Origin of the sequence: Bacillus sp. FJAT-27986 (genome assembly GCF_001685035.1) — a bacterium.
Taxonomy (GTDB): domain Bacteria; phylum Bacillota; class Bacilli; order Bacillales; family Pradoshiaceae; genus Pradoshia.
The window spans coordinates 288358-346028 of sequence record NZ_MAYV01000001.1 but is presented as its reverse complement, the minus strand read 5'-3'; the positions used below and the strand labels follow the sequence as shown (position 1 = coordinate 346028).

Sequence of the window (57671 nt, the reverse complement as noted above, 5' to 3'; positions counted from 1 at the left end):
ATGACACAGTATTTTAGCCCGAAATATTCTGTTGGGCTTATGCATGGTAAGCTCCATTCAGATGAAAAGGATGAAATCATGCGCGGTTTCGGAAATAATGATATTCAAGTCCTCGTATCAACGACCGTCGTGGAAGTGGGGGTGAATGTGCCTAATGCGACTGTGATGGTGATTTATGATGCCGAAAGATTTGGTTTGTCGCAGCTTCATCAATTAAGAGGCCGTGTAGGACGGGGTGCAGAACAATCCTATTGTATCTTAATAGCAGACCCAAAAACAGAGGTGGGAATTGAACGGTTGAATGCAATGTGCGATACAACTGATGGTTTCGCATTGAGTGAGAAGGATTTAGAGTTAAGAGGACCAGGGGACTTTTTTGGCAGAAAGCAGAGTGGGGTACCTGAATTTAAGATAGCAGACATGGTGCATGACTACCGCGCGCTTGAAACGGCCAGGAAGGATGCTGAAGAATTAATTTCCGGAAATGAATTCTGGACTGACGAAAAGTATAAATATCTAAGAGATTATCTGGCTGGCTCTGGGGTTCTAGAGGGAGAGAAATTAGATTGATTAACAGATTGCATGATAACCCGAAAAATTCTTGCAATCTGGTTTTTTAAATTATATACTACTATTAGTACCTAGTCATAATACTTCGGAAGGTGAAGGTTTTTGAAAAGAAACAAGAAGGATAGACAAGCTATATTAAAGGATATGATACAGGATAATCCTTTTATTACCGATGAGGAATTGGCTGAACAATTAAAGGTTAGTATCCAAACGATTCGTCTGGATCGCCTCGAACTATCCATCCCGGAATTGAGAGAAAGAATAAAGTCTGTCGCCGAGAAAAGAATGACAGACGAGATTAAATCTTTACCTGTTGATGAAATAATCGGGGATATTATTGATCTTGATTTAGATAACAGTGCTATTTCCTTGTTGGATATAAAACCTGAACATGTATTTAAGAGAAATAAAATAGCCAGAGGGCATCATTTATTCGCACAAGCCAATTCATTGGCCGTTGCGGTAACTAATGAGGAACTGGCGTTAACAGCAAAAGCTGCCATCCACTTCACAAAATCTGTGTATGAAGGCGATCGTGTGATTGCCAAAGCCAAAGTTATTGAAGTGGATAACGATAAAGGAAGATCCCTGATTACTGTGCATAGCTATGTAGGTAAGGAGCTTGTATTTAAAGGGGAGTTTTCCATGTACCGAACGACTACAGAGAAAAAGGATGAACAAGAATGAAAATTGCATTAGATGCTATGGGTGGAGACCACGGACCAAAAGAGTCTGTGAAAGGCGCAGAAAAAGCGATTAACTCTTTCCCGGAACTAGAAATTATGCTTATTGGCGATGAAGCTGAAATTAAAAAGCATTTAACTTCAGATGAACGGATAACCATTATCCATACGAATGAGGTTATAACTGGTGATGATGAACCGGTAAGAGCCGTGCGAAGAAAGAAAAATGCCTCTATGGTACTTGCTGCTCAGTATGTAAAAGATGGACAGGCCGATGCGTGCATCTCAGCAGGAAATACGGGAGCTCTAATGGCCGCAGGTCTCTTTGTGGTTGGAAGAATTGATGGAATTGATCGACCTGCACTTAGCCCAACATTACCGACAATTGATGGAAAAGGATTTGTTCTGTTGGATGTGGGAGCCAATGCTGATGCGAAGCCGGAGCATCTTTACCAATATGGCTTGATGGGGTCTGTTTATGCTGAGAAGGTCCGCAATATTGAAAAACCGCGAGTTGGTTTATTGAATATTGGTACCGAGGATAAAAAAGGAAATGAGCTTACCAAGCAGGCATTTGCTTTATTGAAGGATGCTGACTTTAATTTTATCGGTAATGTGGAAGCTCGGGATTTGTTAAATGGAGTAGCTGATGTTGTCGTAACCGACGGGTTTACCGGAAACATGGTTTTAAAAACAACTGAAGGTACGGCTTCTGCTTTATTTAAAATGTTAAAAGAAGCGATGATGGTCGATCTAAAGAGCAAACTGGCCGCAGCTGTTTTAAAGCCAGGGTTTAAAGAACTGAAAAATAAGCTGGATTACTCTGAATACGGTGGTGCAGGTCTATTTGGATTAAAAGCTCCTGTCATAAAAGCACATGGTTCCTCAGATGCAAATGCATTCTATAATGCCATTCGTCAGGCGAAAATCATGGTAGAACATCATGTTGCAGAAACGATTCATGAGGCAATAAAATAAACGAAGAAAAGGGAACGAATGTAAGGGGACGAATAGTAAGGGGGATATGATGACTAAATTTGCTTTTATTTTTCCGGGTCAGGGCTCACAAACTGTAGGTATGGGAAAAGATGCTTACGACAATTATCAAAATGTGAAAAATCTCTTTTTAAAAGCAGATGAATGCTTGGCTGAAGAGTTCAGTAAGCTTATTTTCGAAGGACCGCAAGAGAAATTGACACGTACATACAATGCTCAGCCGAGTCTGTTAATTACAAGTTTAGCGCTTCTTAGCGTATTTCGTGAAATGTCTGATTTAAAACCTGATTATATGGCAGGCCACAGCCTGGGTGAATATACGGCTTATGCTGCAGCTGGGTCCATTCAATACGAGGATGCGGTAAAACTCGTACGAAATCGAGGCTTATATATGGAGCAGGCTGTTCCATCTGGGATAGGCACGATGAGTGCTATTCTTGGTATGGATGAGTCAAGTCTAGAAGAAGTAACGAAAACGATAACGAATCAAGGTGAACCTGTACAATTAGCAAACTTAAATTCCCCAGGCCAAATTATTATCTCTGGAACAATGGATGGGGTAAGATTGGCAGGAGAGCTTGCAAAGGAAAAAGGAGCAAAGAGAGTGCTTCCCCTGGAAGTCAGCGGTCCTTTTCACTCTTCGTTGATGAAACCCGCAGCGAGTAAGCTTGCGGATACACTCAATACAATAGAAATTAGGACTCCTGATTATCCAATCATATCGAACTATACGGGAACCCTAGCTGGAACAGGTAATGAAATAAAAGACAGTCTGGTCAAACAGCTGTATTCTCCAGTGAAATGGCAGCAATCTGTTGAGTATATGATTCATGAAGGTGTGACAACCTTTATCGAATTTGGTCCTGGAACTGTTCTTTCAGGCCTAGTTAAGAAAATCAACCGCGGTGTTAAAGTATACTCAGTCAAAGATATTGAATCATGTAAAAATGTGGTCAGTTCACTTGATGCGGAGGTTAAAGCAAATGGGTAAATTGGATGGGAAAATTGCGCTTGTGACGGGCGCATCTAGAGGAATCGGTCGTGCCATTGCTATTGCTCTGGCAAAAGAAGGGGCTTCAGTTGCTGTTAATTATGCCGGGAACAGCGAAAAAGCTGAAAATGTTGTTAAAGAAATAACGGAGATTGGCAGAGAAGCAATATCCATCCAGGGGGATGTGACAAATGCTGAGTCTGTTACTGATATGGTGAAAATTGTAACTGAAAAATTTGGCAAGATTGATATTTTGATAAATAATGCAGGAATCACACGTGACAATTTGTTGATCCGTATGAAGGAAGATGATTGGGATTCTGTCATCAATACAAACTTAAAAGGTGTTTTCCTTTGTACAAAAGCTGTATCCAGGCAAATGATGAAGCAAAGGCAGGGACGGATTATTAATATTTCGTCTGTGGTGGGTGTGAGCGGAAATGCCGGTCAGGCCAATTATGTAGCTGCTAAATCAGGAGTCATAGGGTTAACCAAAACATCGGCTAAAGAATTGGCAACACGTGGGATTACTGTAAATGCGATTGCCCCTGGATTTATTGAAACAGATATGACCAATGCATTAACGGAGAATGTTGGAGAGCAAATGTTGAAGCAAATACCATTGGGCCGATTTGGTAAGCCGGAAGACGTGGCTAAAACAGCTGTTTTCCTGGCTGCGGAAGATTCCGGATATATTACTGGCCAAACGATTCATGTCGATGGCGGAATGGTTATGTAATAACTCAAAGATTGAATATGTCGATTAACCCTTGTACAATATACTAGATGCAATCTTGAAGGGAGGTGAAGTTGTGTCAGACGTATTAGAGAAAGTATCTAAAATAATCGTAGATCGCCTTGGTGTAGATGAATCCGAAGTAACACTTGAAGCTTCTTTTAAAGATGATCTTGGTGCTGATTCCCTTGATGTTGTGGAATTGGTTATGGAACTTGAAGATGAATTCGGTATGGAAATTTCAGATGATGATGCTGAAAAAATTTCAACAGTTGGCGATGCTGTGAACTACATAAAAAGCCAAAACTAATTAGTTCTTATGAAAAGCTCCGTATAAATACGGGGCTTTTCATGCTATTATAATAAAAGTCTGTATATATCAAAGAATTTCGTTATCAATTTGTACCTTTTCCAATTCTTTGGATTTATATATACTAAAATGTGAGAAACTTTTTAGTCAGATTTAGCAGGGGGTCAATATGCAGAAGAGTAAAAGAAAGATAAACAATGATGCAGATTTTATCGCATTTCAGGATCGGCTTGGTGTTTCATTTGAAAACATCAATTTATTAAAACAAGCATTTACACATTCATCCTATGTGAATGAGCATCGTCGCAAGCCATATGAAGATAACGAACGATTGGAATTTTTGGGGGATGCGGTATTGGAATTGACTGTATCACAATTTTTATACAAAAAATTCAATACGATGAGTGAAGGAGAATTAACAAAGCTTAGAGCTGCTATCGTTTGTGAGCCTTCACTTGTTAAGTTTGCCACTGAATATTCCTTTGGTCCTTTAATATTACTTGGAAAAGGGGAAGAAATGACTGGAGGAAGGGAACGTCCGGCTCTTCTGGCAGATGTCTTTGAGGCTTTTATCGGGGCATTATATTTAGACCAGGGGTTAGATGTCGTAATTGAGTTCCTCAAAAAATCAGTCTATCCAAAAATAGATAACGGTGCTTTTTCTCATGTGATGGATTTTAAGAGCCAGTTACAGGAATTGGTTCAGAAAGACGGAATTGGTACATTGGAATACAAAATTCTTAATGAAAAAGGTCCTGCACACAACAGAGAATTTATCGCCAGAGTATCCTTGAATGGGAAGGAATTTGGAGCAGGTAAGGGCAAATCGAAAAAAGAAGCAGAACAACATGCTGCGCAGCAAGCATTGATGCACTTGCAGAAAAGCAGTAAATAAATGATTAAAAGGCAGTTGGGTACCATGTCAGAAGATAAACAATTGTTTTTGAAACGATTGGATATAGTAGGTTTCAAATCTTTTGCTGAACGCATTTCCGTTGAATTTGTTTCGGGTGTAACTGCTGTAGTAGGTCCGAATGGAAGCGGAAAAAGCAATATCACAGATTCAATCCGTTGGGTGTTGGGTGAACAATCTGCAAAATCGTTGAGGGGCTCCAAAATGGAGGATATTATTTTTGCTGGAAGTGACTCCAGAAAGGCTCTTAACTTTGCAGAGGTTACACTTACATTAAATAATGAAAGTCAGTTCCTTCCGATTGATTTCCATGAAGTTAGTGTCACAAGAAGGGTGACCCGTTCTGGTGACAGTGACTTTTTCATTAATAAAAAACCATGTCGTTTGAAAGACATCGTTGATTTATTCATGGATTCAGGACTTGGGAAGGAAGCTTTTTCAATTATAAGCCAAGGGAAAGTAGAAGAGATTTTAAGCAGTAAAGCGGAGGAACGCCGCACTATATTTGAAGAAGCAGCTGGTGTATTAAAATATAAAACAAGGAAGAAGAAAGCGGAGGTTAAGCTTGAGGAAACAAGGGCTAACCTGAACCGTGTTCATGATATTTTACATGAACTGGAGGGACAGGTGGAGCCACTCAAGATACAGGCATCCATTGCCCGCGATTATCTTCAGCAAAAAGAGGAACTTGAGGAATTTGAAGCTGCCTTGCTTGTATATGAAATTGAAGTCCTTCACGAAAAATGGACTTCATTATCAAAGCAGCTTGAAGAGCATCAAATAAAGGATTCTGAATTCAGTTTATTAATTCAGAAAAAGGAATCCGCAGTAGAAGCGACTCGCTTGCAGTTGACTGAGCTAGATAATCGTATTCAGTCTTTACAGTCTACTTTGTTATCTGTCAGTGAAGAACTTGAAAAGGTAGAAGGCCGTAAACAAGTTTTAATTGAAAGAATGAAGAATGCAAGCCAAAACAAGCAGCATCTTGAAAAAAGTCTGCAAAACTGGCGAGATAAATTGATTCAGGTCTCACGTATCCGAGATGAAAAAGTGGGTACATTGCATCTTCTTCAGGCAGAAACGAAAAACTTTAAACAAAAATTACAGGAAAAACAAAATTTGCTTAGTAACTTTGCGGGAGACCTGGAAGCTAAAATTGATGCTCTGAAAAGTGAGTATATTGAACAGTTAAACCAACAGGCTGCGGCGAAACATGAGCTGACCTATTTAGAACAGCAATTAAGCCAACAGCAAAGTAAGCATGCAAAATTAAATCTTGATAATGGGAAATTATTGTCTTCTAGGGAACAGGTGACGGCTCGCTTGAAAGAAACGGAAATCCGACTCCATGCCGTTCAGCAGGATCTAGAGAATCAAATTTATCGTTATCGTGAATTACAGCATTCGCATGAAAATTTAAAAACCCAATATGAAAAACAGGAAAAAACTCTTTATCAGGCATATCAATATTTGCAAAAAGCAAAATCAAGAAAAGAAATGCTTGAAGAAATGGAAGAGGATTACTCCGGATTTTTCCAGGGTGTAAAAGAAATTCTTAAAGAAAAGAATAAAAACTTACATGGAATTGAAGGCGCTATTGCTGAATTACTTAATGTGCCGAAGGATTATGCGGTTGCCATTGAGACTGCTCTGGGTGGAGCCCTGCAAAATATTGTGGTGGAAGAAGAACATCATGCACGTACAGCGATTGCTTTCTTAAAACGCAATCGACTTGGAAGAGCTACGTTCTTGCCTTTATCCACAATAAAAGGTAAGTCTGTCCCATCTCAGGTTTTACAGACTGCTGGGTCTCATCAGGCTTTTATTGGGCTTGCTTCTAATCTTGTTCAGTATGATGAGAAGTATAAAGAAGTCATGACGAGTCTTTTGGGAAATGTTTTTATTGTTCAGGATTTGGTCGGAGCTAATGAAATCGCAAAGCTTACAGGATATCGATATAGAATTGTTACCCTGGAAGGGGATATTGTCAGTCCAGGTGGAGCAATGACAGGTGGAGCGAACAGACAGTCGGGTTCATCTATTCTTTCACGTAAGGGAGAAAAAGAGGAGCTTGTTGAAAAAATCGCCCAAATGGACGAGCAGACAGCCAAGCTGGAAGCTCATGTAAAGAAAATAAAAGCCGATTTGGCTGATTCTGAGAAACAAGTCACCCGTCTTCGTGAAGCTGGTGAAACGCTTCGTTTGAATGAAGAATCTATTAAAGGGCAAATAAGAGAGCTGCAGCTTGAAGAACGCAATGTCAATGAACGATTAACGATTTATGATATGGAAAAATCGTCACTTGATGAAGAACGCCATATGAAAGAAAGTCGTATAAAGGAATTGGTAAACAGTCTCTCCTCCTATGAACAATCCATTAAACAAATGGATGCTGATATTAGCAGGTATACCGAGCAAAAGCAGATGGATCAATCTAGCAAGGACTCCCTTGTAGAGGAATTGAATGAATTAAAGATTCAATTAGCATCAAAAACCGAACAGCTTCAGCATCAGCAAAATGAAGTAGAACGGTTGACATCAGAATTAAATGAGGTAAAACAAAACATTCGTGATAATGAAGAAGATCTTTCCCTGTTAAATGGTGAAATGTCATCAAGCTCCACGGGTGAAACAAATCTGGAACAAACTGCAGCAGAGAAGCTAGAACAAAAAGAACAAGCGGTTCGTGAAATTGAAGCTTCACGAGCAAAGCGACAGGAACTATTAGAGCTTGTTGAAGAAAATGAAATGGAACTAAAAGAGTGGAAACGCCAGCATAGAGGGTTATCAGAAACATTAAAAGACGAAGAAATCAAACTCAATCGTTTAGATGTGGAAATGGATACCCGTTTGGATACGCTTCGCGAGGAATATACACTCACCTTTGAAGCAGCTAAAGAACAATATCCACTTACGATTGAACCTGAAGAAGCAAAACGGAAAGTGAAATTAATTAAGCTTTCTATCGAAGAGCTTGGTACAGTGAATATTGGTGCGATTGAAGAATATGATCGCGTTTCGGAGCGATATGAATTTTTAACAGCTCAAAGAGATGATTTGCAGGAAGCAAAAGATACATTGTTTGATGTGATTGATGAAATGGATGAAGAAATGAAGCGCCGTTTCGAGATTACCTTTAATGCAATTAAAAAAGAATTTAATTTGGTGTTCCCTTCCCTGTTTGGCGGGGGTCGAGCAGAGCTCAAGTTGACAGATCCAGAGGACATACTAAATACCGGTGTGGATATCATTGCACAGCCTCCTGGTAAAAAGCTGCAAAATCTCAGTTTATTATCAGGTGGGGAACGTGCACTAACAGCCATCGCTCTCTTGTTCGCTATTTTACGCGTAAGACCGGTTCCGTTTTGTATATTGGATGAAGTGGAAGCGGCGCTTGATGAAGCAAACGTGTACCGTTTCAGCCAATACTTAAAGCAATTCAGTAAAGAAACGCAATTTATCGTAATCACGCACCGCAAGGGAACAATGGAAGAAGCGGACGTCCTGTATGGTGTTACCATGCAGGAATCAGGAGTTTCGAAGCTTGTTTCTGTCCGGTTAGAGGAATCAAAGGAATTAATTGAATCAACTTAAAGGTGGTAAATACATGAGTTTTTTTAAGAAGCTAAAAGAAAAATTTAGTGAACAAACAACTAGTACATCTGAAAAGTTTAAACAGGGATTGACTAAAACAAGAAATTCATTTTCCGAAAAGGTCAATGATTTAGTTGCCCGCTACAGAGAAGTGGATGAAGACTTTTTTGAAGAGCTTGAAGATGTCATGATTCAGGCGGATATCGGTGTTGAAACCGTAATGGAATTGATTGATAAGCTGAAATTTGAAGTGAAACGCCGCAATATAAAAGATACAAAAGATGTACGAAGCGTTATATCTGAGAAGCTTGTTGAAATTTATCAGGCTGGTGAGGAGAAATCCAATGCTGTAAACATTCAGGAAGATCAACTGACAGTTATTCTGTTTGTAGGTGTGAATGGTGTGGGTAAAACGACAACGATTGGAAAACTTGCTCATAAATATAAGAGTGAGGGTAAGAAGGTCCTTTTGGCAGCGGGAGATACTTTCCGTGCCGGTGCGATTGAACAATTAGAAGTATGGGGCAATCGGGTTGGTGTAGAGGTCATTAAGCAGGGAGCAGGTTCAGATCCAGCTGCTGTTATGTTTGATGCTGTGCAGGCTGCTAAATCACGTAAAGCGGATATCCTTCTATGTGACACAGCAGGAAGACTTCAAAACAAGGTTAACCTTATGAAAGAGCTTGAAAAGGTTAAGAAGGTTATTGAACGGGAAGTACCGGGTGCGCCGCATGAAGTGTTGTTGGTTCTCGATGCCACCACTGGACAGAATGCGTTAATTCAAACCAAAACATTTAAGGAAGCCACAGATGTTTCCGGGATTGTATTAACAAAGCTAGATGGAACAGCGAAAGGCGGAATTGTCATTGCCATTCGCAATGAGCTCGGCATTCCAGTTAAATTCGCTGGCCTGGGTGAGCAAATGGATGATTTACAGGAATTCGATGCAGAACAATTTGTATATGGATTATTTGCCGAGTTAGTAGATGAAGCAGAAGAGTAAACCATTATTTTGAAGGGAAGAGCCTGTGTTTATACGGGCTCTTTTCTCTTTTACGGAGTCTATGTCGTAATTTTAGAGGATTTTTAGACAGGGATAATCATTCGGGAAAAGGCAGTTGGTTCGAAAGGAGCAAGGATAGAAGAGATTTACCATTGGCGTCACCTTAGATGAATCTATCTTTTTAAATAAAAACTGCGCTCTTTTGCATGTGTTTTTAAAACTGAAATATGACAGTAAAGCATTGGTAATACAAGCCTTGCCTCTTCAGGAAAGGGTTCTTGACATTCTTTGATTTTCCGATTAAACTTGTATATTGTAAAGGTATTTCACTTAACAGAGTTGGAGGGTCAGTAATGCTCGAGAAAACAATGCGGATGAATTACCTATATGACTTCTATCAATCATTGCTGACACCAAAGCAAAAAAGTTATATGTCTCTTTATTATCTGGACGATTATTCCCTGGGTGAAATTGCCGATGAATATGAGGTGAGCCGCCAGGCCGTTTATGATAATATTAAGCGAACAGAAGCGATGCTTGAAGAATACGAGGCTAAGCTTTTACTGTTTTATAAATCACAGGAACGCAGCCTTTTGCTCAATAAGTTAGGAAGTTTAACAGAACAGATGAATGAAAATGATGTTAAAGAACAACTGATTGAGATTATAGCATCTCTTGAAAAGTTAGATTAGGAGGCGGCATAATGGCATTTGAAGGTTTAGCCGACCGACTGCAGGGCACTTTGCAAAGAATCCGAGGCAAGGGTAAAGTGACGGAAGCTGATGTAAAAGAAATGATGAGAGAAGTAAAGCTCGCACTTCTTGAAGCAGACGTTAACTTTAAAGTAGTTAAGGATTTTATCAAACGTGTCAATGAAAGGGCTATTGGTCAAGAAGTTTTAAAGAGCTTGACACCTGGTCAACAGGTAATCAAGGTCGTTAAGGAAGAATTGACGGAATTAATGGGTGGCGAACAAAGCAAGATTGCTGTTTCAAATCGTCCTCCAACTGTTATCCTTATGGTTGGTTTACAGGGTGCCGGTAAAACAACAACCACAGGTAAACTGGCTAATCTGCTTCGCAAGAAATATAATCGTAAACCAATGCTAGTTGCAGCCGATATTTATCGTCCCGCAGCTATTAAGCAGCTTGAAACTTTAGGTGGTCAGCTCTCTATGCCTGTCTTTTCTTTGGGAGATCAAGTAAGTCCTGTAGAAATTGCCAAGCAAGGGGTTGCCAAAGCTAAAGAAGAGCATTGCGATTATGTTTTAGTCGATACAGCAGGGCGTTTGCATATTGATGAAAATCTGATGGGCGAATTGGCTGAAATTAAAGAAGCTGTAAAACCAGATGAGATTTTCTTAGTTGTAGATGCCATGACAGGACAGGATGCAGTCAATGTAGCTAAAAGCTTTAACGACCAACTCGAAATCACCGGTGTTATTTTAACCAAATTGGATGGAGATACACGCGGTGGTGCAGCATTATCCATTCGTTCAGTAGCTGAAAAACCGATTAAGTTTGTCGGTATGGGTGAAAAGATGGATGCATTAGAGCCATTCCACCCGGAACGAATGGCTTCAAGGATTCTAGGGATGGGCGATGTTCTCACGCTGATTGAGAAGGCCCAAACTGATGTTGATGAGGAGAAAGCACGCGAACTCGAGAAGAAGATGCGTACAAACTCTTTCACATTTGATGATTTCCTCGAACAGCTAGCACAGGTCAAAAAAATGGGACCGCTGGATGACATTTTAAAAATGCTTCCAGGTGCAAACAAAATTAAAGGGATGAACAATCTTTCCATTGATGATAAGCAAATTGCTCATGTTGAGGCAATCATTCAATCAATGACGAAGAAAGAGAAGGATCAGCCTGAAATTATTAATGCCAGCAGACGTAAACGGATTGCTAAAGGAAGCGGAAGACCGATTCAGGAAGTAAACCGACTTCTAAAGCAATTTGAAGACATGAAGAAGTTGATGAAGCAAATGACTGGCATGCAGCAAAAAGGTAAGAAAAAAGGCGGCTTTAAGCTACCTTTTATGTAAAAAAATATGGGTGTTAAGAAAAAACACTTTACAAGGGTATATTGATTTGGTAATATACTATCTTGTGTGATACTATTCGGAGGTGCAAGTATAAAATGGCAGTAAAAATTCGTTTAAAACGTATGGGAGCTAAAAAGACTCCTTTCTATCGTATTGTAGTAGCAGATTCTCGTTCTCCTCGTGACGGTCGTTTCATTGAGACAGTTGGAACTTACAACCCAGTTGCAAACCCAGCTGAAGTGAAAATTGACGAGGAACTTACTTTACAATGGCTTCAAAATGGTGCTAAACCATCTGACACAGTTCGTAACTTGTTGTCAAAAGAAGGCATCATGGAAAAATTCCACAACGCGAAGCAAAGCAAGTAATATAAAGGTCCGTTATGATAGAATTGATTGAAACAATCGTAAAGCCTCTTGTCGATCATCCGGATGACGTGACCGTAGCAATGGATGAACAAGCCAATAAGATTGTTTTTACCCTGTCGGTCAATAAGAAAGACATGGGGAAGGTAATCGGCAAACAGGGGCGTGTAGCTAAAGCTATTCGAACAGTAGTGTATACTGCTGCATCCAAGAATGACAAAAAAGTCTATCTGGAAATACGCGATTGAAAAAAGGAGGGAGCAATCCCTCCTTTTTCTTATATATTCATGCATACTCACTAAGGGCTGAGCAAGAGGGCAAGGAGATGAGGTAACGAAGATGTTGCCACAGGACGTGGCGTTTTTAGTCTTCGTTCCTTGAATTAGGCCCTTCAGCTTTTGGTTGTCATCCAGCTTCATGAGCTAGGAGCTCGGGACATAAGCATAGCCTCTACAGGAGGGCAACAGGATGTTGGACACAAAGACGTTGCGACACGATGTGGCGTTCTTAGTCTTTGTACCTTACCCCCCCTTCCGAGCCTCTGTCTTATGCTCCTCACTCCTGGGCGAGCTCTTTCAGCTTTTGGTTGTCATCTAGCTTCGACGGCTAGAAGCTCAGGACATAAGCATGGTCTCTTCGGGAGGGGAGAGCGCCTCCCTCCGAACCCCTGTCTTATGCTCCTCGCTTCTGGGCGAGCCGTCTCAGCTTTTGGTTGTCATCTAGCTTCGGCTCCTAGACCCTCGAGACATAAGTGTAGCCACTGCGGGAGGAAAGGACGCCTCCCTACGTGCCTCCTCTTATGCTTGTCGGGTCTGAACAGTCGCCTCAGCTTTTGGTTGTCATTTATTGTGGTTCGGGATAGTATTAAGTTATGAATTATGAGGGTTTTGGGTTGGTTAAAGTGTGAAGTGTATAATCTATACATAGTACCGTTATTTGAAAGTAGCTATAATGATGATGAGTTGATAAGTTTCAGGATTTCTTCAGTACCGTAATACAATTGGTGGATTGGTATGTATGAAAGAGGTGCCATAATGAAAATACTTCAAAATGTTATAGTGAAACAGGTATTAACTGAGAAGAGTAAAATACAGCTGTTGGAGCAGTTTGAATATAAAAAAAGCGTTTTGAATAAAGAATGTGATCAATTGCGCTTTGAATTAAAGAAGCTGGAAAAAACAAAGAAATTTCAACCCGCAAGCTTAAAAACGCATTTTGAGAAAGAAATCGATATGCGTAAGGAAAAAGTGAAGCTGCTGGACTTTCAAATTCAACAGCTTGATATTCTCCCCTATGGGAGTGAATTAAAGGAACGAGAAGTTCAGGCAATAATTGATGTTGAAGTCGGGCAAAATTGGGAAGAAGTTGTACAAACTAAAACCATCATTATTAAAGATGGAATCATTGATGAATTTAAATAGAGGTGAACAGAAAGAAATGCAAAAATGGTTTAAAGTTGGCAAAATTGTTAATACCCACGGAATAAAAGGCGAGGTCAGGGTTATTTCAAGCACTGATTTCCCGGAAGAACGATATAAAAATGGGAGCACTTTATATATCTTTAAAAAGAGCTCAAATGAGCCTATTGAAGTCACTGTTCAATCTTCAAGACAACACAAAAACTTTTATTTATTGACGTTTGAAGGGCATGGCACGATAGAATCAGTGGAGTCTTATAAAGAAGGCGTATTAAAGATATCAGAGGAACAAATGGGCAGCCTTGATGAAGGGGAATATTATTACCATGAAATCATCGGATGCACAGTACGTACTGCAGATGGTGCCGAATTGGGTGTGGTAAAAGAAATCCTTTCACCTGGAGCAAATGATGTATGGGTCATCAGCGGGAAAAACGGTAAAGAAGTATTGATTCCTTATATTGATGATGTTGTTAAAGAAATTGATGTAGATGCAAAAATGATCTCGATTGATCCGATGGAAGGACTGCTTGATTAATGAGAATCGATATCCTAACCTTATTTCCTGAAATGTTCAGCGGAGTGTTTGGATCCTCCATCCTTAAGAAGGCTGCTGAAAAACAGGCAGTTGAATACCATACCCATAATTTCCGGGAGTATTCAGATAACAAGCATCAATCTGTTGATGATTACCCATATGGCGGTGGGGCAGGAATGGTACTGAAACCTCAGCCGATTTTTGATTGCTTGGAGCAAATCACTCCAAAAGAGCAGAAGAAAAAGCCTCGGGTCATCCTTTTATGTCCACAGGGGGAACGCTATAACCAAGCTAAAGCAGAGGAACTGGCAAAGGAAGATCAGCTTATTTTCGTGTGCGGGCATTACGAAGGGTATGACGAAAGGATACGCGAACATGCGGTAACAGACGAAATATCAATTGGTGATTTCGTATTAACGGGTGGAGAGCTTGGAGCAATGGTGATCATCGATAGTGTAGTGCGGCTATTGCCAGGGGTGCTGGGGAATGAGGATTCACCTGTACTGGATTCATTTAGTTCAGGTCTTTTGGAACACCCTCATTATACGCGTCCGGCTGATTTTCGCGGGATGAAGGTCCCGGATGTTCTCATTTCGGGAAACCATAAATATATTGAGGAATGGAGAAAGAAAGAATCTTTGCGCAGAACCTGGCAAAGGCGTCCGGATTTATTGAATCATTATGATCTGACCAAAGAAGAAAAAAAATGGCTCGAAGAAATAAAAAATGAAGATAGATAGTTGCGCTTTAGGTGTTTTATATGATAAGATACATTTTGTGAGTTAGGCTGTAAAGCCTTGCTTTTATAACAATGTTCCGCTGTCATTATCTCGAGAAGGGGTGGCAAGAGCATTGGGTGGAAGGAGTTGAATACGATGCATAAATTAATCGAAGAAATCACGAAGGATCAATTAAGAACTGATCTTCCTACTTTCCGTTCCGGTGATACTGTAAGAGTACACGTTAAGGTTGTTGAGGGAACTCGTGAACGTATTCAGGTATACGAAGGCGTAGTAATCAAGCGTCGTGGAGGCGGAATCAGTGAAACTTTCACAGTCCGCAAAATTTCCTATGGTGTAGGTGTTGAACGTGCATTCCCATTGCACACACCACGTATCGCTAAATTGGAAGTTATCCGTCGCGGTAAAGTACGTCGTGCTAAGCTTTATTACTTGCGTAACCTACGCGGTAAAGCAGCACGTATTAAAGAAATCCGATAATTACGTGTTTAACGTGAGTGGATACAAGGAGCTTGTGCTGACACAAGCTCCTTTTTCACATTAAACATCAAATTATTGCTTTTTTATGTGAAAAGTATATATTTATACATATATAGAGAAGATATAGGCGGTGTACGAATATGGCTAAGTCTAAAGGGAAAAGTGAAATCCTCGAGTGGGTTAAAGCTTTAGTTATTGCAATAGTATTGGCAGCAATCATCCGATATTTCCTATTTGCACCTATATTGGTTGATGGTTTATCGATGATGCCAACCCTTCATAATGAAAATAGAATGGTAGTCAATAAAATGTCCTATAAAATCGGTGAACCTGAGCGATTTGATATAGTGGTATTTCACGCTACAGAAGAAAAAGATTACATTAAAAGAGTAATTGGCTTACCTGGAGATAAAATAGAATATAAAGATGATACTTTATATATTAATGGCAAGGCATATGAAGAGCCTTACCTGGATGAAGCCAAGGAACAAATGATTGAAGGACCTTTGACAGAACCATTTACACTGGAAGAAATTATTGGCCAGGAAACGGTTCCCGAGGGTGAAGTGTTTGTGATGGGGGATAATCGAAGATACTCGAAAGATAGCCGCCATATTGGAACGATCAAGCAAAGTGAGATTTTGGGCAAAACCAGTCTAGTGTACTGGCCGTTAAAAGAATTTAGAATTGTTGACTAATGACTGAAAAGGTGAAAGTATGACGATACAATGGTTTCCCGGGCATATGGCTAAAGCTCGGCGTGAAGTAACAGAAAAATTAAAGCTGGTAGACATAATATTTGAGCTAGTAGATGCTCGGCTTCCCCAATCATCTAGAAATCCTATGATTGATGAAATTATTCAGCATAAACCGCGGCTGGTGATTTTAAATAAGGCAGATATGGCAGATCAAAGTAAAACAAATCAATGGTTAGCCTATTTCGAAGCTAAGGGAATTAAAGCCGTAGCCGTAAATGCACATCAAGGGACAGGCTTGAAAAGTATTATGGCGGGAGCTCAAGAAGTTCTTAAAGAAAAAATAGAAAAGATGAAATCTAGAGGAATAAAACCACGTGCAATCCGTGCCATGATTGTCGGAATTCCCAATGTTGGGAAGTCTACATTAATAAATAGGCTTGCTGGAAAAAATATTGCCAAAACCGGTAATATGCCAGGTGTGACAAAAGCGCAGCAATGGATTAAAGTTGGTAAGGAGCTTGAACTATTGGACACTCCTGGTATCCTATGGCCGAAGTTTGAGGATCAGGAAGTCGGCTGTAAACTAGCTGTAACAGGAGCTATTAAGGATACCATTTTAAATCTTCATGATATTGCAATCTATGGATTGAAATTTTTGGAGAGGGAATATCCAGCGCGTTTGCTCGATGGGTATAAGCTTGAGGAAATTCCAGAAGAAATTGTGGAAGCCTTTGACCAAGTAGGGAAATTGCGAGGATGTTTAGCTGGCGGTGGCATAGTGGATTATGATAAAACTGCTGAATTGATTATAAGAGATATCCGTACACAAAAATTTGGAAGATTAACGTTTGAATCTCCATTTGAATTGGAATCTGATATATAATAAAAAACTAGAAGGCCCCCTTGTTTGGGGGTCTTTACATTTGTGTGCCAAAACCGATATTAATTAGGAAGGATAGCAGAAATGACGAATTCACTTACCATTTCAGAAATAAAAAATAAGCTTAAAGAGCTAGAAACCATCGAGGATCCGTTTGTTCAGGAATGCCGCAAGGATCAGCGTAAAGGCGTCCAGGTTGCCCTCTCAGGCTTTGAAAGAGCAATTGCCAGGAAAGTAGAGGAAAGACGCCATTTCGACTCCATATCGGTTTTTGAGAACCAACTAAGGGATGAAGGATATCAATATATAGTGGGCATAGACGAAGCTGGCAGAGGGCCGCTTGCTGGTCCTGTAGTAGCAGGGGCTGTGATTTTGCCTGAAAACTTTTATTTAGCCGGCCTTACTGACTCAAAGAAACTCTCTGCTGCAAAAAGAGAGCAATACTACGAGTACATACTGGAAAATGCGCTTGCGGTTGGGGTTGGCATTATACACAGTGAGGAAATCGACAAAATAAATATTTATGAAGCTGCCAAAAAGGCGATGCTTTCAGCAGTGAATCAGTTAAAAGTATTCCCGGAATATGCATTGATAGATGCTATGAAGTTAGATTTGCCTATACCACAGATGTCGCTGATTAAAGGGGATGCCAAGTCTATCTCTATTGCAGCTGCTTCAGTCATTGCCAAAGAAACGAGAGACAGACTTATGAAGGAATATGCAGAAATCTATCCACAATATGGATTTGATAAGCATATGGGGTATGGAACGAGCAGTCATTTAGAAGCTATCGAAAAGTATGGTCCGGTTGATTGGCACAGGATGACATTTGCTCCTTTAAAGAATAATTACTGATAAGAGAGGTGTGATTTTTTGCAGCCTGTCATAAATATAGATTCATAGATCAATAAACTGGCTTATAGCAAGGTATCAACAGGCTTCAGAGATGGCCAAATATTTGCTGGAAAAATCACGAAATTTTATCCTCATAATATGGCGGAAGTTCTCGTAAATGGAACAAAAATGATAGCGAAATTGGATGTATCAGTGGAAGCGCATGTGCGCCAATTATTTCAGGTCAGGCAAACAGAAAATGGTTTGATGCAATTAAAGGTATTGCCTTTTGGCAGTGGAATATCAAAGCCCGATTTGCCCGCTCAACTATTAAGTGCATTCCAGATAAAGGCATCAAGGGCGGGGGAAATCTGGCTGAAATGGTGATTGCCAACCAGCTGGCTGTGACGAAAGATAGCTTTACCAGGGCTTTAAACTGGCTGAATTCAACAGGCGATCCATCAATAGGAATGCCAACCATTAAATTAGCGTACATGAACCAGCTTCCGATACATAAAACTGTGTTGGATGCTCTTTTATCACTGAAAACTGGAGAATCATTAACTAGTATGCTTGATTCCCTGACAAAATATCTTAAGACTTCCGACAATCTAGGTAAATATGCTCATATAATAAATAGATTAGAGGAATTTCTTCAGACAGGTAAGAGGGAAGCCTTTCAAGGGATAGCTATGTCTCTTATGGACGAGAATATGGAAATTTTTCAAAAGGCTGGGTTGATCCTTAAGGAAGGAGAGGTAATTTTATCGAATTCTAGTCATAATAGATTACAGGAATGGATAGAAAGGGTATTTAGTGGAAATAGCACACGTCCCCCTGAACTAACAGCAGAAGAATGGCAAAAGGTTCAGGAAAAAATTTTGAAAAGTGATCTGTTTAGTCATCTTGATAAGAATAACACCTTATATAAAGCGATGAACTCCATCATGCAATCACTAGGAATTAAGGATCAATCAAAACAGCCTGAGACAAGTATAGTAAAGGATACATTGATACAATTGACGGCCGAAAAAACACCCATCCAACTAAAAAACCAGGCTGAAGCCATTCTGACAAGGTTAGCCGCGTTTCAATTATTATCCCAGGAAACCGGACCACTGCAGAATGTATTTATGCAGATTCCAGTTCCCTTAACTTCGGTTAAAGGTGATTTGACATTGCAATGGACTGGTCGAAAACGAGAAGATGGGACAATTGATCCAGCATATTGCCGAATTGTATTTTATTTAGAGCTAGCCCACTTAAAAGAAACCGTTATTGATATGAATATCCAAAACCGGATCATTAGTTTAAAGATATGGACTGGGGAGAAAAAGGAGGCAAATATTGCTGCCAGTTCCCTGGTGACCATACTGAAGGAAAATTTAGAGGAGAAGGGGTATATTCTATCAACTGTAAAAATTGCTGATTTTTCGCAGGAGAAGTCTGTAAGTTCTGAAATAAGTAAATCATATTATCCCTCTTTTGGGTATACCGGGGTTGATTATAAAATATGAAAAAAAGCAGAAAATCTGCCTCTGTTTTAAAATATGAGGAAAATCAGGATGTCTCCCCAAAATTAATAGCTAAGGGAAAAGGTATTGTAGCTGATCATATCTTAAAGGAAGCTGTAAAACATGAGATTCCTGTCCGAAAGGATCCTAGTCTTACAGAATTACTATCACAGCTTGAGATTAATCAATTGATTCCTGAGGAACTTTATCAGGCAGTTGCAGAGGTTTTTGCCTTTATATATAAGGTTGACCATAAAACTAGTAAATAATTTATAGAAAGGGTTTCCTAAGAGATAGAGAATTTCGCCATAGAATACCTGTGTATTGTGGACAGGTCTTTTAGTTTGAAAAATATGGGTAAATAAGGAGTGGGCGTGATCGATTTTTTTCTGTTTCTAATGATTATTTTCATTCTGGCAGCGAATTTAATTGCGTTCTTTGTTTTTAATAAAAAGCGCAATTTGTATCTAGCTGCATTAGTCACTTTATTATTGGCCGGTGTGTTTGGTTTAGTCGCTGGAATGTTAGCCGTCTGGCTGATAGAAGATGGATTTGCGTTCTTTTACGGATTTAACATAGCAGCTATTTTGCTGTGGAATAGTATCGCCGTCTTTTTGATTGCCATCATCGTTTCGCTTGTTAAATTGTATCGAAAACAAACCTAATGGATATAGCTCCAGAAGTTGGGATGAAGCGAAAAGCTAAAAAGAAAAGTTATGAGATTTTGAGGGAGTAGTGGATAGAATTATCTTCTATTACTATAGTAACTTATCCGAAGAAGTTTTCTACGGAATGCCAAAATATATATCTTTTTTGAAGGCTGAAAATGATGATTTCAGCCTTTCTTTTAGTATGCTTTCTTTATCATTTTATGTAATAAGTGTAAAAAAATTACCGATATTTGGTGAAATTGCTTTAAATTATTGGACTTTGAATACTAGTTTTAATACAATGAAAACGCAATATATTTTTTATAGTCTGAAAGTTTTGATGGGAGGATAAGAAATGAATATCCATGAGTATCAAGGTAAAGAGATCCTCAGACAATACGGGGTAAATGTTCCAAATGGAAAAGTCGCTTTTTCTGTTGAGGAAGCAGTTAACGCAGCAAGTGAACTTGGAACTGCGGTTACTGTTGTGAAAGCTCAAATCCATGCGGGTGGAAGAGGGAAAGCTGGCGGTGTCAAGGTTGCCAAATCGCTGGATGAGGTTCGTACATATGCTGGTGAAATACTCGGCAAAGTATTGGTAACGCATCAAACGGGTCTGGATGGTAAAGAAGTAAAACGCTTACTTATTGAAGAAGGCTGTGACATCAAGAAAGAATATTATGTTGGGCTTGTTCTTGATAGAGCAACTTCAAGAGTTGTGTTAATGGCTTCTGAAGAGGGCGGAACAGAAATAGAAGAAGTTGCTGAAAAGACACCGGAAAAAATCTTCAAGGAAGTTATTGATCCTGTAATCGGATTAACACCATTCCAAGCTAGAAGAATAGCTTTTAATATTAATATACCAAATGAATTAATCAACAAAGCAGCTAAATTTATGATTAGTCTTTACACGGCATTTATTGAAAAAGACTGTTCTATTGCTGAAATCAATCCTTTGGTCGTTACAGGCGACGGAGAAGTGATGGCTTTGGATGCTAAGTTGAATTTTGACGAAAATGCGCTTTATCGCCACAAGGATATTGTCGCTTATCGAGATCTTGAGGAAGAAGACCCAAAAGAAATCGAAGCTTCCAAATACGACCTAAGCTATATATCTCTTGATGGCAATATCGGCTGCATGGTTAATGGCGCAGGACTTGCGATGTCAACAATGGATATTATTAATCACTATGGTGGCACTCCAGCCAACTTCCTCGATGTTGGGGGCAGTGCAACGGCTGAAAAAGTTACGGAAGCATTTAAGATTATCCTTTCAGACAGCCATGTTAAGGGGATTTTTGTAAATATATTTGGCGGCATAATGAAATGTGATGTTATTGCTGAGGGCGTTGTTGAAGCAGCTAAACAGGTTAGCTTACAGGTACCGCTGGTCGTACGCCTAGAAGGTACGAATGTAGACCTTGGTAAAAAGATATTAGAGGAATCCGGTATTAATGTCACAGCTGCAGAATCAATGGCTGATGGTGCACAAAAAATCGTTTCGTTAATAGGCTAAGACTGGAGGATATATGAAATGAGCGTATTTGTTAATAAAGATTCAAAAGTGATTGTACAAGGTATTACAGGATCTACAGCCCGTTTTCATACGAAGCAAATGTTAGAATACGGCACGAATATTGTGGGCGGTGTAACACCTGGTAAAGGCGGCGCTGAGGCTGAAGGTGTTCCTGTCTTCAATACCGTAATTGAAGCAAAAGAAGCAACAGGTGCCAATGTATCAGTTATCTATGTACCAGCTCCTTTTGCTGCAGATTCCATTCTTGAAGCAGTTGATGCAGAGCTTGATCTCGTCATCTGTATTACAGAGCATATCCCTGTATTGGACATGGTAAAAGTAAAACGTTATATGGAAGGGAAGAAAACACGTCTAATCGGGCCGAACTGTCCGGGCGTTATTACTCCTGAAGAATGTAAGGTAGGGATCATGCCTGGTTATATCCACAGAAAAGGGCATATTGGCGTTGTTTCTCGCTCGGGTACATTAACCTATGAAGCGGTGCATCAATTAACTCAGGCGGGCTTTGGACAGTCATCAGCAGTTGGTATTGGTGGCGACCCTGTCAATGGAACTGATTTCATCGACGTTTTAAAAGCTTTTAATGAAGATCCTGAAACGTATGCGGTGATTATGATCGGTGAAATAGGTGGTACAGCGGAAGAAGAAGCAGCCCAATGGGTGAAAGAAAATATGACAAAACCGGTTACCGGATTTATCGGAGGCCGTACTGCTCCTCCAGGGAAACGAATGGGCCATGCAGGCGCCATTATTTCCGGTGGAAAAGGAACAGCCGATGAGAAAATTCGTGTGTTGAATGAATGCGGTATAAAAGTGGCGGAAACTCCGGCTGTAATGGGTGAAACGATGCTAAGCGTATTAAAAGAAAAAGGGCTATACGATAAATGTAAAACGCATTAATAATAAGACAAGCCTCCCCTTATCCTTTTTAAGGGGAGCGTCTTTATATATTAAATATTAAGAGGTGAAGCTGTTATGGATGAATGGAAGAATAGGCTTGTGCACCTGGATCATTGTCGGGGTATGAGTTGGAAAGCTAAATTTCGCATATTGAAAGATGATCCGAACCTTCAGAAGATGTATGATCAGCCCTACCGTTATTGGGTGGAAACATTGGAGTTACCCTCGTCAAAAATCTCCTTATTCATGAAAGACCTCCACAATGAAGATCTTCAAAAAATGCCTTCTATATATGAGAAAAACCACATCCGTTGTATAACATTCCTCGATGACCTATATCCCGGACAACTTTCTGTTATTTATCAACAACCATGGATTTTATACTGCAAAGGAAATCTTGAACTCTTGCATAATTCAAGGATATTAGCCATAATAGGTAGCCGTGCCCCTACTGAATACGGAAAAAAGATGGTTAACTATCTAATTCCCGATTTAGTTAAGGCGGATGTATGTATTGCAAGTGGATTAGCAAGAGGGATCGATTCACATGCACAAATTAAAGCTCTCCAAAGCGGTGGAAAGGTTATAGCTGTTATTGGTGGTGGGCTTTTTAATATTTACCCAAAGGAAAATACAGCACTTGCTGAATTAATTATGAAAAATGGTGTAGTATTGTCTGAATATCCACCCATCATGAAACCGGAACCCTGGCATTTTCCTATGAGAAACAGAATTATTAGTGGTTTATCACGGGCGATACTAGTGGTAGAAGGAAAACAAAGAAGTGGGACATTTATCACAATCCAGCATGGATTAGAACAGGGTAAAGATATCTATGCGGTACCGGGAAGTGTGTTTTCTGAACTGTCTGCAGGTCCGCATGAACTGATTAAAGAGGGTGCCAAATTAATCAATCATGCGAATGACATTCTCTATGAGTGGTGACATTAAACAGAGCTTCGGGACATGATGGATGAAGATTACCATTTTGTTAGTTAGGCTATTTTAAAACTATTTAAGTTGCAAAATTATAATTTCTGTTATACATTGTGCTTCAGACAAGGTTTTTTGGTCAGGGTAATTATTCAGATTATATTGATTGTTGTTAATAGTAAAAAAATCATTAGAACATACCATTGACAGAAGTAAATCTAAACCTTCATAATCATACATGCATGAATATAGAGAATGATACCCTCTTAAGGAGGAAAGAAATGGCGGATTATTTAGTTATAGTGGAATCGCCTGCTAAAGCGAAAACCATTGAAAAATATTTAGGAAAAAAATATAAAGTGAAAGCATCCATGGGCCATGTACGTGATTTACCGAAGAGCCAGATGGGTGTAGATTTTGAACACAATTATCAATTGAAATATATCACCATTCGCGGTAAAGGTGATGTACTAAAAGATTTAAAGACAGCCGCAAAAAAAGCTAAGAAAGTCTATCTCGCGGCTGACCCCGACAGAGAAGGGGAAGCAATCGCGTGGCATTTAGCTCATAGTCTCGGTGTGGATGTAAGCTCTGATTGCCGTGTCGTATTTAATGAAATAACAAAAGACGCAATTAAAGAGTCATTTAAACATCCAAGGCCTATTAAAATGAATCTGGTAGATGCACAGCAAGCGAGAAGAGTATTAGACCGTATTGTGGGATACAGCATAAGCCCAATTCTATGGAAAAAAATAAAAAAAGGCCTAAGTGCCGGACGTGTTCAATCCGTTGCTGTACGTCTAATTATCGATCGTGAAAAAGAAATAGCGGCATTTGAACCGGAAGAGTATTGGTCCATTAATGGATCGTTTCTGAAAGGCAAGAAGGATTTTGAAGCTAACTTTCAATCTTTGAATGGCAAGAAAGTTCCGTTGCAATCCAAAGACGATGTAAATAATATACTTTCAAAATTAAATGGAAACGAATTCTTAGTACAATCGGTAACGAAGAAGGAGCGAAAACGTAATCCAGCTCCTCCGTTTACAACATCATCCCTGCAACAGGAAGCAGCTCGTAAACTTAATTTCAGAGCAAAGAAAACCATGATGATTGCTCAGCAACTGTATGAAGGTATTGAGATTGGCAAAGAAGGAACTGTGGGTCTTATTACGTATATGAGAACGGACTCTACCAGGATTTCAGAAACTGCTCAAAAAGAAGCAAGCGGATGGATTACATCTCAGTTTGGGGAAGAGTACTTACCAAAGACCCAAAGGAAGGATAAGCAAACATCTGGAGCACAGGATGCCCATGAGGCAGTAAGGCCGACCGGGGTGATCAGGGAACCTTCTATGATGAAGCAATATCTCTCCAGGGACCAATACCGCTTATATAAATTAATATGGGAACGATTTGTTGCCAGCCAGATGGCGCCTGCCATTATGGACACGATGGCCGTAGATTTAAAAAACGGTGATGTCGTATTCAGAGCAAATGGGTCAAAAGTAAAATTTGCCGGTTTTATGAAAGTATATATTGAAGGCAATGATGATAATAATGAAGAAAAGGAAAATTTACTGCCAGATCTGAAAGAAGGGGATGTTGTATTTTCGAAGGACATCGAGTCAAATCAACATTTTACTCAGCCGCCTCCTCGTTATACAGAAGCAAGGCTGGTTAAAACCCTTGAGGAATTAGGCATTGGCAGACCATCAACCTATGCGCCAACACTTGACACTATCCAAAAGAGAGGCTATGTAGCTCTAGATAATAAGCGCTTTGTTCCGACAGAGCTTGGCGAGATTATTATTGAAGTTATGAGTGAATTCTTCCCTGACATCCTGGACGTAGAATTCACAGCTAAAATGGAAAACGAACTGGATAATGTAGAAGATGGTGAAGTTGAATGGGTTAATATTATCGATCATTTCTACAAAGAGTTCGAAAAGGATTTAGCCAAGGCTGAAGAAGAGATGAAAGAAATCGAAATAAAGGATGAACCAACAGGCGAATCATGTGAGGAATGTGGATCGGCGATGGTGTATAAAATGGGACGTTACGGAAAATTTGCTGCATGCAGTAATTTCCCGGATTGCCGGAATACCAAGCCGATTGTCAAAGAAATCGGTGTGAAATGTCCTAAATGTCATGAAGGCAATATCGTTGAACGAAAAAGCAAAAAACGCCGCATCTTTTATGGCTGTGATCGTTACCCGGCCTGTGAATTCATTTCTTGGGATAAGCCAATACAGCGACCTTGTCCAAAATGTCAAGGACCGTTAGTTGAGAAAAAACTTAAAAAAGGCATTCAAGTTACATGTCTTGATTGCAATTATAAGGAAGAACCACAAAGTTAAAGGAAGGAAGAGCTGAGGCTCTTCCTTCTTAAATCTCAATAAAATACGTGAAATATCCTGAAACTTTTTAATAACAGATACGTATGACTTATAAAACATATTGTTTTTAAATGTGTTACATGATATAACGATTTACGTAATAAATATAGCTGGAGGGTATACATAATGCAAAGAGTAATAGTAGTAGGTGCCGGATTAGCTGGCAGCGAAGCGGCCTGGCAATTGGCCGAGAGAGGCATACAGGTTGATTTATATGAGATGAGACCTGTGAAACAAACTCCGGCACATCATACAGATAAGTTCGCTGAATTGGTTTGCAGCAATTCTTTGCGAGCAAATACTTTAACCAATGCGGTTGGAGTATTGAAAGAGGAAATGCGTCAATTAAACTCACTTATTATTGATTCTGCAGATCACTGTTCTGTACCGGCTGGAGGAGCACTGGCTGTTGACCGCCATGAGTTTGCAGGCAGAGTAACAGAAACATTAAGAAATCATCCAAATGTAACGATTCATAATGAGGAATTAACGGAAATACCAAAAGATGAGATAACGATTATTGCGACGGGGCCTCTTACCAGTGAATTATTATCACGTGAAATCAGCCAATTAACAGGAGAGGACTATTTTTATTTTTATGATGCGGCTGCACCGATTATTGAAAAAGACAGTATTGATTTAGACAAAGTTTATTTGAAATCACGCTATGATAAAGGGGAAGCAGCTTATTTAAATTGCCCAATGACTGAAGAGGAATTTAATACTTTTTATGACGCGCTAATTGAAGCAGAAACTGTTCCGTTAAAAGAGTTTGAAAAGGAAATTTTCTTTGAAGGATGCATGCCTATTGAAGTGATGGCAAAGCGAGGAAAGAAAACCATGCTGTTTGGCCCGATGAAGCCGGTTGGCCTAGAAAATCCTAAAACGGGAAAACGACCGTATGCAGTTGTGCAGCTTCGTCAGGATGATGCAGCTGGAACATTGTATAATATTGTTGGCTTCCAAACTCATTTAAAATGGGGCCCGCAAAAAGAAGTGATTAGATTAATTCCAGGTCTGGAAAATGCTGAAATTGTAAGATATGGTGTTATGCACAGAAATACCTTTATCAATTCGCCTAAAGTGCTGGAAGCTACATATCAGCTAAAAGAAAAGCCTAATTTATTCTTCGCAGGTCAAATGACAGGTGTAGAGGGATATGTAGAATCGGCAGCGTCAGGCTTAATTGCAGGTATTAATGCAGCTCGGATGGCTTCAGGACAGGAACCATTAACCTTCCCTCAGGAAACAGCAATGGGAAGCATGGCTCACTATATCACCTCAACCAATTCCAAAAACTTCCAACCTATGAATGCTAATTTTGGCTTATTCCCGGATTTAGGAAGGAAAATTAAATCCAAACAAGAACGAGCTGAAGCTCACGCTGAACGTGCTTTACAAACAATTCGGAACTTTTTGAATAGTTTGTAAAATAATTGCAAGGGTTACTATTATATGTTAGTATTTAGTAGCCCTTGATAAGGAGTGACTTTTTTGAATAATGGAACTTCTTTAGAATTTTATATAAAGTATTTACAAATCGAAAAAAACTATTCAAAATATACTATTGCATATTACAAACAGGATATAGAGGAATTTTTCTTGTTCATGAGTGAACAAGTTATTTCCAGTTTGAAAACAGTCACATATCCCGATGCTCGATTATATGTTACGAATCTCACTGAACGTAATTTGTCTAAAAGAAGTATCAGCAGGAAAATATCTTGCTTACGATCGTTTTATAAGTTTCTCATGAGGGAAAATATGGTGGATGAAAATCCATTTGCAATGCTTTCATTGCCAAAAAAGGAACAGAGGCTGCCTAGGTTTATGTATGAAGAAGAGATGGAAGCGATATTTTCAGCTATCGATCATACTTCGACCATAGGAAAGCGGGACTTGGCTATATTAGAACTTTTGTATGCCACAGGTATGAGGGTAAGTGAATGTTGCAGTGTGGAACTGGGGGATTTGGATTTTTCTCTTATGACTGTTCTTGCTCATGGGAAGGGGAAGAAGGATCGTTATATTCCTTTTGGTGAACATGCTAAAAAAGCATTGCAGGAATATATTGAAGGACCCAGAAATGAATTGATACAAAAATCTTCACAACAGCACACGTTTCTGTTTGTTAACCAAAGAGGTAACCCTTTAACTCCAAGGGGTGTTCGGTATATTTTAACGAATATTATAGATAAAGCTTCCGTTAATAAACATCTATATCCACATATGCTGCGGCATAGTTTTGCGACACACCTATTAAATAGCGGTGCGGATATACGCTCTGTACAGGAACTTCTCGGTCATTCCTCCATACAGGCGACGCAGGTTTATACGCATGTCAGTAAGGAAAGACTAAGAGAAGTTTATAGAAACAGCCATCCGAGAGCTTAAAGATATTTGCCTTAATTTTAGTAAGGGAGAGTTGTATTATGGAACAATTTCATGCTACTACCATTTTTGCAGTGCAACATAATGGGGAATGTGCTATGGCTGGTGATGGTCAGGTAACAATGGGAAATGCCGTTGTAATGAAACACACTGCAAAAAAAGTGAGAAAATTATTTAATGGAAAAGTGTTAGCCGGTTTTGCAGGCTCAGTTGCGGATGCTTTTTCATTATTTGAAATGTTCGAGAATAAGTTACATGAATATAATGGAAACTTACAGCGTGCAGCGGTTGAACTTGCTAAATCCTGGAGAAGCGATAAAGTTTTACGTAAGCTTGAAGCTATGTTAATCGTAATGGATACCAATCATATGCTGCTGATTTCAGGTACCGGAGAAGTGATTGAGCCTGATGATGGTATATTGGCGATTGGTTCCGGTGGGAATTATGCGCTGGCCGCTGGACGTGCCCTGAAACGTTTTTCCGGTGAAAATATGACAGCCCGAGAAATTGCTCATGCTTCGTTAACAATTGCATCTGAAATTTGTGTATATACGAATTCTAATATTATTTTGGAAGAGCTATGAACAAAGGAGGGTCATAATGAAACAGGACATCAAAAATCTAACACCGAGACAAATAGTTGAGAAATTGGATCAATACATAATTGGGCAAGCGGATGCTAAAAGAGCAGTCGCTATAGCATTAAGAAATAGGTATCGACGCGGTCTCTTAAAAGAAAACATGCGTGATGAGGTTGTACCGAAAAATATCCTTATGATTGGACCGACTGGTGTTGGGAAAACTGAGATAGCTCGTCGAATTGCTAAAATTGTTAAAGCCCCTTTTATTAAAGTGGAAGCAACAAAATTCACAGAAGTTGGCTATGTCGGACGTGATGTAGAAAGCATGGTGCGTGATTTAGCTGAAACTTCTGTTAGACTTGTAAAAGAAGAAAGAATGCTGGAAGTGAAGGATAAAGCATTAGAAAATGCTAACAATCGAATTGTAGAATTGTTAGTACCTTCAGGCAAAAAGTCGTCTTCCTTTAAAAATCCTTTCGAGATGATATTCGGCGGTTCAGGTGATACTTCCAATCCATCTGATCAAGATAATCAGGAAGATGAAAGAAATATATATGAAAAACGCAGATTAATCAAAGAGCGTTTATTAAAAGGTGAGTTAGAAGAAGAAGTAATTACTGTAGAGGTAGAAGAACAGCCTCCATCAATGTTCGATATGCTTCAGGGATCCGGTATGGAACAAATGGGTATGAATATGCAGGATGCATTCAGTAATCTAATGCCTAAAAAGCAGAAAAAACGAAAACTAGCTATTAAAGATGCACGTAAGGTATTGGCAAATGAAGAAGCGCAAAAATTGATTGATATGGATGAGGTAACACAGGTAGCTATTGAACGAGCTGAACAGACTGGTATCATCTTTATTGATGAAATCGATAAAATAGCGAGTAAGAGCGGCGGTGCCTCTTCAGCAGACGTATCGAGAGAGGGAGTCCAAAGAGATATTCTTCCTGTTGTTGAAGGTTCGACAGTCGTAACGAAATACGGTACTGTTAAAACGGATCACGTGTTATTTATTGCTGCAGGTGCTTTCCATATTGCAAAGCCTTCTGACCTTATTCCTGAACTGCAAGGTCGTTTTCCAATCAGAGTAGAACTTAAAAAATTATCTGTGGATGATTTTTATAAAGTGTTAATAGAACCTGACAATGCTTTGATTAAACAATATATAGCATTATTAGAAACAGAAGGTATAGAAATTGAATTTTCAGACGAAGCTATTCGTAGGATAGCCGAGGTTGCCTTTGAAGTGAACCAAAACACGGATAACATTGGAGCAAGAAGATTACATACTATTATGGAAAAGCTTTTAGAGGACTTATCATTTGAAGCTCCTGAAATTTCTATGGGGCATATTATGATTACCCCTAAGTATGTGGATGAAAAACTGGGCGCAATATCTAAAAATAAAGACTTAAGTGAGTTTATATTATAAGTAGTTTGATGTTTCAGATTATTGCTCAAGGGTACAACTAATTAGTTACATTTTACTCTTTTCCATTATCCTGTTCACTCAATAAACTTGATAAATATCCATAAAAGAAGACATTATAGGAGGAAGTAAACAATGGATTTACTGAATAAAACAAGAAAAATAAACTCGATGCTGCAACAAACAGGCGGAAAGCAAGTTAACTTTAAAGAAATGGCTGAAAGCTTAAGCGAAGTAATTCAGGCGAATATCTTCGTAGTTAGCCGCAGAGGAAAATTACTTGGTTTTCAAATAAACCAACAAATTGAAAATGAGCGTATGAAAAAAATGCTCGAAGATCGTCAATTTCCTGAAGAATATACAAATAATCTTTTCAATATTAAAGAAACATCTTCCAATCTTGATGTTGAAAGCGAATATACAGCTTTCCCTGTAGAAAACAAAGAGTTATTTAAATCAGGCTGGACTACAATTATTCCTATCGTAGGCGGCGGTGAGCGCCTTGGTACATTAATTCTATCCCGTGTAGAACAAAAATTCGCTGACGATGATTTGATTCTAGGTGAATACGGTGCTACTGTTGTTGGAATGGAAATTTTGCGTGAAAAGGCAGAAGAAATTGAAGAGGAAGCTAGAAGCAAGGCTGTTGTTCAAATGGCTATCAGTTCATTATCTTACAGTGAATTAGAAGCTATTGAGCATATCTTTGAAGAATTAAAAGGTAATGAAGGTTTATTAGTTGCTTCCAAAATAGCTGACCGAGTAGGAATTACGCGTTCTGTTATTGTTAACGCATTAAGAAAGTTAGAAAGTGCCGGTGTTATCGAATCTCGCTCTTTAGGTATGAAAGGTACTTATATCAAAGTATTGAATGCTAAATTCTTAAACGAGCTCGAAGGATTAAAACGCTAATACAGCAAATAGAAAGACCGAAGTCAAAAAGTGACTTCGGTTTTTTTGTTACTGGATAAAAGAAGTCGGTTGGACTTGTAATTAACATCAATACAATATCATTTAACGTAAGATGTTGATAGTAATTGTTATTGCACTCTTATTACTTAATAATGGGAAATCAATGAAGGGTTTTCAAACTTACTTTATTTACTTCTATTAGTAATGAAAAAAAACGAACTCCTAAAAATGGGTTCGTTTTTTTGTTAGTTGAAATTTGAACAAAATGTGAAAATAGCCAGGTAAATTCAAAAACTCTTGGTCAAAATAGGACTATTGTACTTATCATTTTATGTTAATTTTCTTTAATATAAATTATGACAAATAATTTATAAATGTGACTATTTTGTCTTATTTATACTTAAAATAAAGAAATATGTAATATTACTCTGTAAAATAATAGTGAATATAGTAGTATATTGGATATATGTTCAATATATAGAAGGATTTGTCGTAGAAAATGAATTAACTAATAGAGTAGGGAAAACTCTCTAAGTATGAAAGGGTGATAAAATGAAGCTTTTTTCCAACACAGTCAGCTTGCTTGAACAAGGGTTGAATTACTCGTCATTAAAATCAAAAGCTATCTCCCAAAATATTGCAAATGTCGACACGCCTAACTATAAAGCAAAAAATGTGAGTTTTAAATCTGAATTAGATCAAGCAGCACAAATAAATAATCAATCCTTTAAAACCGATAGCAGGCACTTTGAATTTAAGAAAACAGGAAGCAGTGCCATTCAAGTAACCAGTAACAGTCGGAATTACAATAGTACAGGAAACAGTGTGGATATGGATAGTGAAATGAGCGATTTGGCTACTAACCAAATCTATTACAATGCATTGATTGAACGGCTGAATGGCAATTTTCAAACATTAAAAAGTGTTATACAGGGAGGTAAGTAGGTATGGGTTTGTTCACTGGCATGAACATTACATCCAGTGCGTTAACAGCACAGCGACTGCGTATGGATGTGATTTCATCCAATATGGCCAACGCTGAAACAACAAGAGGCAAGTATGTTGATGGTGAATGGCAACCTTATCAAAGGAAATCAATTGAATTGCAAACAAAGGATAATGGGTTTTCTAATTTTTTGAATACAGCTATGAATAAAACAAATAATTCTTCTGTTGGTAATGGTGTTAGAGTTGCTGCGATTAAGGAAGATGTCAATATGGTTTACGACCCTGGCAATCAGGCAGCCAATGAAGCTGGTTATATCGAGGAGCCCGATTATAAACTGGTCTATGATCCAGCCCATGCAGATGCTGATCCAGACACGGGGTACGTTAAAATGCCCAATGTTGATCCATTGCGTGAGACAGTTGATTTAATCAGTGCAACAAGGTCATATGAAGCGAATATTACAGTATTCAATGCATCCAAAGGGATGATGATGAAAGCACTTGAAATAGGAAAATAAAATTAGGGGGCTATAAGGGATGGAACCAATTCAATTAAACAACTCTGTTTCTTCAATTTTTACTCAAAAACTACCTAACTCACCCAATACTACACCATACGAATCTCAAAAATCTTTTGCGTCCGTCCTAAAGAAATCTATTGAAGAAATTAATACGACTCAGCAAGAATCAGCTACGATGACACAAAAATTAGCACTTGGTGAAAATGTTGATTTGCATAATGTAATGATTACATCCCAAAAAGCGAGTATAACGCTGCAGGCGGCTATGGAAGTCCGCAATAAAGCAGTCGAAGCTTATCAGGAAATAATGAGAATGAGCATGTAGAAAAATAATATATGCATTGTCCCAACGAAATTAATATTCCCTACATATGACAGGGAAGTCTCTGTGGACGTTAATATTGATGCAAAAGCTAAGTTCGGGGGATCACGATGAAGGAAACGTTCATAAAAATTGGAAATCAAATAAAAGATTTTTGGAAGAGCCGTTCAAGTAAACAGAAAACACTCTATATCAGTATGATGGCTGCAGTAATACTAATTGCTGCAGCGGTTGTTTTTCTTACTTCAAGAACAACGCTCGTTCCTCTATATAGTGATCTTTCACCAACAGAAACTGGATCTATAAAAGAGAATCTGGATGGCAGAGGAATCACGTCGGAAATCGCTGATAATGGCAGTACGATACTAGTTCCAAGTGAAATGGCAGATACGTTGCTAGTTGAGCTTGCTGCAGAGGGTATTCCGAAGTCAGGAAGCATAGATTATTCATATTTCAGTGAAAATGCAAGCTTTGGTATGACTGATAATGAATTTAATGTCATTAAACAGGATGCTATGCAGAATGAAATAGCAGGCCTTATTAAAGGGATAGAAGGAGTTCAAGGTGCTGAGGTTATTCTCACCCTCCCTGATAAGGGGGTATTCGTTAGTGATACAAAAGAGGAGGCCTCGGCTTCCATAGTATTAAATACAAAGCCTGGACAGGAATTTGAAGAGAAGCAAATACAAGCCTTATATCATTTAGTATCAAAAAGCGTCCCAAATCTTCCTACAGATAATATCGTCATTATGAATCAATACTTTGAGTACTTTGATTTAAATAATAGTGGCAGCAATAGTACGGATAGTTTTGCATCCCAAAATGAAATAAAGAAAGAGATTGAGAAGGATATACAACGCAGAGTTCAAAGTATGCTTGGAACGATCATGGGTAACGATAAAGTTGTTGTTTCTGTAACAGCTGATGTGGATTTTACCCAAGAAAATAGAGAAGAAAATCTTGTGGAACCCGTGGATGAAGAGAATATGGAAGGCCTGACGATCAGTGCCCAAAAACTATCAGAGACCTATACAGGCGAAACAGGAGCAGAAGGCGGTACACCTGTTACTGAAGATCCTTCAGACTCACTGGGATCGCAGTATCTTGAAGGATCAAATGGAAATGGTGATTATGAGAAGACTGAGGAAACAGTAAACACAGAGGTTAACCGAATACGTAAAGAGATTAGTGAATCTCCATACAAAGTAAGAGATTTGGGGATTCAGGTTATGGTTGAACCACCTGATGCTAATGACACCAACTCTCTCCCAGAAGAAAGAATAACTGATATAAGAGATATTTTGGGGACGATTGTGCGAACAAGTATCGATAAATCAGAAAATGAAAATCCTCTAACAGATGATCAATTAGAGGAAAAAATTGCGATTTCCATCCAGCCATTTAATGGGAAAGTTACATTTGACGAACAGCAGGAAAACAGTACTCCGTGGTGGATTTATGTAATTGGCGGTGTATTATGTTTAGCGATTATTCTGCTTTTGATTTTTATTATCAAATCCAGAAAAAATAAAGAAATTGAGATAGAACAATATGAAGAACCGATCCCTCCTGTTTTGGTAGCCGATATTGAAGACGAAGCAGAATCAGAAGCCACTGTTAAAAGAAAGCAACTAGAAAAATTGGCGAAAGAAAAGCCTGATGAATTTGCGAAACTCTTAAGATCATGGATTACGGAAGACTAGGGGGTAAGAAGACATGTCTATCAGAGATAAAAAAAGTGGTCTAACGGGAAAACAAAAGGCTGCAGTCCTGCTCATTTCAATGGGGCCGGATGTATCTGCAAATGTTTATAAGCATTTATCGGAAGAGGAAATTGAAAAGCTGACCTTAGAAATTTCAGGCGTACGAAAGGTAGGCCCAAAAGAGAAGGAAGACATCGTAGATGAATTCCATACGATTGCGCTGGCACAGGATTACATTTCTCAGGGTGGAATTGGTTATGCCAAAACTGTATTAGAAAAAGCATTGGGCAGTGACCAGGCACAGGCCATTATCAATCGCTTAACATCATCTCTGCAGGTGAAGCCCTTTGATTTTGTTAGAAAAGCAGATCCAGGTCAAATTCTGAATTTTATACAGAATGAGCATCCTCAAACGATTGCCTTAATACTATCTTATTTGGAAGCGGGACAGGCAGGACAGATTTTATCAGAGCTTCCTCAGGATATGCAGGCAGATGTAGCGAAACGGATTGCCTTAATGGACAGCACCTCGCCTGAAATCATCAATGAGGTAGAACAAATTCTAGAACGAAAGCTATCTGCTACTGTTACGCAAGACTATACGCAAACCGGTGGAATTGAAGCCGTTGTAGAAGTGTTAAATGGCGTTGATCGTTCAACAGAAAGAACCATTTTGGATGCTTTAGAAATACAGGATCCTGAATTGGCTGAAGAAATTAAGAAACGAATGTTTGTATTCGAAGACATTGTCACCTTGGATAATAGAGCCATCCAAAGGGTGATTAAAGATGTAGAAAACGAAGATTTAATGCTGTCTCTTAAAGTCGCCAGTGAAGAGGTTAAGGAAATTGTTTATAAAAACATGTCCAAACGGATGGTCGATACATTTACAGAAGAGATGGAATTTATGGGACCGGTTCGTTTACGGGATGTAGAAGAAGCGCAGTCAAGAATTGTTGCGATTATTCGACGCCTTGAGGATGCCGGTGAAATCGTCCTAGCCCGTGGTGGGGGAGATGACATTATTGTCTAGAATTATAAAGTCCCATTATACAGAAACACATATGCAAGAGAAGAAAATAATCCAGATTAAAAAAATAATGAATGAACAGAATGAGTCCCTTTTTCAAGAAGAGTCAGTAGCTTCTGATCTAAATCGGCTCTTGATGGAAGCTAATCAAAAAGCTGAGGCAATTGTTTTAGAAGCTCAGAAACAGGCTGATCAAGTTTATCTAAAGATACAGGAAGAAGTAAAGCAATGGGATAAGGAAAAACAAATTCTCATTGAAGAGGCCAGACAGGAAGGGTATCTCATTGGCAAGGAACAGGGTGCTTCGGACTCAAAAAGAGAATATCAGCACATGCTGAACCTTGCACAAGAGACAATGAACCAAGCTAAAAAAGAATACCAATCTGTTGTGGAAAAGTCTGAGTTTACCATCCTCAACCTCGGAATAAAGGTAGCTGAAAAAATTATGAATCAGCACTTAGACGAAAATGAGGAAGATTATTTATTTATTGTGAAAAAAGCAATTAAGGAAGCGCGAGAATATAAAAATATTGAATTACATATTCCTCCGCTTCATTACTCTTTTGTCTTAACACATAAAAAAGAATTAATGTCCTTATTTCCAAGAGAAACAGAGTTTTATATCTATCCGAATGATGAGTTAGAAGGAAATGGATGTGTAATTGAATCATCCAATGGACGTTTGGTAGCAAGTGTGGATGAACAGCTGGAACAAATCAGAATTAAGCTTCAGGAAATCCTTGAGGAGGACCTCTCATGAAAGTCTCTCAATTAATAGATCAAATTGATACTCTCGATACGTTTAAGAGATATGGGCGAATTAAAAGAGTGGTAGGTCTTATGATTGAGTCTCAGGGGCCGGCCAGCTCAATTGGAGATGTATGCTTGATCCATACCGGCAAAAAGAACAAGGTAAAGGCTGAAGTAGTAGGATTCCGGGATGAGATTGTCATTTTAATGCCCTATAGTGTTGTAAGTGAGATAGCACCCGGCTCTATTGTCGAGGCGACTCGTAAACCGCTCGAGATCAAAGTAGGAACAGGTTTAATAGGCAAGGCACTTGATGCTATCGGAAACCCACTTGATGGAGGGTCACTTCCATACGGTTTATCCTCTACAGCAACGGAGCAGGATCCTCCAAATCCAATGTCACGTCCGCCTATTAATGAGGGAATTGAAACAGGTGTCCGCATGATTGATAGTTTACTAACGGCAATGGGTCAGCAGGCAATGGTTATTGATGCTATTCAGGCAGGTGCAAAGGATTTTATTGTAAAACCTTTTGCAGCTGACCGAGTTTTGGAGGCAATCAGCAAAGCTTTATCGTAAAGAGGGGAAGTAAACGTGCAACGGATGCCAAGCTATATAAAGGTTATTCTTTTCTTCATTTTGTGTTTTGCCATTACTGCACCATTCAAAGAAATTGCAGTAAATGCAGCGCCAGACAATGGCAGCCAAAGTGTGGACAGTTATTACAATACTAAAGATCGTAAGACAGAGACAGGGGATATCGACCAGACCAATAATAACAGTATCTCTGATTCAGCTGAAAATGAGACAAATGACATTGGAATTACAATTGGAGATATCTTTAGAATGGTATTCGCCCTACTATTTGTTGCTGGATTAATGTACATTCTTCTGCGCGTCATTAATAAAAAGAATCGTGGATATCAGCACGGCCAAACTATTGAAAACCTGGGAGGGACTCCGTTAGGTGGAAATCGCTCTGTCCAGATGGTAAGGGTTGGGGAGAAAATCTACATTGTAGGTGTTGGAGACTCGGTTCAATTACTCAATGTGATTGATGATAAGGAAGAATACAGCAAGCTAATTGAAGAACATAATCAGAAATTAGAAACTCAGATTGCCCCAATGGACCTTGCAGGCAAGCTCATTGATAAATGGAAAATAAAAACTTCCAGGCAAACGGAGAAGTCGTTCAAAAGTCAATTTAATGAACAGTTGAAACAACTAAAGGAAGACCGCAAACAGATTACAAAAGAAATAAGCAAGAAAGGAACACACCGAGATGAATGACTTAATGACTCTCTTTAGCAGTGGGGATGCCGATACCGTTTCTACATCAGTTAAGCTGCTCCTGTTATTAACGGTTCTTTCTCTTGCACCAAGCATTTTAATTTTAATGACCTGTTTTACAAGAATTGTTATTGTTCTGGGCTTTGTAAGGACAGCTTTATCGACACAGCAAATGCCCCCTACACAAGTGTTGATCGGATTATCGCTCTTCATTACATTTTTTGTAATGGCACCGGTTTTATCTGAAGTGAATGATGAGGCGCTTCAACCGCTTTTTAAGGATGAAATAAAGCTGGAAGAAGCATATGAAAAGGCAGCAGGGCCCTTTAAGGAGTTTATGAGTAAACATACAAGGCAAAAGGATTTACAGCTATTCCTGGAATATTCTAAGGCGGATACACCTGAATCAATTGAAGATATTTCTTTAACTACGCTGGTACCTGCATTCGCGATCAGTGAAATGAAAACAGCCTTTCAAATTGGCTTCATGATTTTTATCCCATTTCTGGTGATAGACATGATTGTGGCGAGTGTTCTAATGTCCATGGGTATGATGATGCTACCGCCGGTCATGATCTCATTACCCTTTAAAATCTTACTGTTTGTGATGGTCGATGGATGGTATTTAGTTGTTAAATCTTTATTACAAAGTTTTTAGGCAGGTGAGAGAAAGATGACATCAGAAGCAGTAATTTCATTGGCTGAAAAGGGGATTTATACTGTATTAATCATAAGTGCTCCCTTACTGATCCTAGCTCTTGGGATTGGTTTAATTGTCAGTATTTTTCAGGCGACCACACAAATCCAGGAGCAAACGTTAGCTTTTATTCCGAAAATCGTCGCTGTTTTGTTGGGCATTGTATTTTTTGGGCCATGGATGCTGAGTAAAATGCTCTCTTACACGGCTGACATTTTTAATAATCTAACGAAGTTTGTAGGATAGGCTATGGAAGAGATTGTTCCCAAATTTAGTGTATACTTATTGATTTTTGTACGTCTTGCATCCTTTTTTATTACAATGCCTATCTTTTCATATAGAACGATTCCTGCACAGCATCGCTTAGGAATCAGTGCTCTGCTCGCCTGGATTATGTATTATACGGTATCTTCTCCAGGCTTTGAAATTGACGGTTTATATCTTTTATTGGTGTTAAAAGAAGCCTTAGTCGGATTAATGATTGGCTTTTTTGCGTATATGATGTTCTCAGCTGTTCAAACAGCCGGAGGATTCATTGATTTTCAGATGGGCTTTTCAATGGCTAATGTCATTGATCCGCAGACAGGGGTTCAAAGTCCCTTAATGGGTCAATATCTTTATACATTTGCACTCCTTTTTTTGCTGGCGATTGACGGACATCATTTGTTATTGGACGGAATTTTTTACAGCTATGAATTCATCCCTTTGTCAACAGATTTTCTTCCGTTTGGAAATGAGCAAATCCTCACATTGATGATTCAATTCTTTACACAGTCATTTATCATTGCTTTTCAAATGTCTATCCCAATTGTTGGAAGTTTGTTTTTGGTAGATATAGCACTAGGTATTGTAGCAAGAACGGTGCCGCAAATGAATATATTTGTTATTGGTTTTCCAATCAAAATATTTGTCAGTTTAATTTTGTTAACTATTACGATGGGAACCATCTTACTTCTGGTAAAAGGGCTTTTGAATACAACATTGGAAGGAATGCGTTCGCTTATGCATCTGCTTGGAGGAAGTTAGAATGAGCCTACTAAAACTGGATTTGCAATTTTTTTCAGGGGAGAAAACAGAGAAGGCTACTCCTAAAAAAAGACAGGATGCAAGGAAAAAAGGGCAGGTTGCCAAAAGTCAGGATATCAATACAGCAGTTGTTTTGTTAGGGGTATTTCTCATTTTATATATAGCAGGTGGTTTTTTAAAAGATAGATTACTAGTTATTTTTAAGTATCCAATCAATCTATCTGCTACCTTCTCATATTCAGAAGCGGATTTATATTTAATGCTTATTGAACTTCTTAAACAAATGGCTATTATCTTGGGACCTATTATGTTAGCGGCTTTTATAGCCGGAATTATCGCTAATTTTGCGCAGGTAGGAGCCATGTTTTCAACCGAAACTATACAATTTAAGCTTGAAAAAATTGACCCAATAAAAGGGTTTAAACGGATTTTTTCAATGAGAGCGCTCGTCGAAATGCTCAAATCTATATTAAAGATTACGGTCATTGGAGTTATAACCTTTTATTCTATTTGGTCGCGGTTGGATGAAATTATGATGCTTTCAACTAAAACGATGGGGGCATCCTTAATTACACTTGCAGATATTACAGTCAAAACCGGTTTGTTTGCTTCGGGAGCTTTATTGTTTTTAGCCCTGTTGGACTATCTTTATCAACGTTTCGATTTTGAAAAGAGCATTCGAATGTCCAAACAGGAAATTAAACAAGAGTATAAAACAATCGAAGGAGATCCGATAATAAAGTCTCGAATCAAGCAAAAACAAAGAGAAATGGCCATGTCGAGAATGATGCAGGAGATACCAAAAGCTGATGTAGTAATTACGAATCCGACCCACTATGCGATTGCTTTAAAATATGACGAAAATCAGCTGGATGCACCATATGTAGTAGGAAAAGGGCTGGATTTTGTTGCCCAGAAAATAAAGCTTGTCGCTAAAGAAAATGATATTCCGATGATGGAAAACAGACCATTAGCAAGAGCATTGTATAATCAGGCAGATATCGGTCAGGCAATCCCTGAAGAGTTTTACAAAGGAGTGGCTGAGATTCTTGCGTACGTCTATAAACTGAAAGGCAAGTCGTAGGAAATATGATTAGCCTGATATCATTTTTGCCGTTTGATTATAGTTAGCATAATTAATCTAAGATATTGATAGATTCACGTTCTATTAATTACCCGTTAGGAGAGAAGTAGCATGCGAGCAAGAGATTTATCAGTTTTAATAGCCGTCATAATGATTGTAGCCATGTTAATTATCCCTTTACCAACATGGTTGATAAGTTTTTTAATCATGGTCAATATTTCTCTTGCCTTATTAGTATTATTGACTTCAATGAATACACAGGAACCTTTGCAATTTTCTATTTTCCCTTCCTTACTGTTGCTCCTCACGTTATTTAGACTCGGCCTTAATATTTCTACGACTAGAGCAATCCTGACACACGGGGATGCCGGTGGAGTCGTTCATGTATTCGGTGACTTTGTAGTTGGCGGTCAAGTGATCGTTGGATTGGTCGTTTTCCTAATCTTAATCATTATTCAATTCATTGTCATTACAAAAGGGGCTGAACGTGTAGCAGAGGTGGCAGCCCGATTTACGCTTGATGCAATGCCAGGTAAACAAATGAGTATTGATGCCGATTTAAATGCCGGAATGATTTCTGAACAAGAGGCGAGAACCAGACGTGATAAGGTGTCGAGAGAAGCTGATTTTTTTGGTTCGATGGATGGTGCCAGCAAGTTTGTTAAAGGTGACGCCATAGCCAGTATTATTATTGTCTTAATCAACCTGATATTCGGAATGATTATCGGTGTTATGCAAATGGATTTATCATTTGGTGAGGCGGCTGTGAAATTTTCACTTTTATCTGTAGGGGACGGGATTGTCAGTCAGGTGCCAGCCTTACTGATTTCAACTGCGACAGGTATTATCGTGACGAGAGCAGCATCAGATGGCAATCTTGCTTCAGATATTACATCTCAGCTTTTTGCTTATCCACAAATGCTGTATATTGCTGCCGGAACTATTCTGTTATTAGGGCTTTTTACACCGATTAATAATTTTCTAACATTATTTATTTCTGGTCTATTGGCTTTGGGGGCTTATAAAGCTACATCTATTCAACAAAAAGAAAGCACTGTTTCTGAACTGGAACCAGATGATACCGCAGAAGCGGAAGAAATGAAAAGTCCGGAAAGCGTCATTAGTCTTCTCAGTATTGATCCGATTGAGTTTGAATTCGGTTATGGGTTAATTCCATTAGCGGATGCCAATCAGGGCGGAGACCTTTTGGACAGGGTGGTTATGATTCGCAGGCAGCTTGCTATTGAATTGGGTCTTGTTATACCCGTTGTAAGAATCAGAGATAATATTCAGCTTAAGCCTAATGAATATAGGCTGAAAATTAAAGGTGCTGAAATGGCCAGGGGTGAGCTTTTGTTAGATCACTATTTAGCGATGGCTCCAGGAATGGATGATGATTCTATTGAAGGAATTGATACGATAGAACCTTCCTTTGGGCTGCCGGCCAAGTGGATTACGGAAGAGACCAAGGAATATGCTGAAATGCTAGGCTATACCGTTGTGGATCCACCATCAGTTGTTTCCACACATATTACTGAAGTCATTAAAACAAATGCAGCTGATTTGATTGGGCGTCAGGAAACAAAACAATTAATTGAGCATCTCAGAGAGTCTGCACCAATTTTAATAGAAGAAGTTACGCCTAATCCTTTATCTGTAGGTGATATACAAAAAGTTCTGGCTAAATTATTGAGAGAAAAGGTCTCAATTAGGAACCTACCAGTTATTTTTGAAACCTTAGCTGATTTTGGAAGGATGACAAATGATACTGACATTTTAGCGGAATATGTTAGACAGGCACTTGCCCGTCAAATCACAAACCAATATGTAACGGGTGATAATTTAAAAGTGTTAACTCTTTCTGGAAGAGTTGAAAAAATCGTTGCCGACAGTGTTCAACAGACAGAACAAGGTAATTATCTATCGCTAGATCCGACTAACTCACAGAAAATCCTTGAATCAGTAGCAGGAAAGCTGGAGGAGCATGCCTTACTTGATCAGGCACCTGTATTGTTATGTTCACCAGCTGTAAGGATGTATGTGCGCCAGCTGACAGAGAGATATTTCCCGCAGCTTCCGGTGCTATCATATAACGAATTGGAAGCAAATATAGAGGTACAAAGTGTAGGGGTGGTGAATGCTGAATGAATGTGAAGAAGTTTACAGGGATATCCATGCAAGAAGTGATGAGTAAAATACGGGCGGAATTTGGAAATGATGCCGTCATATTAAATTCAAAAGTAGTCAATAGCAATGGTATTCTTGGTCTATTTAAAAAGAAATCATTTGAAGTGATTGCCGCATTGGATACCGATTCAGTGGAAAGTAAAAAAACAACATTCACGAAGGTAAATAAAGATACGATTCCATCCATAAAAAAGGAATCAATTGAACAACCTGTTCAATTTTCCAATTCAACAAAAAAAGATATCGATAACCCATCTAATGAAATACTTAAAAAATTGCACGATATGAAACAAATGTTATCACTAGAATCCAAATACAATCACTTTCCAGATCCATTAAGAGAATTACACCATCAGCTTGTTGTAATGGAGTTGGATAAGCATATAATCGACAAACTGTTGGAGTATCTATTGGGAAAATGGAGGAATAATCAAAGGTCTGCTGAAATGACTAAGGCGGACCTATCAGAGCTGGTCCATATCTACTTACTTGAACAATTAAAGAATTTTGCCGTTAATGGTGAGCAATTATTTAAGAGAAAATATATAAATATTGTAGGTCCGACTGGTGTTGGGAAAACCACTACAATTGCAAAAATTGCAGCTGAATATGTGATTAAGCATAATAAAAAAATTGCGTTCATCACTACGGACACCTATCGAATCGCAGCTATTGAACAATTGAAAACATATGCAGAGATATTGAGAGTACCAGTCGAAGTGGCGTATAACAGTGATGATTTTAAACAAGCTGCTGAGCGTTTTGCCCATTACGATCATGTATTTATAGATACAGCAGGCAGAAATTTTCGAAATCAGGAATTTGTTGAGGAACTTAAAGGGCTGATTGATTTTAATATCGATATGCTGACATATCTTGTCCTTTCCGCTACTTCCAAAGAGTTTGATATGACAGCGATCTATAACCAGTTTTCCATAATACCCATTCACGGAGCTATTTTTACCAAATTAGATAAAACTGCCTATCATGGTTCCGTGGTGAATTTTATTCTTAAACATCATGTTCCAGTTATTTATATGACAAATGGACAAGATGTTCCCGATGATATTATTGCTGCCACCCCGGACAAAATTGTCAAAATGGTATGTGGAGGTCATTTATATGTATGACCAAGCGGAACTGCTTCGACAAAAGATACAATATAAAAAAGAAGAGCCATCTGCCAAAGTAATTGCAGTTGTAAGTGGAAAAGGCGGAGTCGGTAAATCCAATTTTTCATTAAATTTTTCAATTGGACTCGCTAAGCAAAATAAAAAAGTATTGATTATAGATATTGATGTAGGAATGGGAAATATCAATATCTTAATAGGCCAAACGGGCAGATATACAATAGCAAATCATTTTAATGAGGGGATCCCTCTAAGGATGGCTATTTCTGCTGGGCCTGAAGGAATCCATTATATTCCTGGGGGTACAGGTTTAACAAATTTTTTTAAAATGGATCAAAAACAATTTGCTCACTTTAGCCATCAATTTCAAAGCATTCTGGAAGAATATGATTTTATTATTTTGGATATGGGTGCGGGAATATCAGAACAATCCTTGCAATTTATCGTTTCTGCGAATGAATTGATTTATATTACAACACCAGAGCCAACGGCAATAACGGATGCTTATTCCATGATGAAATATCTTGTTAGCAGAACGGATGCACCGTTCTATCTTCTCTGTAACCGGGCTTCAAGCCGGAAAGAAGGTAATGAGGTCATTTTACGTTTAACGAGAGCTGCGCAACAGTTTTTACATAAAGAAATCGTGGCACTTGGGATTTTGCCAGATGATAAAACGGTACAAAAAGCAGTCATAAGACAAATTCCATTTATCCTCTTGAATTCTCGGGCTCCATCTAGTGAAGCACTAAACAAAATCATTGCTCAGTATATGGGAAGCGTGGATAAAGAGGGCAATTCACCTGCTTCGTTTATGAAAAAGATGAAGAATTTTCTTTTCGAAAGGCAGGCTTAAGATTTGGCTGCTATTAAAGTTCTAATCATTGAAGATTCACCTTTTATGAGAAAGTTGATAACTGAATTTTTACAAGAAGATGAACAAATTGAAGTGGTGGGCATTGCTAGAAATGGAGCAGATGGGCTTTTGAAAATGGAAAAGCTGAAACCTGATGTCATTACACTGGATATAGAAATGCCTGTAATGGACGGTATAACGACATTGCAGGTAATCATGGAAAAAAATCCAATGCCTGTGGTTATGCTTTCCGGTACTAACAGATCGGGTGTAGATATGATTATGGAGAGCATGAAGCTTGGTGCAGTCAATTTTATCGAAAAGCCCTCTGGTTCATTTTCACAGGATTTACACAGAATTAAGAGTCTAATGATTCAGAAAGTGAAAGAGGCTGCCAAAGTAAATATGAGCGTGTTTGACCAAAATAATCGCCTGATGAATGTGCCGCCAATCGCTGAAATTTCACAGGAACTGAATCTGACTGAAAATGTCAATGAAAAAAATACGGATGTTCCCTTCCAAAAAATTATTTGTATCGGAACCTCGACGGGAGGACCGCGAGCACTGTATACCGTATTGCCATTACTTAAAAAGAATACGGTACCTATTCTCATTGTACAGCATATGCCGGAAGGGTTTACAAAACACTTGGCTGAGAGACTAAATGAGTTGTCAGAAATAACTGTGAAGGAAGCTGAAGAGGGAGAAATTTTATGTAATGGAACAGCCTATATTGCACCTGGTGGATTTCATTTAAAAGCTTCAGTTCAAGCTGGTGTGCTGATTGCCAAATTGGATAAAACTAATTCCGTTAATGGCCACCGTCCATCGGTGGATGTCTTGTTTGATTCAGTTTCCGAACTGCCCCCTGTATACGAATGTGTAGCCGTTATTATGACAGGTATGGGATCAGATGGTACGAAGGGAATTATGAATTTAAGAAAGTTTAAAAAGTCCAGAATTATTGCTGAATCTGAAGAAACTTGTGTGGTCTATGGTATGCCAAAAGCGGCAATCGCTACGGGATTGGTGGATGAAATAATTCCTCTAGGTCATATAGCTGGAGTATTGAATGAAATTTGTAAGGGTGAGAGGTGAAGGTAAATGAGCTTGGATTTAGATCAATATTTAGAGGTTTTTATAGAAGAAAGCAAGGAACACTTACAAACTTGTAATGAACTATTATTGGAGCTCGAAAAAAATCCTGATGATGTCATGATTGTGCATGAAATTTTTAGGTCAGCCCATACATTAAAAGGAATGTCTGCGACAATGGGTTTTGATGATTTAGCACGATTAACTCATCAAATGGAAAATGTGTTGGATGAGATCCGAAATCAGCGAATAAAAGTTAATACCGACATTTTAGACATTGTATTTTTAGCTGTTGATGATTTGGAAGCAATGGTTTTATCGGTTGCAGATGGTGGAAACGGAAAAAGAGATGTCTCTTTAACAATAGAAAATTTAGAAAACATAGTAGCAGGTCAAATCGTTATGATAGGTTCTGCAGATAGAGAACATCCTGGTGCTCCGGTAGAAATGGAATCCCGTGCGGATATTTATGACGAATACGAATGGGCGGTCATGGAACAATCAATCGACCAAGGCTTTAAAGCTTACTCTGTTAAGGTAATTTTAAATGATGATTGTATCTTAAAAGCAGTCCGTGTTTTTATGGTTTATGAAATTTTTGCTGAACTGGGAGAAGTAATTAAGTCGGTTCCTCCCGTCGATGTTCTTGAGGAAGAAGATATTGGGCAGGAGTTTACGGCAACGATCCTATCAAAACAATCTGCAAAAGATATCGAACAGAGAATCTTAAAAGTATCAGAGCTTGAGTCTGTACGAGTTTCGCTGGTGCCGAATAAGACATCTAAGAATCAGGAATATAAAGCCACAAAGGATCTGGAAAATGCGAATCAGCTGCAGGTGCATTCAACAAAGCAGGTAAAGGGTAAGGAAGATGAAAAAGCTTCCTCTGTTAATACTGCAGTGGCTCATAGTAAGACGATACGGGTCAATATTGAGCGCCTTGACATATTAATGAATCTATTTGAAGAGTTAGTGATTGATCGCGGAAGACTCGAACAAATTTCGAAGGATTTAAAAGATGCAGAGCTGTTTGAAACAGTTGAACATATGACAAGAATTTCTGGTGATATGCAAACAATAATCCTAAATATGAGGATGGTACCAGTAGAAACAGTTTTTAATCGGTTTCCGCGTATGGTCAGGCAGCTTGCGCGTAATCTGAATAAACACATCCGTCTTGAAATTATTGGTGCGGAAACGGAGTTAGACCGGACTGTTATTGACGAAATTGGTGATCCTCTGCTGCATCTTTTACGAAACGCTTTGGATCATGGTATTGAAACACCGGAAGCTAGACGGGACAAGGGCAAGCCTGAAGAGGGTACAGTCATCCTGAAGGCTTATCATAGTGGCAACCACGTTTTTATAGAAATAGAAGATGATGGCGCTGGTATTAATACAGATGTGGTTGTAACAAAAGCAGTGGATAAAGGAATTATTACAGAAGAACAAGCTGAAATCATGACAGAACGTCAAAAAAACGAACTTCTTTTCGCTTCGGGTTTTTCCACAGTTAAGGAGATTTCTGATATATCAGGGAGGGGGGTTGGCTTAGATGTTGTGAAAAATACCATCGAATCTCTTGGTGGAAGTGTGTCTATTAATTCACGCCTAGGATATGGATCTATTTTTTCTGTGAAATTGCCACTTACCTTATCAATCATATCAGTCATGCTAGTTGCAGTTCAGGATGAAAAGTACGCAATTCCCTTATCTTCCATAATTGAAACGTATATCGTCCAAAGAGAAGAAGTATTAAGATCACATAATCAAGATGTCATTGACTTTAGAGGTAAGATTATCCCGCTCGTGTATCTGCATTCAATTCTTTCTATCCCTGGTTGTCGGGAGGAGGAAGACTTTTTGTCATTAGTAATTGTGCGTAATGGAGACAAGATGGCCGGGTTAGTTGTCAATTCATTAATTGGTCAGCAGGAAATCGTTTTAAAATCATTGGGTAATTACTTAAATTCTGTCTTCGCTGTTTCAGGAGCTACGATTCTCGGGGATGGTCAAGTTGCATTGATTATAGATTGCAATTCTCTTGTTAAGTAAGCAGGGCTGTAAGATAAGGAGGAGTTTATATGGCTGACAATGATAATAGACAGATGCAGAAAGTTATAGTCTTTGAGTTAGTGAATAAAGAATATGCAATACCTGTCGAGTATGTGATGTCTATCGAAAAAGTATCAACTATTACAAGAGTTCCGGGTGTAGAACCCTTTGTGATGGGAGTGATTAATCTTAAAGGGACGATTACACCGATTATTGACCTTCGAATGCGGTTTGGCCTAGAGCAAAAAGAATATGATGAGTCTTCAAGGATTATCATTATTTCCTTTAATGAATTTGAAGTGGGATTGATTGTTGATTCAGCCAGGGATGTTTTAGAGTTTCCGGCTGATTTAATTGAACCGCAGCCTAAAGTTATCGGTATGCAGGAGATTGATTTTATAAATGGCGTTGTTAAGGTTGATAAACGTTTGTTGATATTAATCAAACTCGAACGAATTTTACAAGTACTTGGAACAACACAATCTATATAGGAAGAAGGCGGGCAGGACATGTCATATCTGGATTCCATAACACATCTCCAACTGGATACCTTAAAGGAAATTGGTAATATCGGTGCAGGTAATGCTGCGACTGCTTTATCTCTATTAGTGAACAAACCGGTTATGATGAGTGTCCCTTCCGTGAAAATTGCAACATTTGACGAAACAATGGAGCTTGCAGGAGGAGCGGATAATGTTGTAGCCAGTGTTTACATGAGAATAGAAGGTGACATCACCGGCAATATGTATTTTATCCTTTCTTTATCGCAGGCAACCAGATTTATTAACCAAATGACCGGTTCCAATCAAATTTCCTTTGATCATTCATTGGATGATGAAATTTCTTTATCTGCCCTGACAGAAATGGGCAATATTCTATCTGGCTCGTATTTATCTTCCTTGTCTGATTTTACTGGTATGAAAATATATCCTTCTGTTCCTGTGCTGGGGATTGATATGGTGGGAGCCTTGCTCGGGTATGGATTACTGGAATTTTCCCAAGTTGGCGATTATGCGATTATCATTGATACGGATTTTACCGCGTCTGATAATAAAGAAGAAAAAGATGTAAATGGGCACTTTTTCTTACTGCCTGATCCTGAATCATTTGATACACTCTTTTCCACATTGGGAGTGAATATGGAATGAATCCTCGTCACGAACAGGAAATTATCCGCGTTGGAATTGCAGATATGAATTTTGCTTATAAGGGTTCCATTATTAGAACAGCCGGTCTTGGATCTTGTGTTGGTGTTGTCCTTTACTGCCCATCTCAACAGATAGCAGGAATGGTTCATGTTATGCTGCCGGATTCCTCACTTGCCAGAGGTAAAACATTTAATAAAGCAAAATATGCAGATACTGCAATACCAGAGCTTATTAAACAATTCAAGAATAAGGGAATAAAAAGTCAATTGCTCAAGGCAAAACTTGCAGGTGGAGCGCAAATGTTTCAATTCAGTTCAGGAAGTGATCTGATGAGAATCGGACCGCGAAATGTAGATGCTGTGAAAATTCAGCTTATGGAAAATCATATCCAGATAATTGCTGAAGATGTTGGCGGAAACAGTGGAAGAACAATTGAATTTAATCCGATTACAAGTATATTGCACATTCGTACGGTTAATCAGGGTTCCTGCTCTATTTAAGTTTTCATTCGGTAAAGAGCGAAATTAAGGGAAATTTGTCGGATGTATATCTGTTGTTTTTTGTTATAATTTAATTACCATAATAAACCAACTAAGGGGAGGGTCAAAATGTCTCAAGTGAATACCGGTGAAGAACAGACGTATTGGCATAAATGGCTTGAAGGCCGGGACGCGCAGGCTGGAGACATATTGGCAAAAAAATACTTGCCATTGGTCAGTTATCATGTACAACGAATTTCAGTGAACCTGCCTAAAAATGTGAATAGAGATGATATAAGAAGTTTAGCGAATATGGGTCTATTTGATGCTTTAGAAAAATTCGACCCATCCCGTGATTTAAAATTTGAGACCTATGCTTCCTTTCGAATTAGGGGAGCCATTATAGATGGATTGCGTAAAGAAGATTGGTTGCCAAGAAGTACGAGAGAAAAAGCAAAATTAATAGATTCGACTATAGAAGCGTTAGAGCAGAAGAATATGCGTAATATCACACCTGTTGAAATTGCCGAAGAATTAGGGATTACAGAGGATGAGGTTGTCAAAATCACGAATGAGAATTTCTTTTCCAATATTTTATCAATGGATGAACAGCCGCATGATACTCACTCGGAACAGGAAGCGCAATCGTATACAGTGAAAGACGAGCGCATGCTATCTCCTGAAGAAGCCCTTGTTAAAAAAGAATTGCTCAAAGAGATGGGAGACCTCATTTATAGGCTAAGTGAAAAAGAACAATTAGTGTTGGACTTATTTTATCGGCAGGAGCTGACTCTTACAGAGATCGGCTACATTTTGAAGCTATCGACTTCGAGAATTTCACAAATACATTCACGTGCACTATTTAAATTAAAAGAGTTATTAGCAAAAACAATCTACCGCTAAAGCTATTGGTTTGGGAGTGGAATAATGGATTTTCCATATAAACTAGAGGTTTCCCAAGATAAAATGAAGGCCTGGATTATACCTATAGGGAATCAGGCACAATCGGTTTCTGATAGACAAATAGATGAATGGCTTGTTTCTTTGCCGATTATCTTTGGCATAAAAAAGGAAACAAAAGTACATTTACTGAATACGGAGCAGGTTGTTTTTCCTTTATTGATTGCTGAAGGGAAATTACCGGAAAACGGACAGGATGGAGAATTAAAACTCGAATATACAAAGGGAATAGACACAGGGGAGCAACCGTTTAACTTCCGAAATGTAATGGATATCCCATCCATCTCTACAGGAGATAAAATTGCGGCTGCATCTCAACCAACTTATGGTCTATTTGGAATGGATATTTTCGGAAATGAAATCAAACCGAAACCAGGCAAAAGAGCCGTCTATAAATTGGGACCCAATGTCATTGAACATGAATCAAGCCTCTATTCAACGATTAACGGACAAATCAGTATAGTAGGTCATACTATACAGGTTAATCCTGTTTTTTATGTAAAAGGAGATTTGAGCCTGGAGGTAGGCAATATTGATTTTGTTGGAAATGTGTATATTGAGGGCAATATACCCGTCGGTTATACGATTTCGTGCGGTGGCGATTTAAAAGTTTTCGGTATGATTGAGGGATCAGACATTAATGTTGGCGGCTCGGTTTTTGTCAAGGGCGGAATTACTGGGGAAAAGAATTGCAGTATTCGAACAGGCGGAGATCTATACGCCTTATACATAAACTATGCAAATGTAATATCAAGCGGTAATATCATTATTCAACATGCCATTCTCCATAGTTTTGTAACTTCCATGAAATCTGTTACCTGTAAAAAAGGACATCTAATAGGCGGAGTTTTAAGGGCTGGCAAGAGAGTGGAACTGATGGATGCAGGGAATTTACACTATACACGTACTGAAATACATATCGGAAATAATGATGCAATTAAAATGATTAAGCAGGATTTGGATTCTCGTTATCAAAAAATGCAAAAAACACTCTCGAAACTCTCGTATATAGCTGTGAAGCTTGAAGAAAAAACAAGGTTATCGAATGACAAAAAGGATGCTCTTTTGCTGGAAAAACAAAGGAAAACAAAAGATTTTTTAGTGGATGAAATGAAAAAACTTAAGCAAGAGAGATTAATGTTAGATTATGAGCTGCAAATCGATGAGGAATTAATTATTAACGGTGCATGCTACCCTAATCTTTATATAAAAATGGGTAAGTATAGCATGCCTCTGAATCAAAATTACCAGTCAGTGAGATTTACTGATAAGGGAAACGAGATATCTGTTTATCCGCTCTAAAAGGGGGCAATGAATCATGAGTTTAAAAGCGATTGAATTGCAAGTTGCAATACCCAGAACGCAGGATGCAGGTAAAATCCAGGAGCTGTTGCAGAATCGTAGTCAACAACTGATTGAGCATGCTTCCGAACAGGAAAAAAAGAGTACAAGAGCAAAAAATGAAACAGTACTTAGGCAAGAAAAGAATAGCTCGGTTGATTGGAATAATCATTCCAAGGGCCGGCAGCAGGAAAAACGGCGGCAGAATGATGAATCTACTAAAAATCATTCTGCCTTTTCGCAAGCAGAAACCCAACCTTATAAGGGAAAGAGAATAGATTTTTCGGGGTAAGAGGAGACAAAATGACATTTATACTCATAGTAAGCATCATGGTCAATATGGTGGCTGTTTTAGCAATTGTTATCCTTTATTTGAGGCAGAATCGTCTTATTCAATTCGAGAAGGAATGTAAAGAATATCAAAAAGAAGTTGAGGAACTAATCCATACGTTTATAATCGAAATGAAGGAAGAAAACGATGAAATTAAACAGTTGTTTGTGGGTGATACTGGTAAGATATCACGCACTGAAGGACCTCGAAAGCTATCTGATCAAGAAGAGAAAATAGATCACACTATGACAGGGTTACCAAATGGATATAGACAGCAGAGTGCACGGAATGCCTACGAAAATACGAGCCGGCAATCCGTTACGAATCATCTTAAGGAAGAAAAAACGGAATCAGATGTTATCGACCAAGATTTAGAACGAGTCCCTATATTGGCTGAGGCCCAGAATATGAAGAATCAAGGGAAAACAATTGAGGAAATTGCAAAAAAAATGGGCCGTGGCAAAACAGAAATTGACCTTTTATTTAAATTAAATCAAAAGTAAAGTAAAAAGACTTGATTGTATGCTGAGATTATGCTATATTATGACATGGTGTTAATACACACGCTTGAGGATTTGGACTGATCGTGCTGTAAACCTACAGTTTCAGCCTGAAAATGATTTGAGCGGAGGAAAAACAAAACATAGGAGGAACAAACATGTCTGTAATTTCAATGAAACAACTGCTTGAAGCAGGTGTACACTTCGGGCACCAAACTCGTCGTTGGAACCCAAAAATGAAAAAATATATTTTCACGGAGCGTAATGGTATCTACATTATTGACCTTCAAAAAACGGTTAAAAAAGTAGAAGAAGCTTATAACTTCGTAAGAGACTTGGCTGCTGATGGCGGTACTATGCTTTTCGTTGGTACTAAAAAGCAAGCTCAAGATTCTGTAAAAGAAGAAGCTGGCCGTGCTGGTATGTACTATGTTAACCAACGTTGGTTAGGTGGTACATTAACAAACTTCGTAACAATTCAAAAACGTATTGCACGTCTTAAAGAAATCGAAAAAATGGAAGAAAACGGAACGTTTGAAGTTCTTCCTAAAAAAGAAGTTATTCAATTGAAAAAAGAACAAGAGCGTCTTGAAAAATTCTTAGGCGGTATCAAGGATATGAAACAAATCCCTGATGCATTGTTCATCATTGACCCACGTAAAGAGCGTATCGCTGTTGCGGAAGCTCATAAATTGAATATTCCAATCGTAGGTATCGTTGATACAAACTGTGATCCGGATGAAATCGATTATGTAATCCCTGCAAACGATGATGCAATCCGTGCTGTTAAATTGCTTACTGGTAAAATGGCTGATGCTATCCTTGAAGGTAAACAAGGTGAAGAAACAGCTCCAGTTGCAGAAGAAACAGTAGTTGAAGAAACTGTTGAAGCAGAAGAAGCAACTACAGTTGAAAATGCTTAATTGATTTTTTAAAGGTGATAAGAGGACAGTGCCTTTTATCACCTTTTTTTGAAATAAAATAGAGTGGTGTATACGGATTCGCACACTGCTACATACTGATTTTATCGGATGATATAAAGGAGGAAGACCAAATGGCTATTACTGCTCAAATGGTTAAAGAATTACGTGAAAAAACTGGTGCAGGTATGATGGACTGCAAAAAAGCACTACAAGAAACAAGCGGTGACATGGATAAAGCAATCGATTACCTTCGTGAAAAAGGTATTGCGAAAGCGGCTAAAAAAGGCGATCGTATTGCTGCTGAAGGTTTAACTTCTATCGTTGTTGAAGGCGATAAAGCAGTTATCCTTGAAGTAAATGCTGAAACAGATTTCGTTGCTAAAAATGAAGCATTCCAAACTCTTGTAAAAGAATTGGCTGCACATCTTTTAACAAATGAACCTGCAAATGTTGAGGAAGCTTTAACTCAAACAATGACTAACGGTGCAACTGTTGCTGACCACATTAATGCTGCTATTGCAAAAATTGGTGAGCGCATCACTCTTCGTCGTTTTGAAATCAAAACAAAACCTGAAAACGGAGCTTTCGGAGCTTACATCCACCAAGGCGGACGTATCAGCGTATTAACTATCGTTGAAGGTACAACTGAAGAAGCGGTTGCGAAAGATGTTTCTATGCACATCGCTGCTTTAAACCCTAAATACGTATCACGTGACCAAGTTACTGCTGAAGAAGTTGAACATGAGCGTCAAGTTCTAACACAACAAGCATTAAACGAAGGAAAACCTGAAAAAATCGTTGCGAAAATGGTTGAAGGCCGTCTAGGTAAATATTTTGAAGAAATTTGTGTACTGGATCAAACATTCGTTAAAAATCCAGATCAAAAAGTTGGTCAATTTGTACAAGCAAATGGCGCTACAATCGTTGAGTTCGTACGTTACGAAGTAGGAGAAGGTATCGAGAAGAAACAAGATAACTTCGCTGAAGAAGTAATGAGCCAAATTAAAAAAGACTAATCTAATTACATGTGTATAGCATAAAAATAGGGGACACGTTGTGTTCCCTATTTTTCAAGAATACATTTCCTTAAAATAAACAGAGTATTAGATGAGGATATCGACTATTAAAGCTTGTGATAGATCGATAACTAATGACGGTGGAGGTTACTATGAGCAGCGTAAAGTATAAAAGAGTTGTATTAAAGTTAAGTGGAGAGGCACTTGCCGGTGCTCAAGGATTTGGGATTGACCCAACCATAATTTTTTCAGTTGCTAAACAAGTGAAAGAAGTTGCGGAGCTTGGTGTAGAAGTCGCAGTAGTGGTTGGTGGCGGAAATATTTGGCGCGGTAAAACAGGCAGTGAACTTGGAATGGACCGTGCAACTGCCGATTATATGGGAATGCTTGCAACAGTCATGAATTCACTTGCGCTTCAGGATAGTTTGGAACAACAAGGGATTGAGACACGTGTCCAAACATCTATTGAAATGAGACAAGTAGCTGAGCCTTATATCCGTCGCAGAGCAATCCGCCATTTAGAGAAAACACGTGTGGTTATCTTTGCTGCAGGTACTGGAAATCCGTATTTCTCTACAGATACGACAGCAGCTTTACGGGCTGCCGAAATAGAAGCAGATGTCATTCTTATGGGTAAAAATAATGTTGATGGTGTATATAGTGCAGACCCTGTATTAGATAGCACTGCCGTTAAATATGATAAACTTTCTTATCTTGATTTAATTAAGGATGGTTTATCTGTAATGGACTCCACAGCATCATCTTTATGTATGGATAATGACATTCCACTAATTGTCTTCTCAATAATGGAAGAAGGAAATATTAAACGTGCCGTTATGGGTGAAACTATAGGTACTATTGTTAGGGGGAAAGAATAATGGCAAAACAAGTTATAGACAATACGAAGGAAAAGATGAATAAAGGAATTCAGGCATTCTCCAGAGAATTAGCCTCTATCCGTGCAGGTCGTGCTAGTGCATCCCTTTTAGACAGATTGACTGTAAATTATTATGGAGCACCTACACCTGTAAATCAGCTTGGGTCAATCAACGTTCCGGAAGCTCGTATGCTGGTTATTACACCTTATGACAAAACCATTCTTGGTGATATTGAAAAGGCAATTCTGAAATCTGATCTTGGACTTAACCCAGTGAACGATGGTAATATTATTCGTTTAAGTGTTCCTGCACTAACCGAAGAACGTCGTCGTGACCTTGTTAAACAAGTGAAGAAGGAAGCTGAAGAAGCGAAAGTTGCGATTCGTAATGTACGCCGTGATGGTAATGATGACCTTAAAAAGCTAGAGAAAAACGGGGAAATTACAGAAGATGCACTTCGTGGATATTCTGATGACGTTCAAAAAATGACGGATGATCATATCGCGAAAATCGATGCTCTTGCTAAAGATAAAGAAAAGGAAATCATGGAAGTTTGATTTTTATATCATAAAGCCCCTTTTATCTAAAGGGGTTTTTTTGTTACACCTAGTACGTATTAGGTGACGAAATTATTTAATAACAGAATCATACAGTGTGTCTAAAAAGGTTAACTGTTAGAAATCCATAAAGCTGCCAGGAAACAAACATACAAACAGAAATGTTTGTGACAATTAAATGTGGTATGATAGGTTATGGAATTTGTACTAAGGCTAAATGATCAAATATACATAAGCAGGGAAGATTAATTCCTTTTGGAGGAAAAATAATGTTTGGATGGAAGATAGTTAAGAAAAAAGGGAAACAGTATTCTATACCAGAAAGAATAGAAAAGGTAAAACAAAATAAAATACCAGACCATATTGCCATTATTATGGATGGGAATGGCCGGTGGGCAAGAAAAAGAGCACTGCCAAGAGTAGCGGGACATCATGAGGGTATGAAGGTCGTGCGTAAAACGACTAAATTAGCTAATGAATTGGGAGCTAAGGTGTTAACGGTTTATGCCTTTTCTACTGAGAATTGGAAACGTCCAAAAGATGAAGTAGATTATTTGTTAAAATTACCCGAAGAATTTCTAGGAACGTTTTTGCCGGAATTAATGGAGGAAAATGTTAAGGTGCAAATTATGGGTGATCAAAAGAGGCTGCCTTTGCATACTGTCAATGCAGTCACTACAGCATTAGATCAAACTAAAGATAATGATGGTCTAATTTTAAATTTCGCTCTTAATTATGGAAGCCGTGCAGAAATCCTCGAAGGTGTAAAAAAAGCTGCAGCTGATATGAAAGATGGTCGTTTGGAAGAAAGCGATTTGACAGAAGAACGATTCTCTGAGTATTTGATGACCAATCAGCTGATGGATCCGGACTTATTAATCAGAACGAGCGGCGAAATTCGACTAAGCAACTTTATGTTATGGCAATTAGCCTATACGGAGTTTTATTTTACAGATGTATTGTGGCCGGACTTCAATGACCATGAATTGCTCAATGCGATTGAAGAATTCCAAGGCAGATCGAGAAGATACGGCGGCGTATAATGAGGAAGGCAGGGGTTTTAGGATGAAACAAAGAATCATTACTGCGATAGTCGCGATTGCATTATTTTTACCGATATTAATTTATGGAAATATTCCGTTTCTTATTTTAATCTATGCGATGGCGACAATTGGATTATATGAACTACTTAAGATGAAGAAAATGCCGCTAATGACGATATCATCGTTACTATCGTTTTTATTAGTATGGGTTTTATTGATACCTGATCGTTACAGTAGTTTCTTTGATATGATTCAATACGATAAAATGGATATAGTTATTATCATTGCATTTTTGTTATTAGTGATTACGGTAATTTCTAAAAATGCTTTTACGTTTGATGATGCGGCTTTTCTATTGTTGTCTTCTCTATACATAGGTGTAGCTTTTTATTACTTTTTTGGGACAAGAGATGTTGAAAACGGCCTCTTAACAATACTTTTTGTATTAATTACGATATGGGTTACTGATTCAGGTGCCTATTTTGTAGGGCGATCTATAGGAAAACGTAAGCTATGGCCGGAAATCAGTCCAAATAAAACTGTAGAAGGATTCCTTGGTGGAGTTGGAAGTGCATTAGTTGTTGCAATTCTGTTCTATTTTTTCTCTAATTTGGACTACAATATAAGTAAGCTGATTATAATGGCATTATTAATTTCGATTTTTGGGCAGTTGGGTGATCTTGTACAATCTGCATATAAAAGGCATTATGGTGTTAAGGATTCCGGTAATATCTTACCGGGACATGGAGGAATTTT

The 57671-nt window shown here is 38.6% G+C and carries 62 protein-coding genes and 2 pseudogenes (2 of these 64 only partly in view); all 64 read left to right on the top strand.

What is annotated here, in order from left to right:
- Positions 1 to 570 carry the final stretch of an ATP-dependent DNA helicase RecG gene (gene recG, locus A8L44_RS01600; RefSeq protein WP_066100556.1) on the top strand. It extends 1479 nt beyond the left edge of the window, so only the last 570 of its 2049 coding nucleotides appear in the window; its start codon lies off the left edge, out of view; it ends in the stop codon at positions 568 to 570.
- Positions 571 to 672: 102 nt separating this feature from the next.
- Positions 673 to 1257 carry a transcription factor FapR gene (gene fapR / locus A8L44_RS01595; protein WP_066100552.1) on the top strand — a complete coding sequence of 195 codons (585 nt, stop codon included), beginning with the start codon at positions 673 to 675 and terminating at the stop codon, positions 1255 to 1257.
- A complete protein-coding gene (gene plsX, locus A8L44_RS01590; RefSeq protein ID WP_066100545.1) occupies positions 1254 to 2231 on the top strand; it encodes a phosphate acyltransferase PlsX in 978 nt (325 codons plus the stop codon). The genes fapR and plsX overlap by 4 nt, the downstream gene beginning before the upstream one ends.
- A 49-nt stretch (positions 2232 to 2280) precedes the next feature.
- Positions 2281 to 3240 (top strand): ACP S-malonyltransferase, encoded by a 960-nt coding sequence (fabD, locus tag A8L44_RS01585; RefSeq protein ID WP_066100539.1) that lies wholly within the window; start codon positions 2281 to 2283, stop codon positions 3238 to 3240.
- On the top strand, positions 3233 to 3979 hold the full coding sequence (gene fabG / locus A8L44_RS01580; protein WP_066100536.1) for a 3-oxoacyl-[acyl-carrier-protein] reductase: 747 nt from the start codon (positions 3233 to 3235) through the stop codon (positions 3977 to 3979). The genes fabD and fabG overlap by 8 nt, the downstream gene beginning before the upstream one ends.
- Before the next feature lie 73 nt (positions 3980 to 4052).
- Entirely contained in the window at positions 4053 to 4286 is a 234-nt protein-coding gene (locus tag A8L44_RS01575) for an acyl carrier protein (RefSeq protein WP_066100531.1), read from the top strand.
- 169 nt (positions 4287 to 4455) lie between these two features.
- Complete coding sequence (gene rnc, locus A8L44_RS01570; RefSeq protein WP_066100529.1) at positions 4456 to 5181, top strand: ribonuclease III; 726 nt, start codon at positions 4456 to 4458, stop codon at positions 5179 to 5181.
- A 42-nt stretch (positions 5182 to 5223) separates the two neighbouring features.
- A complete protein-coding gene (gene smc, locus A8L44_RS01565) occupies positions 5224 to 8793 on the top strand; it encodes a chromosome segregation protein SMC (protein WP_066102288.1) in 3570 nt (1189 codons plus the stop codon).
- Between the two features lie 13 nt (positions 8794 to 8806).
- Complete coding sequence (ftsY, locus tag A8L44_RS01560; protein ID WP_066100527.1) at positions 8807 to 9796, top strand: signal recognition particle-docking protein FtsY; 990 nt, start codon at positions 8807 to 8809, stop codon at positions 9794 to 9796.
- A gap of 353 nt (positions 9797 to 10149) precedes the next feature.
- A complete protein-coding gene (locus A8L44_RS01555; protein ID WP_066100523.1) occupies positions 10150 to 10488 on the top strand; it encodes a putative DNA-binding protein in 339 nt (112 codons plus the stop codon).
- A gap of 11 nt (positions 10489 to 10499) precedes the next feature.
- Positions 10500 to 11846: a signal recognition particle protein gene (gene ffh / locus A8L44_RS01550; protein WP_066100520.1), complete on the top strand. Its 1347-nt coding sequence runs from the start codon at positions 10500 to 10502 to the stop codon at positions 11844 to 11846.
- A gap of 95 nt (positions 11847 to 11941) precedes the next feature.
- The gene (rpsP, locus tag A8L44_RS01545) at positions 11942 to 12214 is read left to right on the top strand and encodes a 30S ribosomal protein S16 (protein ID WP_066100518.1); all 273 of its coding nucleotides are present in this window, start codon (positions 11942 to 11944) and stop codon (positions 12212 to 12214) included.
- Positions 12215 to 12228: 14 nt separating this feature from the next.
- The gene (locus A8L44_RS01540; protein ID WP_066100515.1) at positions 12229 to 12459 is read left to right on the top strand and encodes a KH domain-containing protein; all 231 of its coding nucleotides are present in this window, start codon (positions 12229 to 12231) and stop codon (positions 12457 to 12459) included.
- 786 nt (positions 12460 to 13245) lie between these two features.
- Entirely contained in the window at positions 13246 to 13632 is a 387-nt protein-coding gene (locus tag A8L44_RS01535) for a YlqD family protein (protein WP_066102285.1), read from the top strand.
- 16 nt (positions 13633 to 13648) lie between these two features.
- Positions 13649 to 14167, top strand: coding sequence for a ribosome maturation factor RimM (rimM, locus tag A8L44_RS01530; protein WP_066102282.1), 519 nt, complete (start codon positions 13649 to 13651; stop codon positions 14165 to 14167).
- A complete protein-coding gene (gene trmD / locus A8L44_RS01525; RefSeq protein WP_066100512.1) occupies positions 14167 to 14907 on the top strand; it encodes a tRNA (guanosine(37)-N1)-methyltransferase TrmD in 741 nt (246 codons plus the stop codon). Before rimM ends, trmD begins: the two co-directional genes overlap by 1 nt.
- Before the next feature lie 135 nt (positions 14908 to 15042).
- Complete coding sequence (rplS, locus tag A8L44_RS01520; protein ID WP_066100509.1) at positions 15043 to 15387, top strand: 50S ribosomal protein L19; 345 nt, start codon at positions 15043 to 15045, stop codon at positions 15385 to 15387.
- A gap of 140 nt (positions 15388 to 15527) precedes the next feature.
- Positions 15528 to 16085: a signal peptidase I gene (gene lepB, locus A8L44_RS01515; RefSeq protein WP_066100505.1), complete on the top strand. Its 558-nt coding sequence runs from the start codon at positions 15528 to 15530 to the stop codon at positions 16083 to 16085.
- Positions 16086 to 16104: 19 nt separating this feature from the next.
- The gene (ylqF, locus tag A8L44_RS01510; RefSeq protein ID WP_066100502.1) at positions 16105 to 16968 is read left to right on the top strand and encodes a ribosome biogenesis GTPase YlqF; all 864 of its coding nucleotides are present in this window, start codon (positions 16105 to 16107) and stop codon (positions 16966 to 16968) included.
- Positions 16969 to 17049: 81 nt separating this feature from the next.
- On the top strand, positions 17050 to 17820 hold the full coding sequence (locus A8L44_RS01505; RefSeq protein ID WP_066100499.1) for a ribonuclease HII: 771 nt from the start codon (positions 17050 to 17052) through the stop codon (positions 17818 to 17820).
- A gap of 168 nt (positions 17821 to 17988) precedes the next feature.
- A complete protein-coding gene (locus tag A8L44_RS01500) occupies positions 17989 to 18186 on the top strand; it encodes a hypothetical protein (RefSeq protein WP_139063785.1) in 198 nt (65 codons plus the stop codon).
- Positions 18180 to 19316 (top strand): hypothetical protein, encoded by a 1137-nt coding sequence (locus A8L44_RS01495; protein WP_066100487.1) that lies wholly within the window; start codon positions 18180 to 18182, stop codon positions 19314 to 19316. The genes A8L44_RS01500 and A8L44_RS01495 overlap by 7 nt, the downstream gene beginning before the upstream one ends.
- A complete protein-coding gene (locus A8L44_RS01490; RefSeq protein ID WP_066100482.1) occupies positions 19313 to 19582 on the top strand; it encodes an EscU/YscU/HrcU family type III secretion system export apparatus switch protein in 270 nt (89 codons plus the stop codon). The genes A8L44_RS01495 and A8L44_RS01490 overlap by 4 nt, the downstream gene beginning before the upstream one ends.
- A gap of 105 nt (positions 19583 to 19687) precedes the next feature.
- The gene (locus A8L44_RS01485; RefSeq protein ID WP_066100479.1) at positions 19688 to 19978 is read left to right on the top strand and encodes a hypothetical protein; all 291 of its coding nucleotides are present in this window, start codon (positions 19688 to 19690) and stop codon (positions 19976 to 19978) included.
- Between the two features lie 340 nt (positions 19979 to 20318).
- Entirely contained in the window at positions 20319 to 21479 is a 1161-nt protein-coding gene (gene sucC, locus A8L44_RS01475; protein WP_066100473.1) for an ADP-forming succinate--CoA ligase subunit beta, read from the top strand.
- An 18-nt stretch (positions 21480 to 21497) separates the two neighbouring features.
- Positions 21498 to 22400: a succinate--CoA ligase subunit alpha gene (sucD, locus tag A8L44_RS01470; protein ID WP_066100471.1), complete on the top strand. Its 903-nt coding sequence runs from the start codon at positions 21498 to 21500 to the stop codon at positions 22398 to 22400.
- 75 nt (positions 22401 to 22475) lie between these two features.
- The gene (dprA, locus tag A8L44_RS01465) at positions 22476 to 23345 is read left to right on the top strand and encodes a DNA-processing protein DprA (protein ID WP_066100468.1); all 870 of its coding nucleotides are present in this window, start codon (positions 22476 to 22478) and stop codon (positions 23343 to 23345) included.
- Between the two features lie 269 nt (positions 23346 to 23614).
- Positions 23615 to 25690: a type I DNA topoisomerase gene (topA, locus tag A8L44_RS01460; protein ID WP_066100462.1), complete on the top strand. Its 2076-nt coding sequence runs from the start codon at positions 23615 to 23617 to the stop codon at positions 25688 to 25690.
- A gap of 165 nt (positions 25691 to 25855) precedes the next feature.
- The gene (gene trmFO / locus A8L44_RS01455; protein ID WP_066100459.1) at positions 25856 to 27160 is read left to right on the top strand and encodes an FADH(2)-oxidizing methylenetetrahydrofolate--tRNA-(uracil(54)-C(5))-methyltransferase TrmFO; all 1305 of its coding nucleotides are present in this window, start codon (positions 25856 to 25858) and stop codon (positions 27158 to 27160) included.
- 63 nt (positions 27161 to 27223) lie between these two features.
- Positions 27224 to 28123: a tyrosine recombinase XerC gene (gene xerC / locus A8L44_RS01450; RefSeq protein WP_066100455.1), complete on the top strand. Its 900-nt coding sequence runs from the start codon at positions 27224 to 27226 to the stop codon at positions 28121 to 28123.
- A 38-nt stretch (positions 28124 to 28161) separates the two neighbouring features.
- On the top strand, positions 28162 to 28704 hold the full coding sequence (hslV, locus tag A8L44_RS01445; protein WP_066100452.1) for an ATP-dependent protease subunit HslV: 543 nt from the start codon (positions 28162 to 28164) through the stop codon (positions 28702 to 28704).
- 16 nt (positions 28705 to 28720) lie between these two features.
- Complete coding sequence (hslU, locus tag A8L44_RS01440; RefSeq protein ID WP_066100449.1) at positions 28721 to 30136, top strand: HslU--HslV peptidase ATPase subunit; 1416 nt, start codon at positions 28721 to 28723, stop codon at positions 30134 to 30136.
- A gap of 132 nt (positions 30137 to 30268) precedes the next feature.
- Entirely contained in the window at positions 30269 to 31045 is a 777-nt protein-coding gene (codY, locus tag A8L44_RS01435; protein ID WP_066100446.1) for a GTP-sensing pleiotropic transcriptional regulator CodY, read from the top strand.
- A 552-nt stretch (positions 31046 to 31597) separates the two neighbouring features.
- The gene (gene flgB / locus A8L44_RS01430) at positions 31598 to 31990 is read left to right on the top strand and encodes a flagellar basal body rod protein FlgB (protein ID WP_066100443.1); all 393 of its coding nucleotides are present in this window, start codon (positions 31598 to 31600) and stop codon (positions 31988 to 31990) included.
- 2 nt (positions 31991 to 31992) lie between these two features.
- Positions 31993 to 32511 carry a flagellar basal body rod protein FlgC gene (locus A8L44_RS01425; protein ID WP_066100440.1) on the top strand — a complete coding sequence of 173 codons (519 nt, stop codon included), beginning with the start codon at positions 31993 to 31995 and terminating at the stop codon, positions 32509 to 32511.
- A 19-nt stretch (positions 32512 to 32530) separates the two neighbouring features.
- Positions 32531 to 32839: a flagellar hook-basal body complex protein FliE gene (fliE, locus tag A8L44_RS01420; RefSeq protein WP_066100437.1), complete on the top strand. Its 309-nt coding sequence runs from the start codon at positions 32531 to 32533 to the stop codon at positions 32837 to 32839.
- A 107-nt stretch (positions 32840 to 32946) separates the two neighbouring features.
- Complete coding sequence (gene fliF, locus A8L44_RS01415) at positions 32947 to 34539, top strand: flagellar basal-body MS-ring/collar protein FliF (RefSeq protein ID WP_066100434.1); 1593 nt, start codon at positions 32947 to 32949, stop codon at positions 34537 to 34539.
- A 13-nt stretch (positions 34540 to 34552) separates the two neighbouring features.
- On the top strand, positions 34553 to 35572 hold the full coding sequence (gene fliG / locus A8L44_RS01410; RefSeq protein ID WP_066100433.1) for a flagellar motor switch protein FliG: 1020 nt from the start codon (positions 34553 to 34555) through the stop codon (positions 35570 to 35572).
- Positions 35565 to 36329: a flagellar assembly protein FliH gene (gene fliH, locus A8L44_RS01405; protein WP_066102279.1), complete on the top strand. Its 765-nt coding sequence runs from the start codon at positions 35565 to 35567 to the stop codon at positions 36327 to 36329. The genes fliG and fliH overlap by 8 nt, the downstream gene beginning before the upstream one ends.
- A pseudogene (fliI, locus tag A8L44_RS01400) lies at positions 36326 to 36781 on the top strand (flagellum-specific ATP synthase FliI); the annotation flags it as partial. The gene fliH and the pseudogene fliI, both read left to right, overlap by 4 nt.
- Positions 36779 to 36898, top strand: a pseudogene (locus A8L44_RS19535) (two-component system response regulator); the annotation flags it as partial. The pseudogenes fliI and A8L44_RS19535, both read left to right, overlap by 3 nt.
- 24 nt (positions 36899 to 36922) lie before the next feature.
- Complete coding sequence (locus tag A8L44_RS01395) at positions 36923 to 37609, top strand: flagellar biosynthetic protein FliO (protein WP_254654688.1); 687 nt, start codon at positions 36923 to 36925, stop codon at positions 37607 to 37609.
- Positions 37602 to 38267: a flagellar type III secretion system pore protein FliP gene (gene fliP, locus A8L44_RS01390; protein WP_066100426.1), complete on the top strand. Its 666-nt coding sequence runs from the start codon at positions 37602 to 37604 to the stop codon at positions 38265 to 38267. Before A8L44_RS01395 ends, fliP begins: the two co-directional genes overlap by 8 nt.
- Before the next feature lie 15 nt (positions 38268 to 38282).
- Positions 38283 to 38552, top strand: a complete 270-nt coding sequence (gene fliQ / locus A8L44_RS01385; RefSeq protein WP_066100423.1) for a flagellar biosynthesis protein FliQ — start codon at positions 38283 to 38285, stop codon at positions 38550 to 38552.
- A gap of 3 nt (positions 38553 to 38555) precedes the next feature.
- The gene (fliR, locus tag A8L44_RS01380; RefSeq protein ID WP_066100420.1) at positions 38556 to 39332 is read left to right on the top strand and encodes a flagellar biosynthetic protein FliR; all 777 of its coding nucleotides are present in this window, start codon (positions 38556 to 38558) and stop codon (positions 39330 to 39332) included.
- A gap of 1 nt (position 39333) precedes the next feature.
- On the top strand, positions 39334 to 40416 hold the full coding sequence (gene flhB, locus A8L44_RS01375) for a flagellar biosynthesis protein FlhB (protein WP_066100417.1): 1083 nt from the start codon (positions 39334 to 39336) through the stop codon (positions 40414 to 40416).
- Positions 40417 to 40527: 111 nt separating this feature from the next.
- A complete protein-coding gene (gene flhA, locus A8L44_RS01370; RefSeq protein WP_066100412.1) occupies positions 40528 to 42564 on the top strand; it encodes a flagellar biosynthesis protein FlhA in 2037 nt (678 codons plus the stop codon).
- Positions 42561 to 43733, top strand: coding sequence for a flagellar biosynthesis protein FlhF (gene flhF, locus A8L44_RS01365; protein WP_066100408.1), 1173 nt, complete (start codon positions 42561 to 42563; stop codon positions 43731 to 43733). Before flhA ends, flhF begins: the two co-directional genes overlap by 4 nt.
- A complete protein-coding gene (locus A8L44_RS01360) occupies positions 43726 to 44589 on the top strand; it encodes a MinD/ParA family protein (RefSeq protein WP_066100404.1) in 864 nt (287 codons plus the stop codon). The genes flhF and A8L44_RS01360 overlap by 8 nt, the downstream gene beginning before the upstream one ends.
- A gap of 3 nt (positions 44590 to 44592) precedes the next feature.
- Positions 44593 to 45687: a protein-glutamate methylesterase/protein-glutamine glutaminase gene (locus A8L44_RS01355; protein ID WP_066100401.1), complete on the top strand. Its 1095-nt coding sequence runs from the start codon at positions 44593 to 44595 to the stop codon at positions 45685 to 45687.
- Between the two features lie 12 nt (positions 45688 to 45699).
- The gene (locus A8L44_RS01350; protein ID WP_066102276.1) at positions 45700 to 47739 is read left to right on the top strand and encodes a chemotaxis protein CheA; all 2040 of its coding nucleotides are present in this window, start codon (positions 45700 to 45702) and stop codon (positions 47737 to 47739) included.
- Positions 47740 to 47768: 29 nt separating this feature from the next.
- On the top strand, positions 47769 to 48230 hold the full coding sequence (locus tag A8L44_RS01345) for a chemotaxis protein CheW (protein WP_066100398.1): 462 nt from the start codon (positions 47769 to 47771) through the stop codon (positions 48228 to 48230).
- Between the two features lie 18 nt (positions 48231 to 48248).
- Positions 48249 to 48887: a chemotaxis protein CheC gene (locus A8L44_RS01340; protein WP_066100392.1), complete on the top strand. Its 639-nt coding sequence runs from the start codon at positions 48249 to 48251 to the stop codon at positions 48885 to 48887.
- Entirely contained in the window at positions 48884 to 49387 is a 504-nt protein-coding gene (locus tag A8L44_RS01335) for a chemotaxis protein CheD (protein ID WP_066100389.1), read from the top strand. Before A8L44_RS01340 ends, A8L44_RS01335 begins: the two co-directional genes overlap by 4 nt.
- A 108-nt stretch (positions 49388 to 49495) precedes the next feature.
- Positions 49496 to 50269, top strand: a complete 774-nt coding sequence (locus A8L44_RS01330; protein ID WP_066100385.1) for a FliA/WhiG family RNA polymerase sigma factor — start codon at positions 49496 to 49498, stop codon at positions 50267 to 50269.
- A gap of 24 nt (positions 50270 to 50293) precedes the next feature.
- Positions 50294 to 51628: a DUF342 domain-containing protein gene (locus A8L44_RS01325; protein ID WP_066100380.1), complete on the top strand. Its 1335-nt coding sequence runs from the start codon at positions 50294 to 50296 to the stop codon at positions 51626 to 51628.
- A 16-nt stretch (positions 51629 to 51644) separates the two neighbouring features.
- Positions 51645 to 51959 carry a hypothetical protein gene (locus A8L44_RS01320; protein ID WP_066100375.1) on the top strand — a complete coding sequence of 105 codons (315 nt, stop codon included), beginning with the start codon at positions 51645 to 51647 and terminating at the stop codon, positions 51957 to 51959.
- Between the two features lie 11 nt (positions 51960 to 51970).
- Complete coding sequence (locus A8L44_RS01315) at positions 51971 to 52501, top strand: hypothetical protein (protein WP_066100372.1); 531 nt, start codon at positions 51971 to 51973, stop codon at positions 52499 to 52501.
- A 155-nt stretch (positions 52502 to 52656) separates the two neighbouring features.
- Complete coding sequence (gene rpsB, locus A8L44_RS01310; RefSeq protein ID WP_066100370.1) at positions 52657 to 53421, top strand: 30S ribosomal protein S2; 765 nt, start codon at positions 52657 to 52659, stop codon at positions 53419 to 53421.
- Positions 53422 to 53552: 131 nt separating this feature from the next.
- The gene (gene tsf, locus A8L44_RS01305; protein ID WP_066100367.1) at positions 53553 to 54437 is read left to right on the top strand and encodes a translation elongation factor Ts; all 885 of its coding nucleotides are present in this window, start codon (positions 53553 to 53555) and stop codon (positions 54435 to 54437) included.
- A gap of 152 nt (positions 54438 to 54589) precedes the next feature.
- A complete protein-coding gene (gene pyrH / locus A8L44_RS01300; RefSeq protein WP_066100364.1) occupies positions 54590 to 55315 on the top strand; it encodes a UMP kinase in 726 nt (241 codons plus the stop codon).
- Positions 55315 to 55872 carry a ribosome recycling factor gene (gene frr / locus A8L44_RS01295; protein ID WP_066100363.1) on the top strand — a complete coding sequence of 186 codons (558 nt, stop codon included), beginning with the start codon at positions 55315 to 55317 and terminating at the stop codon, positions 55870 to 55872. Before pyrH ends, frr begins: the two co-directional genes overlap by 1 nt.
- 269 nt (positions 55873 to 56141) lie before the next feature.
- A complete protein-coding gene (locus A8L44_RS01290) occupies positions 56142 to 56915 on the top strand; it encodes an isoprenyl transferase (protein ID WP_066100360.1) in 774 nt (257 codons plus the stop codon).
- A gap of 22 nt (positions 56916 to 56937) precedes the next feature.
- On the top strand, positions 56938 to 57671 hold the 5' portion of the coding sequence (locus tag A8L44_RS01285; RefSeq protein ID WP_066100358.1) for a phosphatidate cytidylyltransferase. Its footprint extends 58 nt past the window's final position; the window shows 734 of its 792 coding nt (coding positions 1–734); the start codon lies at positions 56938 to 56940; the stop codon falls past the right edge of the window.

Bases quoted from the DNA above. Each gene is read 5' to 3' on its own strand.
- plsX (WP_066100545.1), top strand. From the start codon at position 1,254: ATGAAAATTGCATTAGATGCTATGGGTGGAGACCACGGACCAAAAGAG.
- fabD (WP_066100539.1), top strand. From the start codon at position 2,281: ATGACTAAATTTGCTTTTATTTTTCCGGGTCAGGGCTCACAAACTGTA.
- fabG (WP_066100536.1), top strand. From the start codon at position 3,233: ATGGGTAAATTGGATGGGAAAATTGCGCTTGTGACGGGCGCATCTAGA.
- rnc (WP_066100529.1), top strand. From the start codon at position 4,456: ATGCAGAAGAGTAAAAGAAAGATAAACAATGATGCAGATTTTATCGCA.
- ftsY (WP_066100527.1), top strand. From the start codon at position 8,807: ATGAGTTTTTTTAAGAAGCTAAAAGAAAAATTTAGTGAACAAACAACT.
- A8L44_RS01555 (WP_066100523.1), top strand. From the start codon at position 10,150: ATGCTCGAGAAAACAATGCGGATGAATTACCTATATGACTTCTATCAA.
- ffh (WP_066100520.1), top strand. From the start codon at position 10,500: ATGGCATTTGAAGGTTTAGCCGACCGACTGCAGGGCACTTTGCAAAGA.
- rpsP (WP_066100518.1), top strand. From the start codon at position 11,942: ATGGCAGTAAAAATTCGTTTAAAACGTATGGGAGCTAAAAAGACTCCT.
- A8L44_RS01540 (WP_066100515.1), top strand. From the start codon at position 12,229: ATGATAGAATTGATTGAAACAATCGTAAAGCCTCTTGTCGATCATCCG.
- A8L44_RS01535 (WP_066102285.1), top strand. From the start codon at position 13,246: ATGAAAATACTTCAAAATGTTATAGTGAAACAGGTATTAACTGAGAAG.
- rimM (WP_066102282.1), top strand. From the start codon at position 13,649: ATGCAAAAATGGTTTAAAGTTGGCAAAATTGTTAATACCCACGGAATA.
- trmD (WP_066100512.1), top strand. From the start codon at position 14,167: ATGAGAATCGATATCCTAACCTTATTTCCTGAAATGTTCAGCGGAGTG.
- rplS (WP_066100509.1), top strand. From the start codon at position 15,043: ATGCATAAATTAATCGAAGAAATCACGAAGGATCAATTAAGAACTGAT.
- lepB (WP_066100505.1), top strand. From the start codon at position 15,528: ATGGCTAAGTCTAAAGGGAAAAGTGAAATCCTCGAGTGGGTTAAAGCT.
- ylqF (WP_066100502.1), top strand. From the start codon at position 16,105: ATGACGATACAATGGTTTCCCGGGCATATGGCTAAAGCTCGGCGTGAA.
- A8L44_RS01505 (WP_066100499.1), top strand. From the start codon at position 17,050: ATGACGAATTCACTTACCATTTCAGAAATAAAAAATAAGCTTAAAGAG.
- A8L44_RS01500 (WP_139063785.1), top strand. From the start codon at position 17,989: ATGATAGCGAAATTGGATGTATCAGTGGAAGCGCATGTGCGCCAATTA.
- A8L44_RS01495 (WP_066100487.1), top strand. From the start codon at position 18,180: ATGGTGATTGCCAACCAGCTGGCTGTGACGAAAGATAGCTTTACCAGG.
- A8L44_RS01490 (WP_066100482.1), top strand. From the start codon at position 19,313: ATGAAAAAAAGCAGAAAATCTGCCTCTGTTTTAAAATATGAGGAAAAT.
- sucC (WP_066100473.1), top strand. From the start codon at position 20,319: ATGAATATCCATGAGTATCAAGGTAAAGAGATCCTCAGACAATACGGG.
- sucD (WP_066100471.1), top strand. From the start codon at position 21,498: ATGAGCGTATTTGTTAATAAAGATTCAAAAGTGATTGTACAAGGTATT.
- dprA (WP_066100468.1), top strand. From the start codon at position 22,476: ATGGATGAATGGAAGAATAGGCTTGTGCACCTGGATCATTGTCGGGGT.
- topA (WP_066100462.1), top strand. From the start codon at position 23,615: ATGGCGGATTATTTAGTTATAGTGGAATCGCCTGCTAAAGCGAAAACC.
- trmFO (WP_066100459.1), top strand. From the start codon at position 25,856: ATGCAAAGAGTAATAGTAGTAGGTGCCGGATTAGCTGGCAGCGAAGCG.
- hslV (WP_066100452.1), top strand. From the start codon at position 28,162: ATGGAACAATTTCATGCTACTACCATTTTTGCAGTGCAACATAATGGG.
- hslU (WP_066100449.1), top strand. From the start codon at position 28,721: ATGAAACAGGACATCAAAAATCTAACACCGAGACAAATAGTTGAGAAA.
- codY (WP_066100446.1), top strand. From the start codon at position 30,269: ATGGATTTACTGAATAAAACAAGAAAAATAAACTCGATGCTGCAACAA.
- flgB (WP_066100443.1), top strand. From the start codon at position 31,598: ATGAAGCTTTTTTCCAACACAGTCAGCTTGCTTGAACAAGGGTTGAAT.
- A8L44_RS01425 (WP_066100440.1), top strand. From the start codon at position 31,993: ATGGGTTTGTTCACTGGCATGAACATTACATCCAGTGCGTTAACAGCA.
- fliE (WP_066100437.1), top strand. From the start codon at position 32,531: ATGGAACCAATTCAATTAAACAACTCTGTTTCTTCAATTTTTACTCAA.
- fliF (WP_066100434.1), top strand. From the start codon at position 32,947: ATGAAGGAAACGTTCATAAAAATTGGAAATCAAATAAAAGATTTTTGG.
- fliG (WP_066100433.1), top strand. From the start codon at position 34,553: ATGTCTATCAGAGATAAAAAAAGTGGTCTAACGGGAAAACAAAAGGCT.
- A8L44_RS01395 (WP_254654688.1), top strand. From the start codon at position 36,923: ATGCCAAGCTATATAAAGGTTATTCTTTTCTTCATTTTGTGTTTTGCC.
- fliP (WP_066100426.1), top strand. From the start codon at position 37,602: ATGAATGACTTAATGACTCTCTTTAGCAGTGGGGATGCCGATACCGTT.
- fliQ (WP_066100423.1), top strand. From the start codon at position 38,283: ATGACATCAGAAGCAGTAATTTCATTGGCTGAAAAGGGGATTTATACT.
- fliR (WP_066100420.1), top strand. From the start codon at position 38,556: ATGGAAGAGATTGTTCCCAAATTTAGTGTATACTTATTGATTTTTGTA.
- flhB (WP_066100417.1), top strand. From the start codon at position 39,334: ATGAGCCTACTAAAACTGGATTTGCAATTTTTTTCAGGGGAGAAAACA.
- flhA (WP_066100412.1), top strand. From the start codon at position 40,528: ATGCGAGCAAGAGATTTATCAGTTTTAATAGCCGTCATAATGATTGTA.
- flhF (WP_066100408.1), top strand. From the start codon at position 42,561: ATGAATGTGAAGAAGTTTACAGGGATATCCATGCAAGAAGTGATGAGT.
- A8L44_RS01360 (WP_066100404.1), top strand. From the start codon at position 43,726: ATGTATGACCAAGCGGAACTGCTTCGACAAAAGATACAATATAAAAAA.
- A8L44_RS01345 (WP_066100398.1), top strand. From the start codon at position 47,769: ATGGCTGACAATGATAATAGACAGATGCAGAAAGTTATAGTCTTTGAG.
- A8L44_RS01340 (WP_066100392.1), top strand. From the start codon at position 48,249: ATGTCATATCTGGATTCCATAACACATCTCCAACTGGATACCTTAAAG.
- A8L44_RS01335 (WP_066100389.1), top strand. From the start codon at position 48,884: ATGAATCCTCGTCACGAACAGGAAATTATCCGCGTTGGAATTGCAGAT.
- A8L44_RS01330 (WP_066100385.1), top strand. From the start codon at position 49,496: ATGTCTCAAGTGAATACCGGTGAAGAACAGACGTATTGGCATAAATGG.
- A8L44_RS01325 (WP_066100380.1), top strand. From the start codon at position 50,294: ATGGATTTTCCATATAAACTAGAGGTTTCCCAAGATAAAATGAAGGCC.
- A8L44_RS01320 (WP_066100375.1), top strand. From the start codon at position 51,645: ATGAGTTTAAAAGCGATTGAATTGCAAGTTGCAATACCCAGAACGCAG.
- A8L44_RS01315 (WP_066100372.1), top strand. From the start codon at position 51,971: ATGACATTTATACTCATAGTAAGCATCATGGTCAATATGGTGGCTGTT.
- rpsB (WP_066100370.1), top strand. From the start codon at position 52,657: ATGTCTGTAATTTCAATGAAACAACTGCTTGAAGCAGGTGTACACTTC.
- tsf (WP_066100367.1), top strand. From the start codon at position 53,553: ATGGCTATTACTGCTCAAATGGTTAAAGAATTACGTGAAAAAACTGGT.
- pyrH (WP_066100364.1), top strand. From the start codon at position 54,590: ATGAGCAGCGTAAAGTATAAAAGAGTTGTATTAAAGTTAAGTGGAGAG.
- frr (WP_066100363.1), top strand. From the start codon at position 55,315: ATGGCAAAACAAGTTATAGACAATACGAAGGAAAAGATGAATAAAGGA.
- A8L44_RS01290 (WP_066100360.1), top strand. From the start codon at position 56,142: ATGTTTGGATGGAAGATAGTTAAGAAAAAAGGGAAACAGTATTCTATA.